Annotated in this window: 45 protein-coding genes, 2 pseudogenes and 2 riboswitches (1 of these 49 running past the window's edge); of the genes and pseudogenes, 17 read left to right on the forward strand and 30 right to left on the reverse strand. The window is 72.1% G+C overall.

From position 1 onward, the window contains the following. Positions 1 to 41: 41 nt before the first annotated feature. Together VXC91_RS08915 and trpS are read right to left on the reverse strand one after the other, a co-directional pair. Complete coding sequence (locus VXC91_RS08915; RefSeq protein ID WP_329506421.1) at positions 42 to 623, reverse strand: 2'-5' RNA ligase family protein; 582 nt, start codon at positions 621 to 623, stop codon at positions 42 to 44. Positions 624 to 780: 157 nt separating this feature from the next. Then, the gene (gene trpS / locus VXC91_RS08920) at positions 781 to 1797 is read right to left on the reverse strand and encodes a tryptophan--tRNA ligase (protein WP_329506422.1); all 1017 of its coding nucleotides are present in this window, start codon (positions 1795 to 1797) and stop codon (positions 781 to 783) included. Positions 1798 to 1879: 82 nt separating this feature from the next. Here trpS and VXC91_RS08925 point away from each other — a divergent pair, with 82 nt between their 5' ends. After that, positions 1880 to 2560, forward strand: coding sequence for a hypothetical protein (locus VXC91_RS08925; protein WP_329506423.1), 681 nt, complete (start codon positions 1880 to 1882; stop codon positions 2558 to 2560). 23 nt (positions 2561 to 2583) lie between these two features. Here VXC91_RS08925 and VXC91_RS08930 read toward each other — a convergent pair whose 3' ends face one another. Next, the gene (locus VXC91_RS08930) at positions 2584 to 4032 is read right to left on the reverse strand and encodes a glycine hydroxymethyltransferase (RefSeq protein WP_329506424.1); all 1449 of its coding nucleotides are present in this window, start codon (positions 4030 to 4032) and stop codon (positions 2584 to 2586) included. Between the two features lie 32 nt (positions 4033 to 4064). After that, a riboswitch (ZMP/ZTP riboswitch) is annotated at positions 4065 to 4158 on the reverse strand. Between the two features lie 102 nt (positions 4159 to 4260). Here VXC91_RS08930 and rocD point away from each other — a divergent pair. Continuing rightward, positions 4261 to 5466, forward strand: a complete 1206-nt coding sequence (gene rocD, locus VXC91_RS08935; RefSeq protein ID WP_329506425.1) for an ornithine--oxo-acid transaminase — start codon at positions 4261 to 4263, stop codon at positions 5464 to 5466. 64 nt (positions 5467 to 5530) lie between these two features. Here the strand turns inward: rocD and VXC91_RS08940 are convergent, their stop codons facing one another. Together VXC91_RS08940 and VXC91_RS08945 are read right to left on the reverse strand one after the other, a co-directional pair. Then, positions 5531 to 6715, reverse strand: a complete 1185-nt coding sequence (locus VXC91_RS08940; RefSeq protein ID WP_329506426.1) for a glutathionylspermidine synthase family protein — start codon at positions 6713 to 6715, stop codon at positions 5531 to 5533. A gap of 7 nt (positions 6716 to 6722) precedes the next feature. Beyond that, a complete protein-coding gene (locus VXC91_RS08945) occupies positions 6723 to 7043 on the reverse strand; it encodes a hypothetical protein (RefSeq protein ID WP_329506427.1) in 321 nt (106 codons plus the stop codon). A 156-nt stretch (positions 7044 to 7199) separates the two neighbouring features. Here VXC91_RS08945 and VXC91_RS08950 point away from each other — a divergent pair, with 156 nt between their 5' ends. Further along, positions 7200 to 8018, forward strand: coding sequence for a DMT family protein (locus VXC91_RS08950; protein WP_329506494.1), 819 nt, complete (start codon positions 7200 to 7202; stop codon positions 8016 to 8018). Positions 8019 to 8030: 12 nt separating this feature from the next. Here the strand turns inward: VXC91_RS08950 and VXC91_RS08955 are convergent. After that, a pseudogene (locus VXC91_RS08955) lies at positions 8031 to 8717 on the reverse strand (aminotransferase class I/II-fold pyridoxal phosphate-dependent enzyme); the annotation flags it as partial. A gap of 23 nt (positions 8718 to 8740) precedes the next feature. Between VXC91_RS08955 and VXC91_RS08960 the strand changes: the two are divergent. After that, positions 8741 to 9439: an isocitrate lyase/PEP mutase family protein gene (locus VXC91_RS08960; RefSeq protein WP_329506495.1), complete on the forward strand. Its 699-nt coding sequence runs from the start codon at positions 8741 to 8743 to the stop codon at positions 9437 to 9439. Here the strand turns inward: VXC91_RS08960 and VXC91_RS08965 are convergent. Continuing rightward, positions 9438 to 9955: pseudogene (locus VXC91_RS08965) on the reverse strand (ATP-binding cassette domain-containing protein); the annotation flags it as partial. The gene VXC91_RS08960 and the pseudogene VXC91_RS08965 overlap by 2 nt on opposite strands. Next, positions 9921 to 11441, reverse strand: a complete 1521-nt coding sequence (locus VXC91_RS08970; RefSeq protein ID WP_329506428.1) for an aldehyde dehydrogenase family protein — start codon at positions 11439 to 11441, stop codon at positions 9921 to 9923. The pseudogene VXC91_RS08965 and the gene VXC91_RS08970, both read right to left, overlap by 35 nt. A 190-nt stretch (positions 11442 to 11631) precedes the next feature. Here VXC91_RS08970 and VXC91_RS08975 point away from each other — a divergent pair, with 190 nt between their 5' ends. After that, a complete protein-coding gene (locus tag VXC91_RS08975; RefSeq protein WP_329506430.1) occupies positions 11632 to 12405 on the forward strand; it encodes a hypothetical protein in 774 nt (257 codons plus the stop codon). A 124-nt stretch (positions 12406 to 12529) separates the two neighbouring features. On the opposite strand, the gene VXC91_RS08980 is transcribed toward VXC91_RS08975, so the two are convergent. The 3 genes from VXC91_RS08980 to VXC91_RS08990 are packed head-to-tail and all read right to left on the reverse strand — an operon-like array spanning position 12530 to position 15603. Further along, positions 12530 to 13501, reverse strand: a complete 972-nt coding sequence (locus tag VXC91_RS08980) for a hypothetical protein (RefSeq protein ID WP_329506431.1) — start codon at positions 13499 to 13501, stop codon at positions 12530 to 12532. A 10-nt stretch (positions 13502 to 13511) separates the two neighbouring features. After that, the gene (locus VXC91_RS08985; RefSeq protein ID WP_329506432.1) at positions 13512 to 13862 is read right to left on the reverse strand and encodes a hypothetical protein; all 351 of its coding nucleotides are present in this window, start codon (positions 13860 to 13862) and stop codon (positions 13512 to 13514) included. Next, positions 13849 to 15603 (reverse strand): hypothetical protein, encoded by a 1755-nt coding sequence (locus VXC91_RS08990; RefSeq protein ID WP_329506434.1) that lies wholly within the window; start codon positions 15601 to 15603, stop codon positions 13849 to 13851. The genes VXC91_RS08985 and VXC91_RS08990 overlap by 14 nt, the downstream gene beginning before the upstream one ends. A 191-nt stretch (positions 15604 to 15794) precedes the next feature. On the opposite strand from VXC91_RS08990, the gene VXC91_RS08995 reads away from it, so the two are divergent. Then, positions 15795 to 16694, forward strand: a complete 900-nt coding sequence (locus VXC91_RS08995; RefSeq protein ID WP_329506435.1) for a bifunctional helix-turn-helix transcriptional regulator/GNAT family N-acetyltransferase — start codon at positions 15795 to 15797, stop codon at positions 16692 to 16694. A gap of 159 nt (positions 16695 to 16853) precedes the next feature. Here VXC91_RS08995 and VXC91_RS09000 read toward each other — a convergent pair whose 3' ends face one another. The 4 genes from VXC91_RS09000 to VXC91_RS09015 form a co-directional block, all read right to left on the reverse strand. After that, positions 16854 to 17843, reverse strand: coding sequence for a malate dehydrogenase (locus VXC91_RS09000; RefSeq protein ID WP_329506437.1), 990 nt, complete (start codon positions 17841 to 17843; stop codon positions 16854 to 16856). A gap of 463 nt (positions 17844 to 18306) precedes the next feature. Further along, positions 18307 to 19512 (reverse strand): helix-turn-helix domain-containing protein, encoded by a 1206-nt coding sequence (locus tag VXC91_RS09005; RefSeq protein ID WP_329506439.1) that lies wholly within the window; start codon positions 19510 to 19512, stop codon positions 18307 to 18309. Positions 19513 to 20085: 573 nt separating this feature from the next. Then, positions 20086 to 20634, reverse strand: coding sequence for a DUF3017 domain-containing protein (locus VXC91_RS09010; RefSeq protein WP_408057352.1), 549 nt, complete (start codon positions 20632 to 20634; stop codon positions 20086 to 20088). Next, positions 20624 to 21478, reverse strand: a complete 855-nt coding sequence (locus VXC91_RS09015) for a bifunctional methylenetetrahydrofolate dehydrogenase/methenyltetrahydrofolate cyclohydrolase (RefSeq protein WP_329506441.1) — start codon at positions 21476 to 21478, stop codon at positions 20624 to 20626. The genes VXC91_RS09010 and VXC91_RS09015 overlap by 11 nt, the downstream gene beginning before the upstream one ends. A 262-nt stretch (positions 21479 to 21740) precedes the next feature. Between VXC91_RS09015 and VXC91_RS09020 the strand changes: the two genes are divergently transcribed. Then, entirely contained in the window at positions 21741 to 22316 is a 576-nt protein-coding gene (locus VXC91_RS09020; RefSeq protein ID WP_329506443.1) for a hypothetical protein, read from the forward strand. A 115-nt stretch (positions 22317 to 22431) separates the two neighbouring features. Here VXC91_RS09020 and purH read toward each other — a convergent pair whose 3' ends face one another. Both purH and purN read right to left on the reverse strand, forming a co-directional pair. Then, positions 22432 to 23994: a bifunctional phosphoribosylaminoimidazolecarboxamide formyltransferase/IMP cyclohydrolase gene (gene purH / locus VXC91_RS09025; RefSeq protein ID WP_329506445.1), complete on the reverse strand. Its 1563-nt coding sequence runs from the start codon at positions 23992 to 23994 to the stop codon at positions 22432 to 22434. Continuing rightward, positions 23991 to 24671, reverse strand: a complete 681-nt coding sequence (gene purN, locus VXC91_RS09030) for a phosphoribosylglycinamide formyltransferase (protein ID WP_408057353.1) — start codon at positions 24669 to 24671, stop codon at positions 23991 to 23993. Before purN ends, purH begins: the two co-directional genes overlap by 4 nt. Before the next feature lie 305 nt (positions 24672 to 24976). Here purN and VXC91_RS09035 point away from each other — a divergent pair, with 305 nt between their 5' ends. Next, on the forward strand, positions 24977 to 25789 hold the full coding sequence (locus VXC91_RS09035; protein ID WP_329506447.1) for a hypothetical protein: 813 nt from the start codon (positions 24977 to 24979) through the stop codon (positions 25787 to 25789). 51 nt (positions 25790 to 25840) lie between these two features. Here the strand turns inward: VXC91_RS09035 and VXC91_RS09040 are convergent, their stop codons facing one another. Beyond that, positions 25841 to 27568, reverse strand: a complete 1728-nt coding sequence (locus VXC91_RS09040; RefSeq protein ID WP_329506448.1) for a cell division protein PerM — start codon at positions 27566 to 27568, stop codon at positions 25841 to 25843. Positions 27569 to 27675: 107 nt separating this feature from the next. Between VXC91_RS09040 and VXC91_RS09045 the strand changes: the two genes are divergently transcribed. Then, positions 27676 to 28713, forward strand: coding sequence for a sigma factor-like helix-turn-helix DNA-binding protein (locus tag VXC91_RS09045; RefSeq protein WP_408057354.1), 1038 nt, complete (start codon positions 27676 to 27678; stop codon positions 28711 to 28713). A gap of 73 nt (positions 28714 to 28786) precedes the next feature. On the opposite strand, the gene sucD is transcribed toward VXC91_RS09045, so the two are convergent. The 7 genes from sucD to VXC91_RS09080 all read right to left on the reverse strand — a co-directional run bounded on the left by sucD (position 28787) and on the right by VXC91_RS09080 (position 39617). Then, entirely contained in the window at positions 28787 to 29671 is an 885-nt protein-coding gene (gene sucD / locus VXC91_RS09050) for a succinate--CoA ligase subunit alpha (RefSeq protein WP_329506451.1), read from the reverse strand. A gap of 21 nt (positions 29672 to 29692) precedes the next feature. Continuing rightward, complete coding sequence (gene sucC / locus VXC91_RS09055; protein WP_329506452.1) at positions 29693 to 30874, reverse strand: ADP-forming succinate--CoA ligase subunit beta; 1182 nt, start codon at positions 30872 to 30874, stop codon at positions 29693 to 29695. Positions 30875 to 31350: 476 nt separating this feature from the next. Then, complete coding sequence (locus VXC91_RS09060) at positions 31351 to 33078, reverse strand: hypothetical protein (protein WP_329506453.1); 1728 nt, start codon at positions 33076 to 33078, stop codon at positions 31351 to 31353. 238 nt (positions 33079 to 33316) lie between these two features. After that, positions 33317 to 34399, reverse strand: a complete 1083-nt coding sequence (locus VXC91_RS09065) for a hypothetical protein (RefSeq protein ID WP_329506455.1) — start codon at positions 34397 to 34399, stop codon at positions 33317 to 33319. A gap of 207 nt (positions 34400 to 34606) precedes the next feature. Then, the gene (locus VXC91_RS09070; RefSeq protein WP_329506499.1) at positions 34607 to 35773 is read right to left on the reverse strand and encodes a VWA domain-containing protein; all 1167 of its coding nucleotides are present in this window, start codon (positions 35771 to 35773) and stop codon (positions 34607 to 34609) included. A gap of 29 nt (positions 35774 to 35802) precedes the next feature. Then, complete coding sequence (locus VXC91_RS09075) at positions 35803 to 38241, reverse strand: DUF5682 family protein (protein WP_329506457.1); 2439 nt, start codon at positions 38239 to 38241, stop codon at positions 35803 to 35805. A 131-nt stretch (positions 38242 to 38372) separates the two neighbouring features. Next, complete coding sequence (locus tag VXC91_RS09080; RefSeq protein WP_329506458.1) at positions 38373 to 39617, reverse strand: ATP-binding protein; 1245 nt, start codon at positions 39615 to 39617, stop codon at positions 38373 to 38375. A gap of 134 nt (positions 39618 to 39751) precedes the next feature. Between VXC91_RS09080 and VXC91_RS09085 the strand changes: the two genes are divergently transcribed. Next, complete coding sequence (locus tag VXC91_RS09085; protein WP_329506460.1) at positions 39752 to 41104, forward strand: SWIM zinc finger family protein; 1353 nt, start codon at positions 39752 to 39754, stop codon at positions 41102 to 41104. Positions 41105 to 41142: 38 nt separating this feature from the next. Continuing rightward, a complete protein-coding gene (locus tag VXC91_RS09090; RefSeq protein WP_329506461.1) occupies positions 41143 to 42762 on the forward strand; it encodes a DUF5691 domain-containing protein in 1620 nt (539 codons plus the stop codon). A 77-nt stretch (positions 42763 to 42839) separates the two neighbouring features. Here VXC91_RS09090 and VXC91_RS09095 read toward each other — a convergent pair whose 3' ends face one another. Continuing rightward, the gene (locus VXC91_RS09095; protein ID WP_030233524.1) at positions 42840 to 43256 is read right to left on the reverse strand and encodes a cobalamin B12-binding domain-containing protein; all 417 of its coding nucleotides are present in this window, start codon (positions 43254 to 43256) and stop codon (positions 42840 to 42842) included. A 686-nt stretch (positions 43257 to 43942) separates the two neighbouring features. Here VXC91_RS09095 and VXC91_RS09100 point away from each other — a divergent pair. Further along, a complete protein-coding gene (locus VXC91_RS09100) occupies positions 43943 to 44809 on the forward strand; it encodes an esterase/lipase family protein (protein WP_329506463.1) in 867 nt (288 codons plus the stop codon). Between the two features lie 303 nt (positions 44810 to 45112). Beyond that, on the forward strand, positions 45113 to 46684 hold the full coding sequence (locus VXC91_RS09105; RefSeq protein ID WP_329506465.1) for a M23 family metallopeptidase: 1572 nt from the start codon (positions 45113 to 45115) through the stop codon (positions 46682 to 46684). Positions 46685 to 46733: 49 nt separating this feature from the next. Here VXC91_RS09105 and pcrA read toward each other — a convergent pair whose 3' ends face one another. Then, entirely contained in the window at positions 46734 to 49271 is a 2538-nt protein-coding gene (gene pcrA / locus VXC91_RS09110) for a DNA helicase PcrA (protein WP_329506466.1), read from the reverse strand. 403 nt (positions 49272 to 49674) lie between these two features. After that, a riboswitch (cyclic di-AMP (ydaO/yuaA leader) is annotated at positions 49675 to 49845 on the forward strand. A gap of 8 nt (positions 49846 to 49853) precedes the next feature. On the opposite strand from pcrA, the gene VXC91_RS09115 reads away from it, so the two are divergent. Next, complete coding sequence (locus tag VXC91_RS09115) at positions 49854 to 51083, forward strand: C40 family peptidase (protein ID WP_329506467.1); 1230 nt, start codon at positions 49854 to 49856, stop codon at positions 51081 to 51083. Between the two features lie 108 nt (positions 51084 to 51191). Next, on the forward strand, positions 51192 to 52163 hold the full coding sequence (locus tag VXC91_RS09120) for a tellurite resistance/C4-dicarboxylate transporter family protein (protein ID WP_329506468.1): 972 nt from the start codon (positions 51192 to 51194) through the stop codon (positions 52161 to 52163). Here the strand turns inward: VXC91_RS09120 and VXC91_RS09125 are convergent. Next, positions 52141 to 52494 (reverse strand): hypothetical protein, encoded by a 354-nt coding sequence (locus VXC91_RS09125; RefSeq protein ID WP_329506469.1) that lies wholly within the window; start codon positions 52492 to 52494, stop codon positions 52141 to 52143. The genes VXC91_RS09120 and VXC91_RS09125 overlap by 23 nt on opposite strands. A gap of 430 nt (positions 52495 to 52924) precedes the next feature. Between VXC91_RS09125 and VXC91_RS09130 the strand changes: the two genes are divergently transcribed. Next, positions 52925 to 53989 (forward strand): C40 family peptidase, encoded by a 1065-nt coding sequence (locus VXC91_RS09130; protein ID WP_329506470.1) that lies wholly within the window; start codon positions 52925 to 52927, stop codon positions 53987 to 53989. Between the two features lie 50 nt (positions 53990 to 54039). Here the strand turns inward: VXC91_RS09130 and VXC91_RS09135 are convergent, their stop codons facing one another. Both VXC91_RS09135 and VXC91_RS09140 read right to left on the reverse strand, forming a co-directional pair. Next, entirely contained in the window at positions 54040 to 54768 is a 729-nt protein-coding gene (locus VXC91_RS09135; protein ID WP_329506471.1) for a response regulator transcription factor, read from the reverse strand. Next, positions 54765 to 56093 (reverse strand): PspC domain-containing protein, encoded by a 1329-nt coding sequence (locus tag VXC91_RS09140; RefSeq protein ID WP_329506501.1) that lies wholly within the window; start codon positions 56091 to 56093, stop codon positions 54765 to 54767. Before VXC91_RS09140 ends, VXC91_RS09135 begins: the two co-directional genes overlap by 4 nt. A 241-nt stretch (positions 56094 to 56334) precedes the next feature. Here VXC91_RS09140 and VXC91_RS09145 point away from each other — a divergent pair, with 241 nt between their 5' ends. Then, on the forward strand, positions 56335 to 57671 hold the 5' portion of the coding sequence (locus VXC91_RS09145) for a PspC domain-containing protein (RefSeq protein WP_329506472.1). 43 nt of this gene lie beyond the right edge of the window; only the first 1337 of its 1380 coding nucleotides appear in the window; its start codon is at positions 56335 to 56337; its stop codon lies beyond the right edge, outside the window.

Consider the following 57671-nt stretch of genomic DNA (forward strand, 5'->3'; position numbering starts at 1 on the left):
TGCCGGGCGTCGCGAGCCGGTGAACCTTGCCGGTCGCCGCACTAGGACAGCGGGAGGGTGGCGTCGTCCGCCCGTGCGCCCGCCTGCGGCGGCACCGCCGCGCCCCCGAACGCGAACTCCCGCAGCTTGCGCCAGACGCCGTCTGCGCCCTGCTCGTACAGAGCGAACCCCGTGCAGACCCACTCTACCCGGTAGTCGGCGAGCTCCTCGTGGGCCCGGTCCATCGCCGCCTCGTCGATACCGTGCGCCACCGTGACATGCGGGTGGTAAGGGAAGGGCAGCTCACGGGCCACCGGCCCGGAGGCGTCACGCACCTGCTTCTGCAGCCAGGTGCACGCCTCGGCGCCCTGGACGACCTGGACGTACACCACGGGCGACAGGGGCCGGAACGTGCCGGTCCCGGACAGCCGCATCGGGAAGGGCCGGCCGGCCGCCGCGACCTCGACCAGGTGCGCCTCGATCGCGGGCAGCTCGGAGGCGTCGACCTCGGTCGGCGGCAGCAGGGTGACGTGTGTGGGGATGCCGTGAGCCGCGGCGTCGCCGAAGCCCGCGCGCAGCTCCTGGAGCTGGCTGCCGTGAGGCTCCGGGACCGCGATCGACACACCGATCGTTACGGTCCCCACGTCGTCTCCTGTCGTTGTGCTGGTGTGCGTGGCCCGGGGGCAGGCCGAGCTGCCGCCGAGATGTTCGGCTTCCGACTGTACGGCCAGGTCTGTGTCCTCGGGCAGGCGCAGACGGAGTGGAGTGCAGCACTCCACGGCGCGTCAGGGCCCGGTGGGGTCAGTGCTTGGCCGGCAGGAACCCGACCCTCTCGTACGCCTTCGAGAGGGTCTCCGCGGCGACGGCACGCGCCTTCTCCGCGCCCTTGGCCAGGATCGAGTCGAGCGTCTCGGGGTCGTCCAGATACTGCTGGGTGCGCTCCCGGAACGGCGTCACGAAGTCGACCATGACCTCGGCGAGGTCTGTCTTGAGCGCACCGTAGCCCTTGCCGGCGTACTTCTGTTCCAGTTCCGCGATATCCGTGCCGGTGAGGGTCGAGTAGATGGTCAGCAGATTGCTGACACCCGGCTTCTCCTCCGGGTCGAACCGGATGACGGTGTCCGTGTCCGTGACGGCGCTCTTGACCTTCTTGGCGGTGGTCTTCGGGTCGTCCAGCAGGTTGATCAGGCCCTTCGGCGTGGACGCCGACTTGCTCATCTTGATCGACGGGTCCTGGAGATCGTAGATCTTCGCCGTCTCCTTGAGGATGTACGGCCGCGGGACCGTGAAGGTCTCACCGAACCGTCCGTTGAAGCGTTCGGCGAGGTCGCGGGTCAGCTCGATGTGCTGGCGCTGGTCCTCACCGACCGGCACCTCGTTGGCCTGGTACAGCAGAATGTCCGCGACCTGGAGGATCGGGTACGTGAACAGGCCGACGCTCGCGCGGTCGGCGCCCTGCTTGGCGGACTTGTCCTTGAACTGGGTCATACGGCTCGCCTCTCCGAAGCCGGTGAGACAGTTCATGATCCAGGCGAGCTGGGCGTGCTCGGGGACGTGGCTCTGCACGAAGAGCGTGCAGCGCTCCGGGTCCAGACCGGCGGCGAGCAGCTGGGCGGCGGCCAGCCTGGTGTTGGCGCACAGCTCCGTCGGGTCCTGCGGGACGGTGATCGCGTGCAGGTCGACGACCATGTAGAACGCGTCGTGGGTCTCCTGCAGGGCCACCCACTGGCGGACGGCGCCGAGGTAGTTGCCGAGATGGAACGAGCCGGCGGTTGGCTGGATCCCGGAGAGCACGCGAAGAGAAGCCATGTTCGCCATTCTCTCAGGTCCGGGGGGCCGGTCCGGAACAGGCGGGAAACAAGTGCGAACCGAACCGTCGTCGACGGTGTAACAAGGGGACATGACACACAAGGGGGGCCCGGTGCGCGGGCCGGGCAGGCCGGTGGCGGCGCTGGTGCTGACGGTCGCCGCGCTGGCGGGGGCCGCCGCTCCGTCGCAGGCCGTGAGTGAGGACATACCCGACTTGGCGCTCGTCGTGGCGAACGGCAGTGGCCGCACGACGACGCTGCGCTCCGGGGACCGGGACTTCGCGCTGCTGTTGCAGCTGCTGTCCCCGATGGAGAGCAGGACGGAGCAGGTGCCGGAGGACTGGACCCGGGGGCGGTATCCACGGGTACGGGCCACCGTGGTGTGGGCGCTGACCGGGATCGGGGGCTGGCCGTACACCAGGAGGGCGCCCGGGGGCGACGTGGCCATCGAGCAGGAGGACCAGGTGTTCCTGGCGGCGGACGGCACGGCGTGGGTGCGCTCCGACCCGGCGCCGGACGTCTCCGACGACGACATCCGGTGGCGGCGGGCCCCGCGGGCGGTCTTCGACCGGCTGGCGAAGAGCGGCCTGTTCGGGGAGCCCGTCAAGGCCGAGGACGACTCCGCGGACGGCCTGCGCTGGGGGGCCGTGGGGGTCGGGGCCGGGCTTGCGCTGGGGGGCGGTGGCGTGTTCGTCGCACTGCGACGGGCGGCGGCACGACGGGAAGCCGGGCCGCCGCGCCAGGAGGTGATCGATCTCGGAGAGCTCGACTGACCGGTTGCCGGAGGGGGCCCGGTTCAGCCCAGGTCGATCTCCGGGTACAGCGGGAAGTCGGCCAGCAGGTCGGACGCCCGGCGGGCGACCTCGTCCGCGATCTTCAGGTCCAGGACGTGCTGCGCCTTCGAGGGAGTGCCCTTGCCCGTCGTACCGGGGACGGCCCCGGTCAGCACGCGGTCGATCAGGCCGGCGATCTCGTCCATCTCCGCGGCGCCCAGGCCACGCGTGGTCAGCGCCGGCGTGCCGATACGGATGCCGGAGGTGTACCAGGCTCCGTTCGGGTCGGCCGGGATGGCGTTGCGGTTGGTGACGATGCCCGACTCCAGCAGCGCCGCTTCCGCCTGGCGGCCGGTGAGGCCGTAGGAGGAGGCCACGTCGATCAGGTTCAGGTGGTTGTCGGTGCCACCGGTCACGAGCGTGGCTCCGCGGCGCATCAGGCCTTCGGCCAGGGCGCGGGAGTTGTCCACGATCCGCTGGGCGTAGTCGCGGAAGGACTCCTGCCGGGCCTCCGCGAGGGCGACCGCCTTGGCGGCCATCACATGCGGCAGCGGGCCGCCCAGCACCATCGGACAGCCGCGGTCGACCTGGTCCCGCAGCGAGTCGTCGCACAGAACCATGCCGCCGCGCGGGCCGCGCAGCGACTTGTGGGTGGTCGTCGTCACGATCTGGGCGTGCGGGATCGGATCGAAGTCGCCGGTCAGGACCTTGCCCGCGACCAGGCCCGCGAAGTGCGCCATGTCGACCATGAGCGTCGCGCCGACCTCGTCGGCGATCTCGCGCATGATCCGGAAGTTCACCAGCCGGGGGTAGGCCGAGTAGCCCGCCACGATGATCAGCGGCCTGAACTCACGGGCCGACGCGCGCAGGGCCTCGTAGTCGATCAGGCCCGTGATCGGGTCCGTACCGTACGAGCGCTGGTCGAACATCTTGCCGGAGATGTTCGGGCGGAAACCGTGGGTGAGGTGGCCGCCGGCGTCCAGGGACATGCCCAGCATGCGCTGGTTGCCGAAGGACCGGCGCAACTCGGCCCAGTCCTCCTCGGAGAGGTCGTTGACCTGGCGGACACCCGCCTTCTCCAGGGCGGGGGCCTCGACGCGCTGGGCGAGGACGGCCCAGAAGGCGACCAGGTTGGCGTCGATGCCCGAGTGCGGCTGGACGTAGGCGTGGCGGGCGCCGAACAGCTCCTTGGCGTGCTCGGCGGCGAGCGACTCGACGGTGTCCACGTTGCGGCAGCCGGCATAGAAGCGGCGCCCGATGGTGCCCTCGGCGTACTTGTCGCTGAACCAGTTGCCCATCGCCAGCAGCGTGGCCGGGGAGGCGTAGTTCTCGGAGGCGATCAGCTTGAGCATCTCGCGCTGGTCGGCGACCTCCTGGCCGATGGCGTCGGCGATCCTCGGCTCCACGGCGCGGATCACGTCCAGGGCGGCGCGGAAGGCGGTGGACTCGGTGGAGAGTGGCTGCTCTGGCATGGGGACCTCCGGACGGCGGGCGTTCAGCGTTCACGGTCGGCCCAGGCGCACGGCACTCGATCGCTCGACTCCGGGCCGCTCCCCGATGGTCGGTCCCATCCCAGCGCGCCAGTCACGGCCCGCCGATCAGCCTACCGGGCGCGTCGGTCGGCCTGGCTCCCGCGTCCACCATGCGAGCGACGATAAGAAGGGGAGGACATGTCCTCGCACGGCCGAAAGGGGAGGCCCGTGAGCACCACCGACACCTTCGTCGCCGTGGCCGAAGCCCACAGCGCGCCCACCTACCACCCGCTCCCGGTCGTCGTGGCCACCGCGGACGGGGCCTGGATGACGGACGTGGAGGGGCGCCGCTATCTGGACCTGCTGGCCGGGTATTCGGCGCTGAACTTCGGCCACTGCAACCGGCGGTTGATCGATGCGGCCAAGGCACAGCTGGAGCGGGTGACGCTGACCTCCCGGGCGTTCCACCACGACCGGTTCGGGGCGTTCTGCGAGCAGCTGGCCGCGCTGTGCGGCATGGAGACGGTGCTGCCGATGAACACGGGCGCCGAGGCGGTGGAGAGCGCGGTCAAGACGGCACGCAAGTGGGGTTACCGGGTCAAGGGCGTACCCGCCGAGATGGCGAAGATCGTGGTCGCGGGCAACAACTTCCACGGCCGTACGACGACGATCATCAGCTTCTCCACCGACCCGGAGGCGCGCGCGGACTTCGGCCCCTACACGCCGGGGTTCGAGATCGTGCCGTACGGGGACCTGACCGCGATGCGCTCGGCGCTGACCGAGAACACGGTGGCGGTGCTGCTCGAGCCGATCCAGGGCGAGGCGGGGGTGGTGGTGCCACCCGCCGGCTACCTGCCCGCGGTGCGGGAGCTCACCCGCGAACGGAACGTGCTCTTCGTCGCCGACGAGATCCAGTCGGGGCTCGGCCGGACGGGGCGGACCTTCGCCTGCGAGCACGAGGGCGTCGTACCGGACGTGTACGTGCTCGGGAAGGCGCTCGGCGGCGGGATCGTGCCGGTGTCGGCCGTGGTGTCGAGCGCCGAGGTGCTCGGGGTGTTCCGGCCGGGCGAGCACGGGTCCACCTTCGGCGGTAACCCACTGGCCTGCGCGGTGGCACTCGAGGTGATCGCGATGCTGCGGTCCGGGGAGTACCAGGCCCGGGCCGCGGAACTCGGCGAGCATCTGCACCGCCAGCTGGGTGCGCTGGCCGGCACCGACCGGGTCACCCAGGTGCGCGGGCGCGGCCTGTGGGCGGGCGTGGACATCCACCCCCGCTACGGGACGGGGCGTGAGGTCAGCGAGAAGCTGATGGACCGGGGTGTCCTGGTGAAGGACACCCACGGGTCCACGGTCCGGATCGCCCCTCCGCTCGTCATCGCCAAGGAGGACCTCGACTGGGGGCTCGCGCAGCTGCGGGCGGTCCTGGGCGTCTAGCTGGTGCGGCGACCGGAAAGGTTCACCGGCTCGCGACGCCCGGCAAACCTTTCCGGCCACCGCACTAGAGGATCACGTGCGGCAGGAACCGGGCGTACTCGTCCGTGACCAGGCCGACGGACTCACGGATGCCGAGCCCCGCCGACTCGTTCTCGACGACCCAGGCGCCGAGAACGACGCGATTGCCGTCGAACGACGGCAGCGGCGCCAGCTCCTGGTAACAGCAGGCCTCTTCCCGTACGCCGGGCTCCGGCCCCGGCTCGTGGACCGTCACCCCTTCGCCCTCGCGGCCGAGGAGCGGCTTGGCGACATAGCCCGTGGTGCGTGCCAGTTCGCGCGGACCGTCCAGGTAGGCGGGGAGCAGGTTCGGGTGGCCCGGGTACAGCTCCCAGAGGATCGCCAGGAGCGCCTTGTTGCTGAGGAGCATCTTCCAGGCGGGCTCGATCCACAGGGTGCTGCCCGTTCCGCCGCCGTTGTCGAGGGTGTCCAGGACGTGTCCGGCGAAGCGGTCCGTGGTGAGCCACTCCCACGGGTAGAGCTTGAAGCAGCTGCGGATGAAGCGGAGCCGGGTGTCGACGAAGCGCTCGGAGAGCGGATCCCAGCCGATCTCCTCCATGGAGATCCAGTCGGTGTCGAGCCCGGCCTGCTCGGCGGTCTCCTTCAGGTACGCGATCGTCATCAGGTCCTCGCCGAGTTCGTCGGCCGAGGAGTGCGCGAAGTGGAGCGGGCTGCCGGGAGGGAGCAGGACGGCCTGCTTCTTCCAGGCCGCGACCAGGCGTTCGTGCAGGGAGTTCCACTGGTCGGCGCCCGGGAAACGCTCCTCCATCCAGAACCACTGAGGGCTGGCCGCCTCGACCAGTGACGTGGGTGTGTCGGCGTTGTACTCCAGCAGCTTCGCCGGGCCCGAGCCGTCGTAACGCAGGTCGAACCGGCCGTACACGGACGGGAGTTCGGCGTGACGGCGCCAGGCCTCGGCAACCGCCGCCACGACGCGCGGGTCGGTGATGCCGAGGTCGGCGAAGCGGTCCGTGGCGACGATGTGCCCGGCCGCGGCCAGGCACATGCCGTGCAGTTCCTCGACGGTCTCCTCCAGCGCCTCCACCTCGGCAGGCGTGAAGACGTAGTAGGCGCTCTCGTCCCAGTACGGGCGCAGGGAGTCGTCCGGGTAGCGGGTCAGCGGGTAGACGAGGCCCTGCGCCTCGACGGTCTGCTGCCAGCCCGGCCGTGGCGCGATGGTGCGGCGTTCCACGGGCCGCTCAGCCGCCGGTCTTGCCGTGGCTGCCGAAGCCGCCGCGGTCGACGCCGTGGCTGCCGCCGCCGGAACCCTTGCCGGGCCGGGTGAAGGAACCGCCGTTGACGAAGCCGTCCTTCGTCTTGCCGCCGTAGTACCAGGAACCGTTGGCGGACGGGCAGTTCACGTTGGCGACGACCTTGTAGCCCCGGCCGAGGGTGTAGCTGTCGCGGTCGACGCAGCGCTTGTCCGGATCCGAGGAGCAGGCGGTGAGGGCCGCGGCGAGGAGTCCCATGCCACCGAGGACGACCGTGCCCGATCGCAGTTGCCGGCGTATGTCCGCCATGTTCGTGTTCCCCCGTCGAGTGAGACTTCGTTGAGTAAGACGTCATTGAGACGTCGGTGAGAGTTCTCCGTGCGACAGACTAGAGAGCGTCACTCGGATGTTCGAACACGCCCCCACGCCTCCGCAACCACCTAAAGTCGCTCTGTGCTCTTTGGAATGATGTGTGCGCTGGGTGCGGCGGTCTGCTTCGGTACGGCGACCGTGTTGCAGGCGATGGCGGCACGCGCGGCGGGCAGGGGTGCGGGTGGGGACGCGACGCTCTTGCTGCGGGCGCTCAAGCAGTGGCGGTACCTGGCGGGGCTCGCGCTGGACGGGCTCGGATTCCTGTTGCAGATCGCGGCGCTGCGGTCCATCCCGATCTACGCGGTGGGGGCAGCGCTCGCCTCCAGCCTGGCGGTCACGGCGGTGGTCGCGGCCCGGCTTCTGCGGGTGCGGCCGACCGGGAGCGAATGGGCCGCCGTCGCGGTGGTCTGCGCGGGGCTCGCGATGCTCGGCCTGGCGTCCGGGGCGGAGGGCGGCCGCGCCGGGTCCAGGGACCTGGAGTACGCGATGCTGGCGACGGCGGCGGTGCTGCTGCTCGGGCCGGCCGCGGGTCGGTTGCCGAGGTGGGGGAGAGACCTGGTGCTGGGGCTCTGCGCCGGGTTCGGGTTCGGGGTGGTCGAGGTGGCGGTGCGGCTCATCGACTCACTGGCGCCCGGATCACTGTTCACGAATCCGGCGACGTACGCGCTTCTGCTGGGCGGCGGAGCGGCCTTTCTGCTGCTGACCACGGCGCTGGAGCGGGGGTCGGTCACGGTGGCCACGGCGGGCATGGTGGTGGGCGAGACGGTGGGCCCGGCCACGATCGGGGTGGTGTGGCTGGGCGACCGCACACGCGACGGACTGACCTGGCTGGCGGTCCTTGGCTTCGTCGTCGCCGTGGCGGGGGCGCTGACGCTCGCACGGTTCGGGGAGGCTCCGGTCGCGGAGGGGTGACGGCCCTGGTCGTCAGGGCAGCACCCTGCACAACGCCTCCAGCGCTCCCGCCCACCCGTGGTCCGGTGGCGTCCCGTACCCCACGACCAGGGCGTCCAACGGCTCGGCGGCCGCGTCCGGGTGGCGGTAGCGGCGCAGCCCGTGTACCGCGAGGCCCTGCCATGTCGCCGCGCGCACCACGCTCTGCTCGGTGCCCGGCGGAAGCCGCAGGACTGCGTGCAGGCCCGCGGCGATCCCCGTGACGCGGACGCCGGGGGCGCGGGCCGCAAGGGCCCGGACCAGGCCGTCCCGGCGGCGCCGGTAGCGCAGCCGGGTGGCGCGTACATGCCGGTCGTACCCGCCCGACGTGAGGAACTCCGCCAGGGTCAGCTGGTCCAGCACGCCGCACGTGTCGCTCATGCCCTTCGCCGCGACGGCCTCCTCCACGAGGTCCGGGGGCAGCACCATCCAGCCCAGGCACAGCCCGGGGGCGAGGGACTTGCTGGCCGTGCCCAGGTACGCCACATGATCGGGGCCGAGTCCCTGCAATGCCCCGACCGGCTGGCGGTCGTAGCGGAACTCCCCGTCGTAGTCGTCCTCGAGGACCACCCCGCCGGTGCGCCGCGCCCAGTCCACGACGGCCACCCGCCGGCCGGAACGCAGCGGCACACCCATGGGGAACTGGTGGGCCGGAGTGAGCAGCACCGCGCCCGGGTCCGTCCGCGGTCGACGCCTTCCGGGCCCTGCACCACGGCCGCCCGCCGGGCGACCCCCTGGTACTGCCCGGCCCCTGGGACGCGGTCAGCGCCCGGGTGTTCGCGGATGCCGGGTTCCCGGCGCTGTCGACACCCAGTGCGGGGATCGCCGCCTCGCTCGGGTACGCCGACGGGGAGACGCCCGTCGACGAGATGTTCGCGGCGGTCGCCCGGATCGTCCGCGCGGTCGATGTGCCGGTGTCGGCCGACCTCGAGAACGGATACGGGCTGGCCCCGCGGGAGCTGGTGGAACGGCTGCTGGAGACCGGCGCGGTGGGCTGCAACCTCGAGGATTCGCACGGAGGTGTCATCGAGGAGCCGCGCCGGCACGCGAACCGGATCGCCGAAGTGCGGGCCGCGGCCGGCGACCGGCTGTTCGTCAACGCCCGCGTGGACACCTTCGTCTACGGGGACGGCGACCCCGAACGGGCCATCGAGCGGGCCGCGTCGTACGCCGCCGCGGGCGCCGACTGCGTGTATCCGATCGGCGCCCCGGCCGACGTCCTGCCCGTGCTGCGGGCGGGGATCCAGGGGCCGCTCAATGCGCTCGCCCGGCTGGACGGCGAGAGCCCCTCACCCGGCGAACTCGGTGCGCTCGGGGCCACCCGCGTCACGTTCGGGCCCTGGCTGCAGCGCCGTGCGGCGGCGCACCTCGGCGAGCTCGCCGCACGGCTGCGGCAGGGCTGATCAGCACTTCGGGGTCCACGGCGAGCGCACGGGCGAGCCTCACCCGCTGCCGCCGGCCGCCCGACAGCTGTCCGGGGCGCCGCTGTTCCATGCCCTCCAGACCGACCTTGGCCACGAACTCGGCGGCCCGCTTGCGGCGTTCCGCCTTCCCGGCGCCCTGGATCTCCAGGCGGTACCCGACGTTGTCGAGGACCGTGCGGTGCGGCAGCAGGCCGAAGTGCTGGAAGACCGTCGCGGCCCGGTGGCGGCGCAGTTCGCGCAGCCGCGCCTTGTCCATGGCGCGGACGTCCTCGCCGTCGATGGCGATGCTGCCGGCGGTCGGCTCGATCAGCGGGTCGGACAGCGCACGAGCGTGGACTTGCCGGAGCCGGACAGGCCCATGACGACGAAGACCTCGCCCTTGCGGACGTCGAAGCCCACATCGCGGACGGCGGCCGTGCAGCCGGTGCGCTCACGCAGCTCGGCGGGGGTCAGGGTGGGCTCAGCCCGCGAACCAGCGCACCGGGCGCGGCGCAAGGTTCTGGTAGACGTGCTTGGTCTCGCGGTACTCGGCGAGGCCCGCGGGGCCGAGCTCACGACCGATGCCGCTCTTGCCGAATCCGCCCCACTCCGCCTGCGGGAGGTAGGGGTGGAAATCGTTGATCCAGACGGTGCCGTGGCGCAGCCGGCCGGCGACGCGGCGGGCGCGGCCGGGGTCGGCGGTCCAGACGGCACCGGCGAGGCCGTACTCGGTGTCGTTGGCGAGAGCGACCGCCTCGTCCTCGGTACGGAAGGTCTCCACGGTCAGGACGGGCCCGAAGACCTCCTCCCGTACGACCTTCATCTCCCGGTGGCACTGGTCGAGGACGGTCGGCTCGTAGAAGTAGCCGCCGGCGGGCCTGGTCTCGCTCGGCTCGGGGCGCTTGCCGCCGCACCGCAGCACCGCACCCTCGGCGAGCGCGGAGGCGACGTACTCCTCCGTCCTGGCCCGCTGCTGCACGGAGACGAGCGGCCCGCACTCGACACCCTTCTCGGTCCCGCGTCCGAGGCGGATCCGGCCGGCCCGGCGAGCCAGTTCGGCGACGAAGCGCTCCCGGACCGACTCCTCGACGATGAGACGGGCGCCCGCCGAGCAGACCTGGCCGCTGTGGATGAACGCGGCGTTGAGGGCCTGGTCGACGGCGGTGTCGAAGCCGTCCTCGGTGACGCAGGCGTCGGCGAACACGACGTTCGGGTTCTTGCCCCCGAGTTCGAGGGCGATCTTCTTGACTCCCGCGGCGGCGGCCTGCGCGACCTTGGTGCCGCTGACGAGCCCGCCGGTGAAGGACACGAGGTCGACGTCGGGGTGCTCGGCGAGCCGGGCGCCGACCGAGTGGCCGGGGCCGGTGACGATGTTGGCCACTCCGGCGGGCAGCCCCGCCTCCACGAGCCGTTCGATCAGTGCGATCGTGGTCATCGGGGTGATCTCACTCGGCTTGACCACGAACGTGTTGCCGGCCGCGAGCGCCGGCGCGATCTTCCAGCTGGCCTGCAGCAGCGGATAGTTCCAGGGCGTGATCAGCGTGCAGACGCCGACGGGCTCGTGCACGACGACGCTGTGGATCTCGGGCGAGCCGGCGTCGACGACCCGGCCGGGGCCCTCCGCGACGACGAGGTCCGCGAAGTAGCGGAAGGCGTCGGCGACACAGTCGATGTCGACCCGGCCCTCCTCGACCGTCTTGCCCGCGTCCCGGCTCTCCAGCAGGCCGAGCTCTTCGCGGTCGCGTACGAGGAGGTCCGCGACGCGGCGCAGGAGCGCGGCCCGCTCGGCGACGGGCGTGTGGGGCCAGGACCCTGCGTCGAAGGCACGGCGGGCAGCCGCGACGGCCGTGTCGGCGTCCCGTTCGCCGCCCTCCGCGACCTGGGCGAACGGCATGGCATCCGCGGGGTCGAGGATCTCGCGGGTGGCCCCGGAGAGCGCCGGGCGCCACTCCCCTGCCACGTGAATCGTCAGATCTGCCTGCCGTGCCCGCTGTCCGGCCATGTTCGGTGTTGCCTTCCGTTCCTGATCGAGGCCCTGTGTCACACGCGTGTCACCCTCAGGGACCGGATGGTCATGCCCTCGACCCGCCGATGCATGCGCGTCCATGACGGAAAGTGCTCGGCGTCACTGAGAATGCGGTCGAAAACGGTTAAAAGTACGCTTTCGGGCAGGTACTCATGGAGGTGATGCGATGTTCCCGACCCGTGGCTTCACAATCGCGACCTGTACGGCGACCACGGCTGCAACGATGGGTCTGTTGTTCTCCCCCGGCCTGGGCGGCGTTTCGTCGGCCCAAACCGGTGGCAACCCGGACCCGCAGCGGCTGGCCGCCCAGGCACAGGCAGGGCTGCGGAAGGCAACATCGGTGCGCCTCGACTATGTGGACCGGAGCCTGACGGCCACGTCCAACAAACGGCTGCCGACCGCGATGAACATCGCGCTCGACCGGCGCGGCAACTGCGCGGGCACCCTGACGCTCGGCGGGCACGGCGGCTCCGTCGAGATCATCAAGCGCGGCACCGAGGTATGGCTCAAGCCCGACCAGACGTTCTGGAAGGCGGAGCTTCCCGGCGAGCGGGGTGTCGCCGCGAGCCGGGAGTTCGAGGACCGCTATATCCACGGGTCCACCTCCAACGCACTTCTCAGCGGCATCGCGAGCACCTGCGACCTCGAGGCCCTCCAGCAGGCGGCGATGGTCAAGGCACCGGCCTCGCTGCACGTGGGCCTCGCCACGACCCTGGACGGAACGCGGGTGGTCCCCCTGACCTTCGAGGTGAACGGCCTGACATCGACGCTGTACGTCACGGCGGACAGGTTGCATCACCTGTACCGTGCCGCCCAGAAGGGCCCGGACACGGACCTGTCCCTCACCTTCACGGACTACAACAAGCCGGTCCCGGTGCGGACTCCGCTCGCGAGCGAGTCGGTGGACATCTCCCAGGTGCCGAATCTGCCGGCGTCCTGAACCGCCTCAGGTCGAGGGGAACGGCTGCGATCCACCGTCGGGACAGTCGCCGCCGTCCCCTCGCCGGTCCGGCGAGGGGATTCACCCGTTCGGGTCCGTGCCGACCACCACCGAGCGCATGACGTCAGTCCGCCGCCGGGTCGCAGCCGGCGCCGGGCGGGCAGAACCAGTTCAGGGCGGTGGTGAGCAGCTCGAGTTCGTCGTCACGGCCGTCCGCGTCGGGACCGTACGCGGCGATGGCGTAGATGTTGCCGTCCACGGCGACGAAGCGCTCGTCGTAGACGTGCCAGGTGCCGACGGCGGGTTCGCCCTTGATGGTGTCGGCCAGGTACTCCAGCCGCGAGCCGGTGAACTCGCCGTCGTCGAGGTTCTCCAGGGAGACCCGCTGGAAGCCCGCCGGCTTGGCGGTCTCGGAGGACAGATAGAGCTGGAACGACGCGTCCGGCGACGACTCCGCCACCTGGTACACCTGCAGCCGGTGCGTGTGGTCCGCACTGCGGTAGTTGACCACACGTATGCCGTACGAGGACTTCACCGTCGAACGCGACCAGCCCTCGGGGACGGCGATCCGGAAGCCTTCGCCGTCGTCCCGTGACACGTAGCCCGCCGGGAGCGCGCTCGGCGAGGCGGCGTGCGGCACCGAGTCGTCGGTGGGCGAGGGCGGCTCGGAGGCGTCCGTCGGCCGCGTGGGCCCCGGAGTGGTGGAGGCGCTCGCGGCAGTCGGCCGGCCGTCCCCTTCGTCCCCGGAACCGACCACCAGGCTCAGCACCAGGCTCACGGCGACACCGACCGCCGCCGCCCCGACCACCACGGACCACAGGACCCGGCGGTTGAGTCCCCCGGCCGCAGCGGGCGCCGACGGCTGCGGCACCCACGCGGGGAACGGCCGGCCGGTGTCGGCCGGCCACTCCGGGAACGGCTGCACCCCGCCGCCGTCCGTGTCCTGCGCCATCGGCCCGACGTCCTCGCCCACCCGTGTCTGCGTCTGCCACCAGGCGACGTCCGCCCCGGAGGTCTCCGCCCCGGGCGCGTGGCCGGCGTCACCGTCTTCCCAGCGCTGGGTGTCCTCGTTCCAGTACCGACGGCCCCCGCTCATCGTCTCCCTCTCACATTCCCAGCAGTCCGGCCACGGCCCCCGCGGACGCGAGCACGCTCAACAGCGCCTGTGAGTCGGCGAGCAATTCCCGCAGCCGCTCACGCCGGGACGGGGCCGCCTCACCCGTACGGGTGATCTCGTCCTCTGTCCGGGAGAGTTCCGCGTCGAGTGCCGCCGTCTGCTCGCCGGCGCGCACCCGGGTCAGGTCGGCGCGCAGTTCGCGCACCGCCTTCAGCAGTTCCTCGGCGGCCTCGTCGCGCTGCACGGAACCGTGGTGGCTCACGGCCTGCGCGTGGCTGCCGATGGCGAAGGTGCTGTGCGACACGTCCCCGATGCTGACGTTCGGCTCATCCGTGGCCATCGGTGTCGGATCCCTTCTGCGGCGCGGGGCCGCCGGTCGTGGCGGAGGCGCTGGCGTGCTCGCCGACTGCGAAGGTGCTGCCCTCCACATGGCCGATGTGCACGCCGCCGTTGCTGATGTTGACGATCCGCTGCACGAACTCCCCGGTCCGGTAACCGGATTCGGCCAGCGCCGCCCGTACCCCGTGGGCGACGCGGTCCTGCACGCTCTTGAGGTAGCGGTCGACGTCCATGTCCTGGAAGAGCGACCGATCGCCCGTCGAGCCCAGCTCCCGTACCGACAGGGCCGGACCGTCGGGCAGCGCGCCCGCGTAACCGCCGGTCAGCAGGCGCCACCCGTACACCACGGCCCTGCCGAACGTGATCAGGGCGCGGGCGGGAGAGCCCGGCACTCGGGCGAGGGCCCAGGCCGCCCGGCCGAGCACATTGTTGTGACGGAAGCGGTGGGCCGTACGGTCGGCGTCCTTGAAGTCCTCGCGCACCGGAGTCAGTACGTGCGGGGCGATCTCCAGCATGAGCATGCGGCCCTGGGTGTGGACGCGCACGAACACGGTGACGACCAGTTCCTCCTCCCATCCGCCGACCCGGATGCGCAGGAAGTGCCGCCGCTTCTCGCCGCCCTCCTCGACCGCGCGCGCCCGGTGCTCCTCGAACGCCTGCGGGTGGTATGGGGCGTCCTCGCGGCGCAGCAGTCCCTCGGCGGGCAGGAACACGCACTCGTCCATCTCCAGCCAGCGCAGCCGGTCGCGGACTCCGGGGCCGGCGTACTCGGCCGGCACGCGCAGCTGGGCGAGCAACGGGCGGACCTTCTCCAGCACGGCCCGGTTGCTGAGCGGCTGCTGCTTCTTCAAGGAGTCCGGCACGAGCTCGACGGCGAGGACCCAGGTGTCGAAGGCCGAGCCCGCACCGCAGAACGGCCGCGCCTCGTGATACATGATCAACGGCGCGTGCTGTTCGAGCCGGATGCGCTGCCGCACCCGCTCGAACCGCGCCCCCTGCTCCTGCTCCGCGGGGTCGCCCGCGGCGTCCGGGAATCGCTGCGTGGACAGTTCGGCGGCCATCACGCGGGCGAACTGGCGGCGCTGCTGGGCGATGCACAGTGCGATGAGGGCGAGAACGCCGAGGGCGAACCACGCCTGCCAGGGCTTGACCGCGTTGCCCGGCAACACCAGGTCGGACACGCTCGGCGCGCCGGAGGAGCCCGGCCCGTAGGGGTCGTAGGACCCGTAGGACGACCCGTACGACGAACCGTCGTCGATGCCGGCGAAGGCGGCCCAGACCGTGATGACGAGGTATCCGGCGAAGGTGAGACGGCCCCACCAGCGCAGGAAGAAGGCCGGCACCCGCCGGTAGAGGGGCGGCTCCGCGGCCCGGCCCCTGACCCAGGACGCGATCGCCAGCGTCAGGCTGGGTCCGAGGAAGCCGAGCAGCAGACCACCGGACAGGGCCGAGCCCACCAGCCACAGGCCGATGATCGCCCCGGCCCATGCCAGCTCCTGGCGCCGGGCCCGCAGGGCGTGCGCGAGCACCCGTGCCGCGTCGAAGCCGAGCGAGGGCGCCACGATCCGCTGTTCGTTGAGGTGCAGTTCGTCGATGACCCGGTCCCGGTAAGCGGAGTCCAGATACACACCCGCACACAACAGCCGGGTGGCCTCACTGGCGTGCGGTGGATTCTGCGGCGGTGCCGGTGGTGGACCGACCCGCGTCGGCTGTGGTTGCTGCGGCACGTAGGCGGCGCTCACACCACTCCCCCGATGAAAGACCCCTGCCCACAAGAGACATGGGTCACATATGAGTTGATGGACCATCAGCATAGAGGGGCGCCCGGGTCCGGGAAAGCGGAATGTTCACGCTCGTGACGGGTGACGACTGCGGCGAGTGACCGGCCACGTCCATGGACGCCCGTGAGTCCTTTGACTAAAGTCAAAGGGACATGGAGCCAGTGTCGACTGAGCACGTGACGGCCTTGCGCCGGTTCAACCGCTACTTCACTCGCCGGATCGGCGTTCTCGACGACCACTATCTGGGGCAGGACCGGCCGCTGGGTCAGGCGCGGCTGCTGTACGAGATCGGGGACGGCGCCCCGCTGCGCGAACTGCGCGTGCGGCTCGGTCTGGACGCCGGGTATCTCAGCCGGATGGCACGGGCCCTGGAGGCCCAGGGGCTGGTGCGGATGAGCGTCCACCCCGAGGACAGCCGGCTGCGGCTCGCGGAACTGACGCCCGCCGGACGCGTCGAGGTGGGGGAGCAGAACCGCCGCGCCGACGACTTCGCCGAGCGCCTGCTGCGCGACCTCAGCGAGGACCAGCGCGGCGAACTGACCGCCGCGCTCGGCACCGCCCGGCGCCTGCTGCGCCTCGCCGCCATCGCGATCGAACGTGTCGACGGCGCCTCGCCGGACGCGCGTGCCTGCCTCGACGCCTACGCCGCCGACATCGACGCCCGCTTCCCCGAGGGCTTCGACCCCGCCGCCCTCGTCCGCCCGGAAGAGGTGTCCGGGGACGCCGGCGCCTTCCTGGTCGCCTACGAGGAGAGCCGGCCCGTGGGGTGCGGCGCACTGAGAACCCTGGAGCCCGGCGTCGGCGAGATCCGCCATGTGTGGGTTCACCCGGACGCCCGTCGGCTCGGCCTGGCACGCCGCCTGCTCGACGGGCTGGAGCGTCAGGCCGTCGCACACGGCCTCGCCCTCGTACGCCTGGACACCCACGCCGTCCTGACGGAGGCCCAGGCGATGTACCGGGCCTGCGGATACACGGAGATCCCGCGCTACGACGACAACGTGTACGCGGCCCACTGGTTCGAGAAGCGGCCGGCGGGCCCCACCGCTCGCTGACCAACCACCCTGTCAGGTCTCCCGCACAGCCGGACCCGCTCCGTTCTCACCGGGCCCTTCCGGGCGCCGGGCGGGGGGCCGGAGCGGCGCCCGTACAGCCGCAGGCCCCGTTCCGGGCGTGACCGGAACGGGGCCTGCTGACCGATCGACCGTCGGGGATCAGACGAGGCCGAGCGCGCGAACCGCCTCGCGCTCCTCCTCCAGCTCCTTGACGGAGGCGTCGATGCGCGCGCGGGAGAAGTCGTTGACGTCCAGGCCCTGCACGATCTCGTACGCGCCGTCCTTCGTGGTGACCGGGAAGGAGGAGATCAGGCCCTCCGGCACGCCGTAGGAGCCGTCCGACGGGATGGCCATGGAGGTCCAGTTGCCCTCGGCGGTGCCGTTGACCCAGGTGTACACGTGGTCGACGGCGGCGTTGGCGGCGGAAGCGGCCGACGAGGCGCCACGGGCCTCGATGATCGCGGCTCCGCGCTTGGCGACGGTCGGGATGAAGTCCTCGGCGAGCCACTTCTCGTCGTTCACGACCTCGGCGGCGTTCTTGCCTGCGACCGTGGCGTGGAAGATGTCCGGGTACTGGGTGGCGGAGTGGTTGCCCCAGATCGTCAGGCGCTTGATCTCGGAGACCGCGACGCCCGTCTTCTTCGACAGCTGGGTCAGGGCGCGGTTGTGGTCGAGACGGGTCATCGCGGTGAAGCGCTCGGCCGGCACGTCCGGGGCGGCGGCCTGGGCGATCAGCGCGTTGGTGTTGGCCGGGTTGCCGACGACGAGGACCTTGACGTCGTCCGCGGCGTGGTCGTTGATGGCCTTGCCCTGCGGCTTGAAGATGCCACCGTTGGCCTCGAGGAGGTCACCGCGCTCCATGCCCTTCGTGCGCGGGCGGGCGCCCACCAGGAGGGCGACGTTGGTGCCGTCGAAGGCGACGTTCGGGTCGTCGCTGATGTCGATGCCCTGCAGGAGCGGGAACGCGCAGTCGTCGAGCTCCATGGCCGTGCCCTCGGCGGCCTTGAGCGCCGGGGTGATCTCCAGAAGGCGCAGCTTGACCGGCACATCCGCGCCGAGCAGCTGGCCGGAGGCGATGCGGAAGAGCAGTGCGTAGCCGATCTGGCCGGCCGCGCCGGTGACGGTGACGTTCACGGGAGTGCGGGTCATGGCGTTCTCCGTTTGACAGCTGGCGGTAGGGCTTCGTCGCCCGGGTGCGGGATCCCGCCGCCGGCTCGTGACCGGCGCCCCGCCGCGATGATCGATCACGGGTACATGCGATCGATATCTTGGCGTCAAGAGAGATCCAGCCGTCAGGCTATCGCGCATCCGGGGTCGGGGACGTCCGGGTCCCTGTGGCCCGCCCCACAGACCCGGCACGCGGCGGCCGCCCGTCCGGGAGAGGCAGGACTCGAGGCGGCCGCCATGCGGGGGTGTCCAGCCGGGAGGGGTATGGGGGCCTCCCGGACTGCCGGACTCCCGTGGGGGTACGGTCCGCCTGCCCCGCGATGCAGAGGTCATGCGTGTCGAACGGCGATTTTTTTTCGGTGAGAGGCGCGCGGCATCCCCCCGCACGCCTCTCACCTCGCGGTCCCCCCTGCGGGCGACCCCGTCTCTTACGCGCTCCCCCGCGCTACTTCGTGCACCCCTCCTGCCCCGACGTCAGCGTCACACACGCCTTCGCCGCGGCCGCGTCCGTCACCGCCACCATCGGGGTGTACGCGTCGGTGTCCCCGGTCGCGGCGACCGAGCCGGTCTGCCGGGCCGCCCCGGCCGCCGACACCGTGACCGTGTCGCCCTGCGCCGCCCGGGTGACGCGGGCCCATGCGGCTGCGCACGTCTTGCTGTAGCGCACCTCGACGAGGGTCCTGCCGACGGTGACGCTGGTGGTGGTCTTCGCCAGCGTGCCGCCGCAGCCCATGTTCTCCGGGTCCTTGCCGGTGCAACCCGCTCCGCTGCACTTGACGCCGGCCGGCAGTGCGGGGTCGGGACTCGGCGCCGTCGCGGACGGCCTGGGCGCGCCCTCCGTCTTCGTGCCGTCGCCGTCGGTCAGGAAGAACGCCACCGCGATCACCACGAGCGCGCCGACCACGCCCGCGAGGAACATCACCAGCGGCCGCCTGCGGCGCGCCCCGTCCGACCCGCCCCCGCCGCCCGGCCGGTCGTCACGTGGCGGGCCGCCGGCTGCCGCCTGCCGGTGAGCACCGGGTACCCCCGGTGTCCCGGCGGGTCCGCCCGTCGGCGTCACCGCGGGCTCGGGCGCAAGGGCAGCCCGCCCGCCCTGCGACGCCCCTTGGTGTCCGGCCTCTCCCCAGGAGCCGCCGCTCGAGGAGCCGCCCCGTGGCGCGCCGGCGTCGCCGCTCCCGGCGTCCGGGGTCGTGGGGGACGTCGTCCGCGACGGCACCGACGGTGCCCCACCGGCGGGACCCGCGGCGCCCGACGTCGCGGTGCCGCCACGGGCTGCCGTGGCACCGCGGCCCCTGGTCTCGGGAGGCGGCCCGAACTCCCCGAGCGCGGCGCGCGCCTGGGAGATCCGGATGGCCTCCATGGTCATGTCGTGACGCATCTCCGAGCGGCTCCAGGCGCGCTCGGCGAGCTCCCACATGGTGGTCAGATGCACGGGATTGGTGCCGGTCACCTCGGCCAGGGCGATGACCGCGCCTTTGGGCGCGAGCAACCGGCCGTTGAGGTAACGGTCCCAGGACGTCCTGCTGTAGCCCGTGCGGTCTGCCACGGCGGAGACGCTCAGCCCGCTGCGGTCCACGAGCCGCCGCAGCTGTCCCGCGAACTCTCCGACCTGCGGGTCGAGTTCATCGGGCAAGGCCTTCCAACGAGGCATTGCTTCCCCCTCTTTCCCCCGGTACCTGCTGACGTTCCCCTTGCGTGCTGTCCGCTGTCGAGTCCCCGTTCTGGCTACCCACGGGGAGGCCCCCGGCCGGGATCTCCCCACCCGGAGTGGGGGCGCACGGGAGCATTCAGCCAGGGGAATGCACCGTCGCACACCCGTCGGTCCGCGGCCCAGTGTCCCACCGCCTGTTCGAGCGGAACCCCCGGTTCACCGCACATGACGCCCCGGACCGTCCCGATTGGACACGTTAGCCCCGGTGCGGAGGTGATTCGGTGGCCATCCGCGAACTTGTCAACACATCGACACAACGGGCACACAGCGGTGACCTCAGCAGGCGCAGGGGGACCAGTTCACCCGAGCGCGACGGCCCCGACCACGGCGAGGACGAGCAGGGCCGGCAGAGCGAGGAGCGCCGCCATCGGGACGCGGCGTCCGGCGGGTCGCCCCGGTGGAAACCGCACCGCCCGCAGCCGCCGCACGGCCGTCTCCGGGACCCCACGACGACGGCGGGAGCCCCTCAGGTGAGAGTGCGTCCGCCACCGTCGCGTCCGTCAGCGGACAGGGTCAGGTGCGGACCGTGAAGTGCAGGGTGTCGTCGAGGAACGGTATCTCCAGCCATGGTTTCGGCTGCGCCATCAGCGCGAGCAGCACGATGACCAGACCCAGGACGCCGTAGGTGACCATGTCCGTGAAGCGGGAGCGCACCGCGAGCATGCCCACGTCGGGCAGCGCCCAGCGCATCGCGGCGCCGCCGAGCAGCGCCACGCCGATCAGCAGCGTGCCGAGGCGGAACGCGTCCAGCGCGGTCACCAGCAGCCCGAGGCCCACGACGGCCAGTACGACCAGGATCGGCCACTGCCGCGCGGGCGCGGGTGCGTCACGCGGCGCGGCCCTGCCGCCGCCCTCGGGCCGCGCGGTGTCCCGGGTGATCCTGGGGAACCGCCGCGTCGTACGCCGCGGCCTGCCGTCCGTGTCGGGCGCGCTGACGGCGTCCCGTACGACGGGCTCGGCGCCTTCCGGCCGCTGCTCTTCCGTGGCGTCCGTCACGACGGGCTCGGAGCCGCCGGTCGGCCGCTCTCCCGTGGTGCCCTCCGGCCTGTCCTCAGTCGACACTGCGCTCCGCCGCCTCGACCACGTTGACCAGCAGTTGGGCGCGGGTCATCGGACCCACACCACCGGGGTTCGGGGAGATCCACCCGGCCACCTCGGCCACGTCCGGGTGAACATCACCGACGATCTTGCCTTCGGCGCTGCGCGAGACGCCGACATCGAGGACGGCCGCACCCGGTTTCACGTCCTCGGGCCGGATCAGGTGCGCGGAGCCCGCCGCGGCGACGATGATGTCGGCCCGCCTGAGGTGGGCCGCGAGGTCGCGCGTGCCGGTGTGGCACTGGGTGACCGTGGCGTTCTCGCTGCGCCGCGTCAGCAGCAGCGGCATCGGGCGGCCGATGGTCACGCCCCGGCCGACCACCACGACCTCGGCGCCCTTGATCTCCACGCCGTGGCGGCGCAGGAGGGTCAGCACGCCGTTCGGGGTGCAGGGCAGCGGCGCCGGCTCGTTCAGGACCAGGCGGCCGAGGTTCATCGGGTGCAGGCCGTCCGCGTCCTTCTCCGGATCCATCAGCTCCAGGATCCGGTTCTCGTCGATGCCCTTGGGCAGTGGCAGCTGCACGATGTAGCCGGTGCAGTCGGCATCCTCGTTCAGCTCGCGGACGACCGCCTCGACCTCCTCCTGGGTGGCCGTCGCGGGCAGCTCGCGCTGGATGGAGGCGATGCCGACCTCGGCGCAGTCGCGGTGCTTGCCGGCGACGTACTTGCGGCTGCCGGGATCGTCCCCCACCAGGAGCGTGCCGAGGCCGGGCACAATGCCCTTCTCCTTCAGCGCCGCCACCCGGGCGGTCAGATCGGATTTGATCTCGGCTGCGGTTGCCTTGCCATCGAGAATCTGGGCGGTCATGGCTCCCATCCTCCCGGATGAACCGCCTGTGGTTCCAATCCGGGCGCCTCCCGGCCCGTCCGTCCTGTCCCAAGATCGGTGATGTTGCACTTGCACAACACATGCGCAATCACGCTGGACAAAGCCGTAGGGGCTTTAGAACGATGAATGCCACGGTGTAGCGGGCAGTACCCGGGGGGGACGGACACCATCTGTAGAACTCTCCTCCGAACCGTGCCGCCCTCGTCCCCGCACTCGAGGCAGACGGAGGAGAAGACCGCTCATGAGTTTCGGCGAACCGAACAACCCGTACGGCGCACCTCAGGGCCAGTCCGGTTACGGCTACCCGCAGGGCCAGCAGCCCGGTTACGGCTACCCGCAGGCGCCGCCGATGCCGCAGGGCGGCTACGGCCAGCAGCCCTTCCCGACGACCATGCCCGGCACGGTCAGCGCGGCCCGTGTGCTGCTGTGGGTGATCGTCGGCCTCCAACTCATCGGCGTGGCCCTGTTCGTCCTCGGCGCGGTCGGCGTCAACGCCGCCAAGAACGACTCGACGCTCAAGGAGGACTCGAACTTCCAGCAGCTCGCCGACTACTCGACCGGCATGCTCTGGGCGATCGCGGTGTTCGCCGCGGCCTGGGCGGTGTTCGCGTTGGTGCTGGCCCTGAAGTTCAACTCGGGCGGCAACGGTATCCGCATCACCGTCCTCGTCTTCGCGATCATCACCGCGATCCTCGGTATCTATCCGTTCATCGTCGTCGGTCTGCTGCACACGGTGCTCGCCATCCTGGTCGCCGTGTTCGTCGGCAACTCCGCCGGCGCCGGCTGGTTCAACCGTCCCCGGCAGCCGTCCTACTGACCCGGCGGCGTTCGCGCCCGACGCACCCAGGGCCGTGTCCCACCCGTACGAGGGGACACGGCCCTGTTGTTCCGGCAGACCCGTCCGGCGCCTACGGGACCGGCCTGCCCGGTGCTCAGTGGAAGAAGTGGCGCGTACCGGTGAAGTACATGGTCACACCGGCCTTCTGGGCGGCCTCCACGACCTGCTCGTCACGGATCGAACCGCCGGGCTGGACCATGGCCTTGACGCCCGCGGCGATCAGGATCTCCGGCCCGTCGGGGAACGGGAAGAAGGCGTCCGAAGCCGCGTACGCGCCGCGCGCCCGCTCCTCGCCCGCCCGTTCGACGGCGAGCTTGCAGGAGTCCACCCGGTTGACCTGGCCCATGCCGACGCCGACCGATGCTCCGTCCTTGGCCAGCAGGATGGCGTTGGACTTGACCGCGCGGCAGGCCTTCCAGGCGAAGGCGAGTTCACGCAGCTCGTCGGGGCCGAGCGCCTCACCGGAGGCGAGGGTCCAGTGGACGGGGTCGTCGCCCTCGGCCTGGAGGCGGTCGGTGACCTGGAGGAGCGCGCCGCCGTCGATCTGCTTGATCTCGGCCGGGTGCTCCGGGCCGCCGGGGGCCCTCAGCACCCGGATGTTCTTCTTCCTGGTGAGGGCATCGAGCGCGCCCTCCTCGTAGTCCGGCGCCACGATGACCTCGGTGAAGATCTCGGCGACCTGCTCGGCCATCTCCTTGCTCACCGGCCGGTTGACGGCGATGACACCGCCGAACGCGGACAGCGGGTCGCAGGCGTGCGCCTTGCGGTGCGCCTCGGCGACGTCCGCGCCGATCGCGATCCCGCAGGGGTTGGCGTGCTTGATGATGGCGACGCAGGGCTCGTCGTGGTCGTACGCGGCACGGCGCGCGGCGTCCGTGTCCGTGTAGTTGTTGTACGACATCTCCTTGCCGTGCAGTTGCTCGGCCTCCGCGAGGCCGCCGCTGCCGTCCACATAGAGCGCTGCGGGCTGATGCGGGTTCTCGCCGTAGCGCAGGGTGCTCTTGCGCTCGTAGGTGGCACCCAGGAAGTCCGGGAAGACCGAGTCGTCGGCGGGCGCGTACGAGGACGCGAACCAGGAGGCGACGGCGACGTCGTAGGCGGCGGTGTGCTGGAAGGCCTCCGCGGCGAGCCGCTTGCGGGCGGTGAGGTCGAAGCCTCCGTCGCGGACGGCGGCGAGCACGTCGGCGTAGCGGTCCGGGCTGGTGACCACGGCCACGGACGGGTGGTTCTTGGCGGCGGCGCGGACCATGGAGGGGCCGCCGATGTCGATCTGCTCGACACACTCGTCGGGTGAGGCGCCGGACGCGACGGTCTCGCGGAAGGGGTAGAGGTTGACCACGACGAGGTCGAACGGCTCGACGCCCAGCTCCTCGAGCTGCCGGCGGTGGCTGTCGAGACGCAGGTCGGCGAGGATGCCCGCGTGAACCTTGGGGTGCAGGGTCTTGACCCGGCCGTCCAGGCACTCGGGGAAGCCGGTCAGCTCCTCGACCTTGGTGACGGGCAGGCCGGCGGCGGCGATCTTCGCGGCGGTGGACCCGGTGGAGACGAGCTCGACGCCGGCCTCGTTCAGCCCGCGAGCCAGGTCTTCGAGTCCGGTCTTGTCATAGACGCTGACGAGCGCGCGCCGGATGGGCCGCTTGGTGCTCTCGGCGGTCACTGGATAACTACCTTTCGTCCCTCGATGCGATAGCCGTTGCGGGCGAGCCGCCCCACGACCTCGACGAGCAGCCTTCGCTCGACTTCCTTGATGCGTTCGTGCAGAGCGCCCTCGTCGTCCTCGTCCCGGACCTCCACCACACCCTGAGCGATGATCGGCCCGGTGTCGACGCCGTCGTCGACGAAGTGGACGGTGCAACCGGTGACCTTGGCGCCGTACGCGAGCGCGTCGCGCACACCGTGGGCTCCGGGAAAACTGGGGAGCAGGGCGGGATGGGTGTTGATGAACCGCCCGCCGAAACGCGCGAGGAACTCCTTCCCCACGATCTTCATGAATCCGGCGGAGACGACGAGGTCGGGCTCGTGGCGGGCGACCGCGTCGGTGAGGGCGCTGTCCCACGCCTCCCGGCTCTCGTGGTCCTTGACCCGGCACACAAAAGTCGGCACCCCGGCGCGCTCGGCGCGGGCCAGGCCCTCGATGCCGTCACGGTCGGCACCGACGGCCACGACCTCGGCGCCGTAGGCGCCGACCCCGGACTCGGCGATGGCGTCGAGAAGCGCCTGCAGGTTGGTGCCGGACCCGGAGACCAGGACGACCAGGCGCTTGGCCGCGGACTCGGTGACGGTCTCGGCCACGGACTCGGCCACGACGGGGCCCTTTCTCGGGGAAGCGTTCATGCGATCGCTCGGCAGAGCGTTTGTATGGTCATACGAATGCTTCGCGTCCCCGGATACGGGGAAGTCTACGAAACGGACGACCGTCAGCAACGATACCGGCACTCTGGACGGCCCCCATGGGACGGGGGCGTGGCCGGGAGGTAGCGTCTGGGGAGGAGCCGCCCGGGAAACGGGCGATCGACGCGGGGAACGACGCACCTGCGTGGGACGTTGACCGGGAACAGGTACGCCCGCGGGGGCGCGCCCGCGGCGAACTCCACAAACAAGCCGCACGCCGGAACGACCAAGGGGAAGACGCACACCTGATGCCGGACCGCAGTCTCCGACTCCCTCCGCTGCTGCTGCTGCACGAGCGGCGCCCTTCGCCCGTGCCGCCGCCGGAGAGCAAGGAGACGCCCCAGAACGGGGGCGACTCCGCGAACGGCGGCTCCACGAGCGGTGGGCGGGGCCCGGAGACGCCCGCGGACGACAACCCCTTCGCGCCGCCGCCGGAAGGTACGCCGGACCGGCCCTGGCGGCCACGGCACCCCGCTCCCGGCCGGGGACAGGGGCAGGGACAGGAAGGCTCCGACGAGGGCGGACGCACCCCCTGGGGCAGCCAGTGGAGTGACCGGCAGCCGGGTCCCTCGGCGGGTGGGCGCTTCGGCGAGCGCTCAGCAGGCCCCGGCGGACAGGGCGGGCCCGAGGGGCCCACCGGTTCCGGACGGCCGGGCACGAACCTTCGCTGGGATCCCACGGATCCGGTCCAGCGCCGCGCTCGCTACGCGCTGCTGGCCGGCATGTGGGCCTTCTTCTTCGCCCTCTTCAGCTGGCCGTACGTCGCCCTGCTGCTGGGCGCGCTGGCGTTGTACTGGGGTACGAGCGCCCTGCGCGCCAAGCCCCGCAACCCCGACCCCGACAGCGCCGCGCCCACGGCCCGCCCGCAGACGTCGGCGGCGATCAGCGGCCTGGTCACGGCGTCGCTGGCGATCGCGATGGTGGCGGCCACGTTCACGGCCCAGCTGGTCTACCGCGACTACTACACGTGCCTGAACGACGCCCTGACGACCACGGCGAAACAGTCGTGCACCGACCTGCTGCCCCAGGATCTGCGGGGCGTGCTGGGGCCGCAGGGCTGAGCCGGGGCGGGGGCGGCGCGCGACCCCGCTCTCCGTGACGCGGGGTCCGCCTCAGGCATCCCGCCCTTGCTCCTCCGAAGGAGCCGTCCTGGGGCGCTGCGACAGGAGCGGATCGTCCGCCGACAGCTCCTCGTACTGCTTGAGTTCGAGGTCCACCCACGCCGTGTGCGGGCTCAGCCCGGGATCCTCCGCGGGCAGCACCTCGTACGGCTTCAGGTCCGGGTCCACCCACGCCCCGTACGGCTCGAGACCGGGGTCCGCCCAGGCCGCGTACGTCCTGGGGCCGGGACGCTCCCAGGTCGCGTAGCGCCTGAGAGCGGGTTGCTCCCAATCCGCGTACGTGTTCCGGCCACCGTGGACGCCGGCCGGTTCCGGAGCCGTCGGCGACGGGACCGCGGCCGCGGACGCCCCCCTCCGGGGCGCACGCGGGTTCCGCCGCACCCTGGAGCTCCGCAGCCACCACGCCCGTACGCCCAGAGCCACCGGCACGCCCGTTCCCACCGTCCACGCGGCGGCGGCACCGCCCACCTGCCACCCCACCGGCCCGAACCGCGCCAGGGCGGCAACCCCGAGCGGCCCGCCCGCCGACTGCGCCTGTCCCCCGAGCAGCAGCCCGCACAGCACCCCGGCCACCACGACCGCCGCCACGACACGACCAGCCGGCCACACCGCCTCGCGTCCGCGCTCCCGCCCCTCGCACGCCGCCCGCGCCACGAACCAACCGACCGTCACCCCCGCCGCGACCGGCACCGCCGCCACCGCCCACACAAACGGCCCGCCCCCCGTCCTGGGCACGGCCGCCAGCAGCGGAAACGGCGGCAGCAGCGCGGGGGGCCGCGTCGTCGACAGCGGCCCCATCACATGCCCCACGCCCAGCACGAATCCGGGCCCCAGCCCGTAAGCGGCCCCCCACACGGCCGCGTTCGGCACCAGCGCCACCGCCAGGAGCAGCACCCCCCAGCGCCCCGACCACCCCTCCGTGAGCTGGTGGAACGTCGACTGCGCCGCCTCACCGTGCGACAGCAGCGACGCCCCCACGAGCAGCGCGCCCCCGCCCACCAGCACGGCCGTCCCGGCCATGGCCGCCCGGAGGGAGTCCCCCAGGCGTACCCGCCCCTCGGAATCGACCGTCCCGGCGGTCACCACCCGCCGCATGCCCGCGGGCAGCCGTTCCAGCGCCCGGCGCACGCTCCGCGGCAGGCGTCCGCACGGACGCCCGTACGCCGTCCACACCCCCGCCCCCGCCGACACGACGACGACCAAGGGCAGATGCATCGCGGACCAGGCCCACGCAGGCCGCAGCGCCCCGTCCGCGGCGTAGAGCGCCGCCACCGCGGCCACCCCGAGGTAGCCCGTCGCCACACCCACCCACGCCGTGCGGACGTCGACGAGCGGTGCCTCGGACTCCGCAGCCTCCTCGCCCTCTCCGTCCGTCACATCTCGCGCCGCCCGGTGCAGCAGCCACACCGGCACCACGGCCAGCAGCAGCGGGGTGACGCCGACGGGCGCGGGCAGGCCGGAGAGCGTCTCGGTGCGCACGAGCACGACGCCGTGCGCCAGCAGCCACAGCGCGGCCGCCACGCGCAGCGCACCACCGGGTCCGTTGTCTGGATACGGGGAACTGATCCACAGCACCATCACCAGCAGGGTGAAGGAGCCGAGCCCCAGCACCGCCGCGACGGCGCCTCCCTCGAGGGCCTCGCCCAGATGGGGCCAGCGGTCGCGCAACCGGGTACGCAGGGGCGGCAACGGGAATCGGCGATCGGTCCATTGGGTCACCCCGCCATGCTGCCAACGACACGCGCTTTACCGGCGTAACGAGCAAAGCGCCGATGTGTCGCTCAATATACGGTTATGTACTTTTATGCACGGAGGGCAGCACAGTGATGCAGAGCACCGCCTCCCAGCTGCCGGGCCCCAAGGAATGCCGACGCCTCCGCAGGACCCAGTCCCTGACGCAGAATCAAGTGGCCGCCACGCTGGGCGTCTCCATCGACGAAGTACGCGACTGGGAGGCCGGCCTGACGACACCGCGCGGCCGGAAGGGGAGAGCATACGCACGGCTGCTCCACGAGTGGGCGGCACACGAAACGACCCGGGGCAATGGGCGGGACTGGGCCACCACTCGGCCCCTGACTCCTCATCAGGCGTTCGACGGCCTGTACGAGTACTGCGTCCCGGCCCTCGTACGGCAGACGTATCTGCTCACCGGCCGGCCCGGCCTGGCCCGTGAGTCGGTCGAACGGGCCTTCCAACTGGCCTGGCAGCGCTGGCCCGAGGTGGCCGTGGACCGCGATCCGCCGAGCTGGGTCCGCGCGGCGGCACACGACTGGGCGCTCTCCCCCTGGCACCGCTTCCGCCCGCGCCACCGCCGCCCCGATGCACCCGCGGACCCCGCCGCCCAGGCCCTGCTGAAGGCGCTCCTGACGCTGCCTCCGATCCACCGGCGCACGCTGGTGCTCCACGACGGTGCCGGCCTCGGCCTGCCGGAGACCGCGGCCGAGACAGAGGCGAGCACCCCGGCCACGGCCGCCCGGCTGCAGCGAGCCCGCGAGACGCTGTCCGGCCTCGTGCCGGACCAGGCGGCGCCCGAGGTACTGCCCGACAGACTGGCCGAGTTGGCCACGTCCGTCCGCCTGCGCGCCGCCAGGCCGCCCGCGGTCCGCGCCGTGGGCGAACACAGGGCCCGTCGCCGGATCCAGACGGCGGTGGTCTTCACGGCAGCCGTGGTGGGTGCGACGGCCCTGACCCTGCACGTGGCCGCGGACCACTACGAGCGACCGGTGCCCGAGGGAACGGCGATCCTCGACCTCCCGCCCCGGGTCGCCCTGGGCCCGCTGTCCGCCCAGCAACAGCGACTGCGGCTCCTGCTGAAGAAGCAAGCCCACCGGGGGCCGGCGCGACTGGTCCCCCAGGCGCGTTGACGTCCGCGCCACACACGCCGGTGGGCCCGTCCCCGAGGGTAACGGGCCCACCGGCGTTCAGCCGGGAAGGACTTCAGCCGGCCAGGATCTCGCGCGCCAGGTTGGCCGTCTCGGTCGGGGTCTTGCCGACCTTGACACCCGCGGCCTCCAGCGCCTCCTTCTTCGCCTGGGCGGTGCCCGACGAACCGGAGACGATGGCGCCCGCGTGACCCATGGTCTTGCCCTCGGGCGCGGTGAAGCCCGCGACGTAGCCGACGACCGGCTTGGTCACGTTCTCCTTGATGAAGGCCGCGGCCCGCTCCTCGGCGTCGCCGCCGATCTCGCCGATCATGACGATCAGGTCGGTGTCGGGGTCGTCCTGGAAGGCCTTGAGGGCGTCGATGTGCGTGGTGCCGATGATCGGGTCACCGCCGATGCCGACACAGGTCGAGAAGCCGATGTCACGCAGCTCGTACATCATCTGGTACGTCAGCGTGCCGGACTTCGAGACCAGGCCGATGCGGCCCGGCTTGGTGATGTCGGCGGGGATGATGCCGGCGTTCGACTGACCAGGGGTGATCAGGCCGGGGCAGTTCGGGCCGATGATGCGGGTCTTGTCGCCCTTCTTTCCGGCGTACGCCCAGAAGGAGGCCGTGTCGTGCACCGCGATGCCCTCGGTGATGACCACCGCGAGCGGGATCTCGGCGTCGATGGCCTCGATGACCGCGTCCTTGGTGAACTTCTCCGGGACGAAGATGACCGTGACGTCGGCGCCGGTCTTCTCGATGGCCTCCTTGACGGTGCCGAAGACCGGGATCTCCGTGCCGTCGAAGTCCACGGCCTGGCCCGCCTTGCGCGGGTTCACGCCACCGACGATGTTCGTGCCGGAGGCCAGCATGCGCTTGGTGTGCTTCTGGCCCTCGGAGCCGGTCATGCCCTGGACGATGACCTTGGATTCCTTGGTGAGGAAGATAGCCATGGTTGTCTTTGACCTCGTCCCTTACTTCGCGGCAGCAGCCAGCTCGGCGGCCTTGTCGGCCGCGCCGTCCATGGTGTCCACACGCTGCACGAGCGGGTGGTTGCGGTCGTCCAGGATCTGACGACCCAGCTCGGCGTTGTTGCCGTCGAGACGCACGACCAGCGGCTTGTTGACCTCTTCGCCCTTGGACTCGAGAAGTTCCAGAGCCTGCACGATGCCGTTGGCCACCGCGTCGCAGGCGGTGATGCCGCCGAAGACGTTGACGAACACGGACTTGACGTCCGGGTCACCGAGGATGATCTCCAGGCCGTTCGCCATGACCTCGGCGGAGGCGCCACCGCCGATGTCGAGGAAGTTGGCCGGCTTGACGCCCTTGTGGGCCTCACCGGCGTAGGCGACGACGTCCAGGGTCGACATGACCAGGCCGGCGCCGTTGCCGATGATGCCCACCTCGCCGTCGAGCTTGACGTAGTTGAGGTTCTTCTCCTTGGCCGCGGCCTCGAGCGGGTTGGCCGCCGCCTTGTCGTGGAGCTCCTCGAACTCGGGGTGACGGAACTCCGCGTTGTCGTCCAGGGACACCTTGCCGTCGAGGGCGATGATGTCACCGGAGGCGACCTTGGCGAGCGGGTTGACCTCGACCAGGAGGGCGTCCTCCTTGACGAAGACCTCCCACAGGCTGACGAGGACGTCGGCGACCTTGTCGGCGACCTCGGCCGGGAACTTGGCCGCGGCGACGATCTCCTCGGCCTTCGCCCGGTCCACGCCGTCGATGGCGTCGATCGCGATCTTGGCGACGGCGTCGGGACGGGTGGCCGCGACCTCCTCGATCTCCATGCCGCCCTCGACGGAGGCGATGGAGAGGAAGGTGCGGTTGGCGCGGTCGAGGAGGAAGGAGACGTAGTACTCCTCGAGGATCTCGGGAGCCGTCTCGGCGATCATGACCTTGTGGACCGTGTGGCCCTTGATGTCCATGCCGAGGATGTCCGTGGCGCGGGCAACGGCCTCGTCCGGGGCGGCCGCCAGCTTGACTCCGCCGGCCTTGCCGCGGCCACCGACCTTCACCTGCGCCTTGACGACCGACTTGCCGCCCAGCCGCTCGGTGATCTCGCGCGCCGCCTCAGGCGTGTCGATGACTTCACCGGCCAGCACCGGTACACCGTGCTTGGCGAAGAGGTCCCTCGCCTGGTACTCGAACAGGTCCACGCGCTTCCGTCCCTATCAGTGATCTCGCGGTTCGTTGGATGCGTGGGCGTGCCGCGAAGGGCAACGTGACGTCCGCTCTGTGTCACAAGGGAGGCGCACACGGTGTCCGAGCGCGCGGCATGTCCGTCTCGCAGGTTATCGCCGCTTGAGGTGGGGCCCTAAATCGCAGATCACACCTGAGCGGTGATACCCGTCACACGTGCGACCAGCGTGCGCCGGGCCGCTCGAGGCCCTCGGAGGGCAGGCGGAGCCGGGCGGCAGGGTCCCACCGGGTTGGGGTTGGCCCGGTGGGACCCCTTGTGCCGCCCCGGAGGGCGTTGGGACGGGTGGACCCCACCCCAATGGGGCCATCCGCCCTGCCCGCGGGGGGCTCGGCCGGGCCGGTCGACGGCTTTCGGCCGCCCGGGTCCTCGGCCCCCGCGGAGTCTGTCGGATGCCGTACGGCGCGCGGCCGCGCGCCGTACGGCATCCCCGGGTCAGACGGAGTACATGTCGTGGTGCTCCGGCTGCGAGTGGTGCGGGACGGCGGACTCGGCGACGCCCCGGACACCGGTCACCGCGTGCCCGCCCAGCGCAGCGCCGGACGCACCGACGGTCCCGGTGAGGTCCCCGGCGAACGGCGCGACCTGGCCCGCGACCCCATGCACGAAGGGGCCGGCCGCGCCCACGACGCCGCCCGCGAACGGCCGCACGTCATCCGCGACGCCGTACGCCAGGTCCGTGGCGCTGCCCGCCACGCCGTGCACGACGGGCTGCACGGCGTCGTTCACCGTCTGGACGACGGGCTGCACCGCGCCGCCCACACCGTTTGCGAGCGGCTGCACCTCCTCGCCCACGCCGTACGCCAGCCGGGTGGCGCTTCCGGCGACGCCCTCGGCGAACGGCGGAACCTGGCCCGCGACTCCGACCACGAAGGGATGCGCCTCGTCCGCCACGCCGTACGCCAGCTGCGCCGCGTCCCCGACGGCCTGCCCGGCGACGGGCAGGGCCCCGTGCACAGCCGTCCCGGCGACCGGCGGCAGCACGGAGGCCGCCACATCGCCCGTCACCTCCCCGGTCACGCCGTACACCGCCGACTGCGCATCGGCGCCGACCCCGTAGGCCAGCGCGGACGCATCGCCGACCGCGTGCTGCGCGAGCGGCTGGACGTCCGCCACGACTCCGTGTGCCAGACCGGTCGCATGGCCCACGGCGTGCCCGGCCACCGGCAGCACACCGTCGACGACCGTGCCGGCGACCGGAGGAAGCACCGCCGTAGCCGTCTCGGCGGCCACCGGCGTGACCGTGCCCGGCACGCTGCGGACCGTGCCGCCGACCTGCCGCCTCACTCCTGTGACGGTTCCGGTGACATGGCCGGGAACGGCGGAGACGCTCGCGCCCACCGCGGTCCGCGCCTCGTCCGCCTCGCCCGCGGCGACGGCTGTCGCACCCGCGGCCCGGCCCTCGGCTCCGGCGACCGTCTGCCGCGCGGCGCCGTGCACGCCCTGTGCGGTGCGCCCCGCGCGCGCGACGGCGCTTCCTGCACTCGGGCGCACCACGCCGTCGACGCCCTGCGCCTGGGTGCGCGTGGCGTTCTGCACGGCCTGGAGCTTGGTCTGCGCGGCGGCGAGCGCCTGCTCCAACTCGGGAGCGAAGGCGGAGAGGGGGCCGAAGAGGTAGTCGATCTCGTCCTGGGGGGCGGTCGCGTCGGAGACTGCGACCGTGGCCGCGCCGTCGGCGTGGTCCGCCACCGCCGTGGCCCGGGACGTGACGGAGTGCGCGGCGTGCGTGACGCCCTTCGCCTGCGAGAGGTGGGACACGGCCGCCTGCGCGCCGGCATGCCGGCGCGCCTGGTCCGCGCCGGCCGGCGCCTTCCCGACCCGGGCCTCGGCCCTGGCTGCGGCAGGGGCCCCGGCCCGGGCCGGGGTGTGTGCGGCACCGGCGACGGCGGAGTGCGCCGTGCCGGCCGTGTCCCTGACGGTCGAGACGGCGCCGTCCACGGTCGTGCCGTGTGTGACGCCGGAAACCGTGTCGTGCACACCGGCGACGACGCCGTTCAGGGTGTCGGTGACCGCCCCGACCGTGTCCACGGCGTCGATGCCGACGTCGGGTGTGGACGCGGAGGCGGCGGGCAGTTCGTCCGCGCTGGCGACGGCGGAGCCGAGTGCCCAAGCGCCGGTGACACCGGCGGCTATGACGATGGAGCGTCGGATGTTCTTGTTCATGCGTACGTCAGATCCTTCGGGAATCCGGGAGTTCGGGACGTGCCGGTTCCGAGGCCTGCGCCGGTGTCGGTGTGGGGCCGACGGATCCGTGGGGGTCCTGGGGGGACCTGAGGCCACGGAGGCGTTCCGGCTGCGACGGCTCGGGGTCCGATGGCTTCCGTCCGGGGTCGAAGGGTCCGGACGGAGACAGACCTGTTCCGTCCCCGCGCGTCGGGTCGCGCGGGGCGGAGGCGCTGCCCTAGCCGGGGAACTCGGGGATGCCCCGGTGCCGGTCCCGGGTCCCGTCCGCGGTGACGACCGTGGTGGCGCCGCGCATCAGCGGCAGCGGCGCCCGGTCGCTGAACGCGACCGCGTGCGCGTCGCCGTGCCGCGGCACACCGCCGTCGGCGGCCGGCTGGTCGCCGTATGTGCCCGGATCACCGCCAGGGGCCTGGTGCACGAGCATCTGCGGGGACCGGGCGGCGTGACGGGCGTGGGGGGCCGACTGCTCCGCCGGGACCTGGACGGCCGCCGCCGGAAAGGCGTGCGCCTCGCTCTTCCGCTGTTCCACCGCGCTCGGGTGCCCTCTCTCGCCACCTGGCTGCTGCGGTGCCGACGGCGCGGGCAGGGTGTGCACCGGCGATGCCGGCAGCCCGGGAAGAACGGGCAGTTCGGGAAGTTCGGAAAGTGTCGGCAGCGACGGCAGCGACGGCTGTGCCGGAGTGTCCGGCAGCCCTTCGGTCACCGTCTGGACGAGTCCCCCGACGGGCTGAACGACCGTGTCGCCGACCGGCTGCAGAAGCTTGCCGACGACGGGCCGCACCACCTGCCGAAGGGTGTCACCGACCTCGGGAACCGTCCGGACCACCGACGCGACCGGGTCGACCGCCGCACCGGGTGCGGCGGGACGGGTGACGGGCACGTCGTCCGGACGGGCGGCAGACGTTCGCGAAGCGCTCGGAGTGTGCCGGCCGGCGGGCGGCAGAACGAGCGTGCCGTGCCGGGTGCTTCCGGCCGGGGGCACCGGCCGGGCTCGGTGAGCGGCGGGCTCGGCGGAACCGGAGTCCTTCACCGTCCGTCCGACCGTCCCGCCGACGGTCTTCTCGATCCGTCGCATCGCCCCCTCGACCGGGCGCACGGCGTCGGCCGGGGTGCGGGCCGCGGCCGGAGCCGCCGACGCCGGCGGCGTACCGTCCGCCGCCTGGGCCTGCCCCTCACAGAGGAACCCCAGCGCCAACAATCCGCCCACCAGCAGCGCCAGATGCAGCGCACGCCGCCCGGCCGCCGTACGCATCGTGCGCAGTGCGGCACCGGCGAAGGGCAGTGCGGTTGGCAGGGTCACGACGGGGAGGGCCTCCGTGCGGCGGAACAAGGCGGTACGCAGCGAACGGCGCACCGCCGATGGCGAACCGCCGTCGATCCTTGCACGGAACGCCTGCGGTTGCGCAAGCCCCCTGTTACCGATGGGTAGTCATATCCTTTTTCCCACCTGTGCTCAAAGACGCCTGTTTTGAGAACTGCCCGTTGTGTCCCCCATGTCGCCGGATCGTCATATCGACTCCGGTATCGGAAGGGGCCGCTTCTCGATGGCCGCCGCCATCACCTCCGGGAACAGGTCGGGTGTGCAGGCGAACGCCGGTGCGCCCAGCGCCGCGAGCGCCGCCGCGTGCTCGCGGTCATAGGCGGGCGCACCCTCGTCGGACAGCGCGAGCAGTGCCACGAACTGCACCCCCGACGCCTTCATCGCCGCCACCCGCTTCAGCATCTCGTCCCGGATCCCCCCTTCGTACAGGTCGCTGATGAGGACCACGACCGTGTCGGCGGGCCGCGTGATCCGCGACTGGCAGTACGCCAACGCTCTGTTGATGTCCGTACCGCCACCGAGTTGCGTGCCGAACAGGACGTCGACCGGGTCCTCGAGCTGGTCCGTGAGGTCGACGACGGCGGTGTCGAAGACGACGAGCCGCGTGGCGATGGACCGCATCGACGCCAGAACGGCGCCGAAGACGGACGCATACACCACCGAAGCCGCCATCGACCCCGACTGGTCGATGCAGAGAACGACTTCCTTCTGCACGGACCGGGACGCCCGCCCGTACCCGATCAGCCGCTCCGGCACGACCGTGCCGTACTCCGGCAGATAGTGCTTGAGATTGGCCGCGATCGTGCGGTTCCAGTCGATGTCGTGATGCCGGGGCCGGCTGACCCGCGCACTGCGGTCGAGGGCCCCCGTGAGCGTGGCGCGGGTGCGGGCGGCGAGCCGCTCCTCCAGATCCTCGACGACCTTGCGGACCACCGCTCGTGCGGTCTCCCTGGTGGTCTCCGGCATCGCCGTGTTCAGCGAGAGCAGCGTGCCGACCAGGTGCACGTCCGCCTCGACCGCCTCGAGCATCTCCGGCTCCAGGAGCAGAGTGGACAGGCCGAGCCGGTCGATGGCGTCACGCTGCATGACCTGGACGACGGACGAGGGGAAGTACGTCCGGATGTCCCCGAGCCAGCGCGCGACGGACGGCGCGGAGGCCCCGAGCCCCGCCGAACGGTCCCCTCCGTGCCGGGGCTTGTCCCCTTTTCCGTACAGCGCGGCCAGTGCCCCGTCCATCGCGGCGTCCCGTCCCGTGAGCCCGAACCCGGTGCCGTCCGCCGCGTCCCCGCCGAGCACGAGCCGCCAGCGCCGCAGCCGTTCGTCGGCTCCCACCGTCCGGTCCGGCACGGTCATGGCCTCCTCCCGGACGGTCGTGTGCGTGCTCATCGGGCCACCTCCGCAAGGTCGTCGGCGTCACTGCCGCCGGATTCGTCCGGGCCGAGCAGCAGACGCAGCACCGGGACCACGGCGTCCGCCCGCCCGGTATCGGGCCCGGAGGCGAACCCCGGGACGCCCGCGCCGGTGGCCACCGCGCTGCCCCGCGCGCCCGGCCCCCGCCGTACCAGCTCACCGAGCGTGCGCCGCACTCCCGGCTCGTACGCCGAGAACGTGCGGCGCAGCAGGGGCAGTACGTCCGTGAACGCGTCCGCCGGCACCCCGGTCAGCCAGGTGTCCACCAGCTCGAGCAGTCGCTCGTCGTGCACGAGAAGCATTCCGCCGCCGGAGCCGCCGCCGACGAACCCCTCGATCCACGCGGCGGCGTCCGCGGGCGGCGTCCCCGGCGACAGCACGAGCCCCATCAGCCGCGCCGCCTCCTCCCGCACCAGCTCCCCGTCGTCCAGAAGCAGCCGCACGGCACGCCCGCGGATCACTCCGGGGACGGTGTCCCGTCCGGAGAGCACCCGCAGGACGGAACGCCACCGTCCGCGCAGGTCGCCCTGCACCGCAGCGATGCCTTCCTCGAGCAGTCCCACCGCCCCGTGCACCGCGTCCACATGCCGCCGCATCTCCTCGGCCGCCTCCGCGTCCAGCGCGGCGCACGCGGGTGGCAGCCCGACGAACACGCGCTCGGCCAGGCCCGTCGCGACATCCGCCAGCGCCCGGGTGCCGGTGCCGCGCACGTCCCCGTAGCGCAGGGAACGCACCAGCGCGGGCAGGGCCTGGGCCAGATGGGCGACGTCGGCGTCGAGGGCCGCGCGGTCGGCGAGGACCCGCATGACCACCGGCAGCGCGTCGGACAGCTCCGCCTGCAGGCACCGCTCGGCGAGTGCCGTGACGTCGGCGAGCGTCCCCGCGGCGACCGCGTCCGCCTCGGCCTTCGCGGTCGCGGCGGTGAGCAGGGTCGTCCCCCACACGCCGGCCTCGGCGACGCGCACGGCCAGCTCCGGATCCCAGCGCAGCCGCCAGGTCTCCCGGAACGTCCCGGTACTGCCCCGCGAGGCGACGGGCTCTCCCCAGCCGATCCCCAGGAGCCGCAGTCGGTGGAGCAGCCGGCTGCGCGCGGCGTCGGTGTCCTTGCGCAGGTCGAGCTCCAACTCCCGCTCCAGCGGCTCCGGTTTGAGCCTGAGCCGCTTCTGGAGCCGGTCGAGGTCCCGCTGCAACGGCACCGCGGGGGCCGAAGCCGGCACCTCCCCGAGGACGTCCCCGACCACCATCCGGTCGTGCACCAGTGCCAGCGGCACGTCCGAGCCCTCGCACATCACCGCCCGCACCGCGTCGGTCGTCTCGGCCAGCCCCGGCAGCGGGCGTCCGCGCAGCGCGGCGAGCGTCCCTGCGAGTCGCACCGCCTCGATGACATGCGCGGACGACACGATCCGGTCCTCCTCGCGGAGCAGCCCGGCCACCCTGGTCAGCCACCGCTCCACGGGCCGGTCGGGGGCGCCGAACAGATGCCCGTACCAGCCGGGCGAGTCGATCCCCGCCCCGTAGCCACTGGCCCGGGACAGCCTCCGGTAGGTCCAGGGCACCCAGGTCATGTCCGCCTTCACCTTGGGCAGCCCCTTCGACAGGGCCCGGTCGGCGGCGACGGGGGTCCTACGCCGCAGCGCGGGCACGTGCCAGGCCCCGCACACCACGGCCACGTCCCCACCGAACTCGCGCCGGGCGGCACGCACCCGAAGCCGCATGTACGCCTCCCGCACGAGGTCCCGCTCATGCCCCCCGGTGCCGTACGCCTCCCGGAGGGTGCCCATGGCCTCCTCGAGCACGGCGAACGGTGCGAGCGCGTCGTCCGTCCCCGCGCCCCGGTGCTCGACGACGTCCTCCCACCACCGCTCCGGATCGTCGTACCCGGCGGCCTCGGCCAGCACGGCGACGGGGTCGAGACGGACGGTGTCCTCGGGTTCCCGGGCCGCTCCGGGTGCCCCGGCCCCGGTCGCCGCCTTCCCGTCCCCGGGCTCGTCCGCGGACGGCTGCTGCTTCGCCTCCCCGGGGTCGCCCTTCGGCGACGCCGGATCCTCCTTCCCCCATGCCAGCGTGTGTGCCGCCGGCAGATCGATGAACCGTGCCGGCACGCCGTGCTCCAGAGCCCACCGGATCGCCACCCACTCCGGGGAGAACTCGGCCAGCGGCCAGAAGGCCGACCGTCCGGGCTCGTCCACGGCGTGGGCGAGCAGCGCCACCGGCGGCCGCATCTCCTCGTCCGCCGCGAGCGGGATCAGGGAATCCGCCTCGGGCGGCCCCTCGATCAGCACGGTGCGCGGCCGTGCCGAGTCCAGCGCGGCCCGCACGGCGCGCGCGGAGCCCGGTCCGTGATGCCGCACCCCGAGCAGCAGCGGCCCCTCGTCGGCCGTCCCGCCCGGCGGCCTGTCAACGCCCGTCACACCGTTCCCCTCGCCACCGGCACCACCCCGGATCGCCGCGTCCGTTCACCCCCGCGCCACCAAGCCCTTGCGCGCCGCGGCGCCGCCCGCCCCGCTGAGGAAGCCCCATGAGGAGTTCCCGCCCGGGCCCTTCACGCGGACACCTCCCGGCATGCGCGGTAGAGGTCCGTCCAGCCGTCGCGCTCGCGGACCACGGCCTCCAGGTACTCCTGCCAGACGACGCGGTCGGCCGCCGGGTCCCGGACGACCGCTCCGAGGATGCCCGCGGCGACATCGCTCGCCCGTAGCACGCCGTCACCGAAGTGGGCGGCCAGCGCGAGCCCGCCCGTGACGACGGAGATCGCCTCGGCGGTGGACAGCGTGCCGCTGGGCGACTTCAGCTTCGTCCGTCCGTCCACGGTGACGCCGCTCCGCAGCTCCCGGAAGACCGTGACGACACGTCGGAGCTCGTCGATGCCGTCGGGCAGGGCCGGCAGGTCGAGCGAGCGTCCGATCTGCTCGACCCGGCGGGAGACGATGTCGACCTCCGCCTCGGCGCTCTCCGGCAGCGGGAGCACCACGGTGTTGAAACGGCGGCGCAACGCACTCGACAGCTCGTTGACCCCGCGGTCGCGGTCATTGGCCGTCGCGATCAGGTTGAAGCCGCGGACGGCCAGCACCTCCTGCCCCAACTCCGGTATCGGCAGGGTCTTCTCGGACAGGATGGTGATCAGCGTGTCCTGCACGTCGGCCGGGATGCGGGTCAGCTCCTCGACCCGTGCGACCGTCCCCTCGCTCATGGCCCGCATGACCGGGCTGGGCACCAGCGCGTCCTGGCTCGGGCCGTGCGCGAGCAGCTGCGCGTAGTTCCATCCGTAGCGGATCGCCTCCTCCGGGGTGCCGGCCGTGCCCTGCACGAGCAGAGTCGAGTCGCCGCTGATGGCCGCCGCGAGATGCTCGGACACCCAGGTCTTGGCCGTGCCGGGCACGCCGAGCAGGAGCAGGGCGCGGTCGGTGGCGAGCGTGGTGACGGCGACCTCGACGATACGGCGCGGACCGACGTACTTCGGCGAGATCACAGTGCCGTCCGGCAGCGTGCCGCCCAGCAGATACGTGGCCACGGCCCATGGCGACAGCCGCCAGCGGGCCGGGCGCGGCCGGTCGTCCTGCGCGGCCAGCGCGGCGAGTTCGGCCGCGAAGTCGTCCTCGGCGTGCGGCCGCAGCGCCTCGGACGCCGCTCGGCCGGATCCGCCCGCCCCCGCTCGCGCACTCCCCCCCGCGGGCGTGCGCAGGGGCTCGGACCCCCGCCCGTCCGGGCCTGCCGCAGCGCTTCCGTGCATGGGCGCGGACTCGCTCGGGTCCGGTTCGACGGACATCGGATCAACGGACACACGCATGACCACTTCCCCCTCCAGCTCGGCCGGTTCGGATCTGCCACCCACCGTGCACCAGACCACTGACAATCCAGGGTGACCTGTGCGAAAGCCCTCGCGACCGGAGATTGTCAGTGTCGGGATCTACCGTCGACGACATGACTCAGCAGGGGGTGCGCTGGACCGCGGACCAGGTGCTGGCACTGGCGCCTGACATCGCGTCACGCAAGGCGGGAAGCGAACTCGGCGCGGCCGGGCCGTGGTCGGAGACGGGCAGTTCCGGCGAGGGGACGGTGTGGGGACTGTGCAAGGGCAGCGGAAGCACGCCGTACCGGACGGTCGTCGACATCGCGGACGCATCCGGCCCGGCGTACAGCTGCAGTTGCCCGAGCCGCAAGTTCCCGTGCAAGCACGCGCTGGGACTGCTGCTGCTCTGGTCGGGTGGGGACGGCACGGTGCCACGGGGGCAGGCGCCGGACTGGGCGGAGCAGTGGATCGAAGGACGCAGACAGCGCACGCAGGAGGGGAGGACACCGGTCGGCCACAGTGGGGGCGCGTCCGCCGCTCCGGAGGCGGCCCGGCGCCGGGCGGAGCGGCGGGCCGAGCGGATCACGGCCGGGGCGGAGGAGCTGGAGCAGCGGCTGGCCGATCTGCTGCGGGGCGGCCTGGCCTCGGCCGAACAGGCGGGGTACGGGCTGTGGGAGGAAACGGCCGCCCGGATGGTGGACGCGCAGGCGCCTGGACTGGCAGCCCGGGTCAGGGAGTTGGGCGCTCTCCCGGCGTCGGGGCCGGGCTGGCCGGCGCGACTGCTGGAGGAGTGCGCCCTGCTGCATCTGCTGGACCGGGGCTGGCTGCGCCGTGAGCGGCTGCCGGACGGGCTGGCGGCGACGGTCCGTTCACGGGTCGGCCTGCCCGGCTCACCGGACGGTCCGCCCGTCCGCGACCGCTGGCTGGTCCTGGCGCAGTACGACACCTCGGACGGCCGGCTCACCACGCGCCGGATCTGGATGTACGGAACGGAGTCCGGGCGCACCGTGCTGCACCTCTCCTTCGCGGCGGCGGGGCGTGCTCCGGAGCCGGCGCTGCCGGTGGGCCTGGTCTTCGAGGCGGAGGTCTCCGGGTATCCGGGGGCCGGGCAGCTGCGGGTCGCGCTGGGCGAGCGGTTCACCTCGCCCGAGCCGGTCACCGTGCGACCGCCGGGCGTGACCACTGCCCGGGCGATGGCGTACTACGGGGAGGCGCTGCGAGCGGACCCTTGGCTGGACTCGTTCCCGGTGACGCTGGGCCGCGTGATACCGACGCCCGCCGAGGACTCCTGGCAGCTGGCGGACGCGGACGACGGCAGGGCGCTGCTACTCACCCCTTCGGTGGCCGCCCGCCCGGGCCTGTGGCGCCTGGTCGCCCTCTCGGGCGGCGGCCCGGTCACGGTCTTCGGCGAGTGCGGTCATCTCGGATTCACCCCGCTCACCGCCTGGCCGGAGGGCGCAGGAGAGGCGGTCCCGCTGTGCTGACGACACCCGAGCCACTGCCTGCCGACCGGAGGACCCACATGACTGCGACTCCCGCCCCACCGGACACGGCCTCCGACGTGCCCTGGGACGAACTGGTGACCGTGGCCCTGCTGGGCACCGGCCGGCGCACCCCGCCGTGGCTGCCGCCCGGTCGGGATGCGCCGACGGCGCTGCTTGACCTGGCCGCCGTGGAGACGGTGCGACGCAGAGCGGGGCTGCGCCCCGCACCGGCGGCGGCACGGCCCGAGCCCGCGGCACCGGACCCACGCCCCCCGCTGCCGCCCGCGGCGGCCGGCAGACTGGCCCTGCTCCTGTCGGACCGCCCCGGCACGGGCGGTGGCCGCCGGGGGGCGGCCCCCGACCTCATGGAGCTGCTGCCACAGTGGCTGTCCCTGGCCAACGAACGGGGCTTCGCGCCACCCCCGGAAGCGCTGCCCGCGCTTCTGGACGCGGCCCGCGGCCGTACGGACCTGCGACCGGCGGCGCTGGCCTTCGCCGGCCCGCGCGCCCTGTGGCTGGCCCGGCTGAACCCGGACTGGCGCTTCGCGCTGCGCTCCGCACCCGGTGACGGCTCCGAGCTGCCGCCACCGGAAGAACGGGACCGGGCCCAAGGCCTGTGGCAGGAAGGCCTGTTCGCGGAACGGGTCGCCCTGCTGGCCGCACTGCGCAGGCGACAGCCACCCGCGGCCCGCGAACTGCTGGCCTCCACCTGGGCGACCGAACGGGCCGAGGACCGCCTGATGTTCCTCGACTCACTGCGCACGGGGCTCGAACCCGCGGACGAGCCGTTCCTGGAGCAGGCGCTCTCCGACCGGAGCCGCAACGTCCGGGCGACGGCGGCGGAGTTGCTGTCGGCGCTGCCGGGCTCGGCCCTGGCCTGGCGGATGGCGGCACGGGCGGCGGCCTGCGTGGCGATCGACCGCACCCGCCCGGATCCCACGATCGTGGTCGAGGCGCCGCACCAGTGCGACCCGGGCATGGAGCGCGACGGGGTGGTGCCGAAGCCCCCGGCGGGTCGCGGCGAACGGTCGTGGTGGCTGGGCCAGTTGGTGGAGGCCGCACCGCTCGGTACGTGGCCGGCACGGCTCGGGCGGCGCACGCCGGAGGAGATCGTCGCACTGCCGGTGGCGGACGACTGGCAGGGCGAACTGCACGCGGCGTGGTGCCGTGCGGCGGTACGGCAGCGCGACCCCGGCTGGTCCCGGGCCCTGCTCGGCCGTCCTTCCGCGGCGGAGGCCGGGGGCCCGGGTGCGGTGTACCTGGCCGAGCGGGCGAAGCTGCTCTCGATACTGGACGCGACCGATCGGGCCGACTGGGTCGCGGGATTCATCGCCACGCACGGTCTGTCCGAGGCGTTCCAGCTCCTCGGGGTGTGCGCGGTCCCCTGGGCCACCCCTCTCGGGCGGGCGGTCGTGGACGCGCTCGACATCGCGCGGGACGCGGGTAGTTACCCCTGGAGCTTCAGCGGGGTGATGGGCCTCGCGGAGCGCTGTCTCGACCCCGTGGAGGCGAGCCGGCTCGACGCGCTGACGGCGATACCCGACGAGACGGAGGACGCGTCGCCCGGAGCCGGCGGCTACTGGGCGGAGGCGTTCCAGCGACTGACGAGGACTCTGCGCCTGCGTGCCACGATGCGGGAGGAACTGGGTGAGCCATGAGGCGGGGCACGGGGTCGCCGCGAGGCGCACCGAAGGGCGCCGCCCACCCGCCGGTGAACGGCACCCTCGTGGCAGTGCTACGCCCCGGCCGGCTGGCGTACGTTCGCCCGTACCCAGTCCACGATCGACGCGGTGGTCGCACCGGGCGTGAAGATCTCAGCGACGCCCTTCTCCTTCAGCAGGGGGATGTCCGCCTCCGGGATGATCCCGCCACCGAAGACCAGGATGTCCTCCGCGTCGCGCTCCTTGAGCAGGTCGATCACCGCGGCGAACAGCGTGTTGTGCGCGCCGGACAGGATCGACAGACCGATCGCGTCGGCGTCCTCCTGGATCGCCGTGTCCACGATCTGCTCGGGCGTCTGGTGGAGGCCGGTGTAGATAACCTCCATGCCCGCGTCGCGCAGCGCCCGCGCGATCACCTTGGCCCCTCGATCGTGGCCGTCGAGCCCCGGTTTGGCCACCACCACGCGGATCGGTCCGGCTGCCACACCCATCACTGCCTCCATGAAGCGACTACTCCACCCTGTACCGATGTACCGCACCTCCGCCACGTCACCGCACCGGCGGACATACGGACCGCACGTTCGGCGCATTTCGCACCGACGGGCACACGCACCGCTCCGCCCGCGCGGTCCCGGCGGACCAGGCCCGCGCGCACCTCACGGCACAGGTGTCCCGCGCCGCACCGACTCGGGAAGTGAACGAACGTTATCGCCAGCATCCCGCAACCGGCAGTTTCGCGGTGCAGACCGAGGGGGAAATCACACAGTGGGACACAATCGCCGCGCAGGGTCTCCCCTCTTGGCGGCACAGGGGCCGTGGTCACCAGCGGCTCGAGTGCCGTGGACCGAGGTGATCGTGCGCAAGGAGAGCCGCTACGGGGCGGCCGCACCACCGCATCGCCGGCGGGGCGCAGTGGTGGTGGGGTTCCTCGGCGAAATTGCACAGGGCACGCATGCGGGGATCCACACCCGTACGAGGAGGACGGGAACCGCGCCGCGAGGACGGGCGAACGCGTCATAGCGACGAGAAGACGCCCGTCGCGTCATGGCCACACACGCCGCGTCCGCGGCACGGCCGAACCCGCGGTATCCGCCCCGTAGGCCATCGCCTCGACGGCTTTCCACGAGGGCTCACGGGGGACAGAGGCGTCCTCGCGTGCGCCGACGGGAGGTCGGCCATGATGGTCTCCAGGGCAGTACAGCCCCTGCAGCCGCTGCTTCCGCTGTGCCAGCGCCTGTTCCCGAGCCGACTGGCCGGACTGTCCATAGCCCCCCTGAAGGCAACCGCGCTGGAGCTCGCGATCCTCGCCGGGCATCTGCTCCTGTACCCCTCGGGAATCATCCAGGAGCGCCGTGCGGCGCCCCTGCAGATCCCTCCGGACGCCGCCACCCTGCCGACCGAGGCCAAGCCCCCGGTCATCCTGCTCCACGGGTTCATCGACAATCGCTCGGTCTTCGTCCTGCTGCGCCGCAACCTCACGCAGCACGGGCGGCAGCACATCGAATCCCTCAACTACTCACCGCTGACGTGTGACATCCGCACCGCCGCCCAGCTGCTCGGCCGCTATATCGAAGAGCTGTGCGAGCGCACCGGGCAGCAGCAGGTGGATGTCGTCGGGCACAGCCTGGGCGGGCTGATCGCGCGGTACTACGTGCAACGCCTCGGCGGCGACCTGCGCGTCCGCACCCTCGTCACCCTGGGCACACCCCACTCGGGAACCCGGGTCGCGCCGCTTGCGAACGCGCACCCGATCGTGCGCCAGATGCGCCCCGGTTCGGGGCTGATCCAGGAACTGCGCGAGCCGGCCCCCGGCTGCCGTACGCACTTCGTGAGCTTCTGGAGCGATCTGGATCCTCTGATGGATCCGCTGGAGACGGCCTGTGTCGACCACCCCGACCTGCTGGCGCAGAACATACAGGTCAGCGGTATCGGCCACCTCGCACTGCCCGTGCACCCCGCCGTCGCCGCCGGGATACGGCAGGCTCTCGACCTCGTGGAGCCGGGAGCGCCCGCCGCCCACACCGGCGGTCTGACAGTGGCGTGACCTTCCGGGCTCTCCGCCCGCAACCACGGACCCCACGGCCCGTCGCCACCATGTCCGCGGCAGAGCCCGGCAGGTGCCGCCGTACGGCTCCGATTCGGGTGTCCGACCCTTCAAGGACACCCTCTCGACCCCGAACATTCATCGAACGCAAAACCAAAGCCTCGCCGGGGTCCGCCGAAACACGGCGCAATGCCCGTTTCCTGCCCGAGGGAAACCAGCGGAAGATTGTCGCGCCCGCGTACCGCCGGGTACAGTCGCCGCACTGCTCTGCCAGCCCCTGCTGTCGAGGCGAAAGAGAAGTTGGTGAACGACCGTCACCCGTCGGGGACCGCGACTCCCCCGACTCCGGCCCCCGATGCCGTCTCGGCGCACTACGCGTCGTACGGCGCACACGGTGGCCAGTACGGTGAGTTCACCACGTACAACGACGCTTTCGGCACCGGTGGTGCCACGACGGCGACCTTCGCCACCGACCCTCTCTTCGGCGACCTGCCGGGCCACGACTCGACCGGCGCATACGACGCCACGCAGTGGTCCACGGCCGGGCATGCGACGTTCGGCGACCAGGCTCACCAGGCGCCGGACTACGGCGCGTACGCCGCCCAGCACCACGCCGCCTTCGACACCGGCGCCCATGACACGACAGCCTGGGCGGCCGGTTATCAGCAACTCGCCGGCATCCCCGCACAGGCCACGTCCCCCGACGCCTCGGGCCAGTGGGACACGCACGCCTGGCTCGGGGCCGGCCAGTCGGCAGACCCGACCCAGCAGTGGGAATGGGGCACGCAGACCTTCGACACGGGCGCCTACGACGCCACCCAGTGGAACTCGGCCGGCACCGCCGAGCACGGGACCCACGACCAGTACCCCGACGCGGCGGACCCGGCCACGGCGGCCTTCGAGCAGATGGTCCCGGATCCCTTCGATCAGGCCGAATCCTTCGACCAGGCGGAGGCCTTCGACCAGCAGGCCACCTCTGGCTTCGACGCGGTGGAAGCCTTCGATCAGCCGCCGTACGACCGAACCGCCTACGAAGACGGCGAGTTGGAAGCCGACGAGGCGTACGGCGACGCTCCTCCGCTGCTCGATGACCAGGAAGAGATCCCTCCCGCCCCGGCCCCCCGTGTCGCGGCCCGCGCCTCGAACCGGGCCCGGCGCCGCACCCCGGCGAAGCGATCCGCCCTGCTGACGGTCGCCGTGCCGTCGGTGTGCGTCATGGGGGTCGCCGGGATCGCCGCGGCGTCGGTCGGTGTGAGCGGCGAGGACGGCACGACGACGAGCGCCTCGGCCGCCACACCCGTGAAACCGTCCGCCGCGAACAACAAGCTGGACTCCCAGCTCGAGAGCCTCTCCGCGGGCGCGAACGACTTCGCGGACCGGGCGAGCCGCACGCAGGAGCGCATCGACCTCAAGGCCGAGCAGGCGGCCGAGCAGAAGAAGGCCGCGGCGGAGGCGGCGCTCAAGGAGCGGCTGCGTCCGAAGTTCGTCCTGCCGGTCCTCCAGAAGGGCCTCAGCGCCTACTTCGGGCAGGCCGGCATCAACTGGATGTCCGTGCACACCGGGATCGACTTCCCGGTCTCCTACGGAACCACGGTGTTGGCCGCGACCGACGGCACGGTCCGCACGCAGTGGAACAGCGCGTACGGCAACATGATGATCGTCACCGCGAAGGACGGCACGGAGACGTGGTACTGCCACCTCTCCACCTACCGGGTCGCCTCCGGAACGACGGTGAAGGCCGGCGAGCCGATCGCGTACTCCGGCAACTCGGGCAACTCCACCGGCCCGCACCTGCACTTCGAAGTGCGACCGGGCGGAGGCGCTGCCATAGACCCGCTGCCCTGGCTGCGGAGTCACGGGCTGGACCCGACCTGATCGACTCCGCCCTGGGCCCCGCCGTTCGGCGCGGGCCCAGCCGCACGGACTACAGCTTCTCCACCGGCGCGTACCGCAGCAGCAGCCGCTTCGGCTTGGTGTCACCGAAGTCGATCGTCGCCTCGGCGTTGGCGCCCGTGCCCTTGACGCCGACGACCGTCCCCAGGCCGAACTGGTCGTGTGTGACGCGGTCGCCCACCGCCAGGGAGATCACGGGCTTCTCCGCAGCACCGCCCCGGCGGGTGGCGAACCCAGACGCGCCCGCGGCCGAAGAGCGCGACCGGGAGGTCGAGAGCGAGGCCGCCACTCCCGAGAGCGGACCGGAGGACGCGGGGGCCGAGGAGCCGCCGGTCCGCTTCCACTCCACGTGCTGGTCCGGGATCTCCTCCAGGAAACGTGAGGGCGGGTTGTACGAGGGCTGGCCCCAGGCGCTGCGCAGGGCCGACCGCGTGAGGTACAGCCGCTCCCGCGCCCGGGTGATGCCCACGTACGCCAGGCGCCGCTCCTCCTCCAGTTCCTTGGTCTGGCCGAGCGCGCGCATGTGCGGGAAGACGCCGTCCTCCATGCCGGTCAAGAAGACCACCGGGAACTCGAGGCCCTTCGCGGTGTGGAGGGTCATCAGCGTGATGACGCCGTCGCCGTCCTCCTCGTCGGGGATCTGATCGGAGTCGGCGACCAGAGCGACCTGTTCGAGGAAGTCGGCGAGCGTGCCACCCGGAGCGGCCGCCTCTGGTGCCGATGCGCCTTCTCCGCGCTCCTGCTCGAACTCCAGGGCCACGGCGGCGAGTTCCTGGAGGTTCTCGATGCGGGTTTCGTCCTGGGGATCGGTCGATGCCTGCAACTCGGCCAGATAGCCGGTGCGTTCCAGCACCGCCTCCAGCACCGTGGCCGGTCCGGCGCCCGACTCCACGATGGTCCGCAGCTCCTCCATCAGCGCGTTGAACCGCTTGACCGCGTTCGTCGAACGGGCCGCCATACCGTACGCCTCGTCCACGCGGCGCAGCGCCTGGGAGAAGCTGATCCTCTCCCGCTGGGCAAGGGCGTCGATCATCGCCTCGGCGCGATCTCCGATGCCCCGCTTCGGGACGTTCAGGATCCGCCGCAGCGGAACGGAGTCCTCCGGATTCGCCAGCACCCGCAGGTACGCCAGGACGTCCCGGACCTCCTTGCGCTCATAGAAGCGGACACCGCCGACGACCTTGTAGGGCAGGCCGACGCGGATGAAGACCTCTTCGAAGACACGGGACTGCGCGTTCGTGCGGTAGAAGACGGCGACGTCGCCGGCCTTCGCCTCACCCGAGTCCGTCAGTCGGTCTATCTCGTCGGCGACGAACTGGGCCTCGTCGTGCTCGGTGTCGGCGACATAGCCGATGATCCGTGCGCCCGCGCCCGCGTTGGTCCACAGATTCTTGGGGCGGCGCGACTCGTTGCGCTCGATGACCGCGTTGGCCGCGCTCAGGATCGTCTGCGTGGAGCGGTAGTTCTGCTCCAGGAGGATCGTGGTGGCGTCCGGGTAGTCCTCCTCGAACTGGAGGATGTTGCGGATGGTCGCGCCGCGGAAGGCGTAGATCGACTGGTCGGCGTCGCCGACGACGCACAGTTCGGCCGGGCTCAGGTCGTGCTCACCGGGCGGCACGTCCACAGGGCGCTCGGCGGTACCGACGAGTTCCCGCACGAGGGCGTACTGGGCGTGGTTGGTGTCCTGGTACTCGTCGACGAGGACGTGGCGGAAGCGGCGACGGTAGTGCTCGGCGACGTCCGGGAAGGCGCGCAGCAGGTTGACCGTCGTCATGATCAGGTCGTCGAAGTCGAGCGCGTTGGCCTCACGGAGGCGGGACTGGTAGAGCGTGTATGCCTGGGCGAGGGTCTTCTCGAAGCCTCCCCCGGACTCCGTCCGGGAGGCGCCCCCAGCGGCCTGAGCGGCGAAGTCCTCCTCGTCGATCAGCTCGTTCTTCAGGTTGGAGATCTTCGCGCTGAAGGACTTCGGCGGGAAGCGCTTCGGGTCGAGGTCCAGGTCGCGGCAGACGAGCGCCATCAGCCGCTTGCTGTCGGCGGCGTCGTAGATCGAGAAGGAGGACGTGAAGCCCAGCTTCTTGCTCTCCCGCCGCAGGATGCGGACGCACGCGCTGTGGAAGGTCATCACCCACATCGCGTTCGCGCGTGGACCGACGAGCTGCTCGACACGCTCCTTCATCTCGCCCGCGGCCTTGTTGGTGAAGGTGATCGCGAGAATCTGGCCCGGGTGCACGCCCCGCTCGGCCAGCAGATAGGCGATGCGATGGGTGAGCACGCGGGTCTTGCCGGAGCCGGCGCCGGCCACGATGAGCAGGGGGGAGCCGGCGTGCATGACGGCCGCGCGCTGGTTCTCGTTCAGCCCTTCGAGCAGCGCCTGCGGGTCGCTGACCGGACGGGGAGCGCCGTCGCGGTAGTAGGCGTCCCGGTCCGCGGGCGCGTCGAAGCGTCCGCCGAACAGATCGTCGGGAGCCGACTCCGGAGCGTGATCGTCCTCGGGCGGCGGGGGCTCCTCCTCATGGGCCGGTGTGGCCTTGAGGTCCGCCAGGAAGCTGTCGTCAAAGAGGCTGCTCATCGCTCTCCGAGTCTAGGCCGCCCCACCGACACTCGGCCGCCACCCCGAGAACTCCGCCGCCGGGACGGGCCTGGGCCGTCCGCGGCCTTCCGGCGTCGACCGACATCACACCGCCACCTTCCGGAACTGTTCGATCGCCGACGGAAACCGACCGCACGGCGCCGTGTCACCGCACGGCTCACCCCCTGACGGAACCAGGCGGAGTACGCCACTCCGCCCGACTTCACAGGAAAACGCCCAACCCACCACAGATACCGTCACATCCACCCCGAGCAACCCGGTGCATGGTCAAGGTCACGAAAATGTATCGGGCATATCGCACATCAACCTTCACAGAGGCCACACGAGTTGGCTAGCGTGCGGGGCGGGCCGCACGACACCCACCGGCGAAGGTCGCCGGGCCGCGCGGCCTCCGCCGAGTCCGGTGCGCCCCCGCGGCACCCGGAGCCGGGGACCCACCCGACCTTGGGGTGAATCGGCCAACAGCCCTCCGGGGCGCGGCCGTAGGGCATGCCTTCCGGAACCACTCGCCCGAACCCGACAGCTAACTCGGTAGGCGGAGTACGGAAGGAGTCGCCTCCCATGGCGCCGCACCGCAAGGCGCGTCCCTCTGGCACGCGCATCGCAGGCATACGGACCCCCGCCCTCGCAACGGCGGCCCTCACCTCCGTGGCCCTGCTCTCCCAGACCGCCAACGCCGCCCCCTCCACCGACGACAAGCCGAGTGTCGAGGAGGTCGAGAAGAAGGTCGACGACCTCTACCGTCAGGCGGAGTCGGCCACCGACAAGTACAACGCGGCCAAGGAGAAGTCGGCCGACCAGCGAAAGCGCGTCGACACGCTCCTCGACGACGTCGCCCAGCGCACACAGAAGCTGAACGAGGCCCGGGACCAGCTGGGGTCGTTCGCCGCCGCGCAGTACCGCACCGGGGCGGCGGCCCCCGACACGGCCACCTTCCTGCTGGCCGACTCGCCCCAGGACTACTTCGACCAGACCCAGCTGATGAACCGGCTCACCGGCCGCCAGAAGGAAACGGTCGACGAGTACTTCACCGACCGGTCCGCGACGATGGAGAAGCGGCAGGAGGCCACCGAGAGCCTGCAGACGCTCACCGAGTCGCAGGAAACGCTCAAGTCGACCAAGGCGGAGATCCAGCAGAAGCTCACCACCGCGCGGGAGCTGCTCTCCAAGCTGACCGCGGAGGAGAAGGCACGTCTCGCCGCGCTCGAGAAGCAGAAGCAGGAGGAGGCCCAGCGCCAGGCGGAGGAACTGGCCCGGCAGCAGGCGGCAGCCCGGGAACAGGCAGCGGCCAGGGAGCAGGCGGCCCAGCAGAAGTCGTCCTCGACCACGACGAGCGACTCGTCCGGGTCCTCCACCACGACGAGCGGCTCGTCCGGCTCCTCGACCACGACGAGCGGCTCGTCCGGGTCCTCCACCACGGACTCCTCGGTGGCGACCAAGGCGGAGAAGGCCCTCGCGTACGCCCAAGCCCAGATCGGCAAGCCCTATGTGTGGGGTGCCACCGGCCCCGATTCCTACGACTGCTCCGGACTGACCCAGGCCGCCTGGAAGGCCGCCGGGGTGTCGCTTCCGCGCACCACGTACGACCAGGTCAACGCGGGCACTACGGTTCCGCTCGCCGACGCCCAGCCGGGTGATCTGATCTTCTTCTACGACGACCTCAGCCACGTCGGCATCTACATCGGCAACGGCATGATGATCCACGCCCCGAAGCCGGGTGCATACGTCCGCGAGGAGTCGATCTACTACGCCGGCGCCTCCATCATCCACAGCGTGGTGCGCCCCGCCTGAGGCCGGGCCTCCCGCTGCCCGTGCGGCACGCGCGCGTGGGGTTGTTTTCGGCCTCCCCGCGCGCGTGCCCCGTACGCAACCCGTGTGCGCATCCCTAGCATCGGGCGCATGTCAGGCACCTCCGCGCTCCGCACCTGGTGGTCGCAGCGTCCACCCGCCACCGGGGCCGCCGTGATGGCGACCGGCATCCTGTCGGTCGGGCTGCGCCTGACCGGTTACCAGGTCCTCTCCCGCATCGCCCTCGCCCTGACGGCCGCCGCCTGGCTGGGCCTGGTCGCCGATGTCGCCGTACGAGTGCTGCGGGAGCGCGAACGGTGGGTGGACGCGGCACTCCCTCCGACCGCGCTCACCCCGGTCGCGGCGACCGCGACGCTGGGCACGGCGGTGTCCGCGCTGAGCGGTCAGTCGCTTGCCGAGGCGCTGCTCGCACTGACCGCGCTGCTGTGGGCGGGCCTGGTCCTGGGGGTCGTACCGCGCTGGACGCGCCGCATGCCCGGCACGGTCTTCCTCGGGTGTGTGGCGACGGAGGGGATCGCGGTGCTCGGGGCGGTGCTGGCGGCGGCCGCGGGCGTGGCGTGGCTTGCGCACACGGCGCTGGTGTTCTTCTGGCTCGGGCTGGTGTTCTACCTGGTCGGACTGCGCTGCTTCGACCTGCGGCAGGTGGCGACCGGCGCGGGGGACCACTGGATCGTGGGCGGCGGACTCGCCATCTCCGCGGTGGCCGGGGCGCGGCTGGTCATCGCCTCACACCGGATGTACCTCTGGAACAACGACGACAGCGCCGCCCTGCGGGGCATGACCATCGCCCTGCTCGCCCTCGCCCTCCTGTGCTACTGCGTGCTGGCGGCGGCCGAGGTGATCCGTCCGCGGCTCGGCCACGACGTACGGCGCTGGGCAACCGTCTTCCCGATGGGCATGACGGCGGTGGCGGCACTGTCCGTCGCCACCGCCATCGGGGGGTCCTGGCTGCCTGACCTGGGCCGGGTACTGCTGTGGATCGCGGTGGCCGCCTGGTGCGCGCTCCTCGTCGCCGCCGTCTCGTCGGCGCTGGGCGGCGTCAGGTCCAGAGCACCGCGATGAAGATGTTCGCAGTGGTCAGCGCGCCGACGAGCGCGAAGAGGGACTTGTCGACCCTGTCCTCGTCGCGCTTCACGTAGACCAGGCCGAGGATCACGATCAGCAGAGCCAGCTTCACACCGATCTTGATCATGTCGACCGGCTGGTGGTCCGCCTCGTTGAGACCGACCAGGACGACGCCGGTGGCCAGCATGGTCAGCGCGCCGTGCAGCATCCCGGGCACGAATCGGGCGGTGCCCTGGCCCATTGCCTTCATCTGGGTGAGGAAGCCGCCGAGCAGCGCGGCGATACCGACGATGTGAAGGCCGACGAAGAGATGGATGAGTACGTCCATGGGCCGGAGCCTAGCCAGGGGTGCGGGGTCACCCGACCACCGGCCCCGCGGACGTGGCGGCGCCCACAGGGACACGGGCACCGCATATATGCGCCCTATAGCATTCCGCCGCCTCCCCGCGTCCCGGAACCGTCGCATCGGTCATCGCACAGCGTGAAGTCGGCGCTCCCGGACCGGGATCACGACCACATACGGTCACCGGCAGTCCAGTCGCGCCACTTCCGTACATTGCGTCACGGAGTGGTCACGGTGAGGTTTAGCGTCCTGCATCAGGTGGCCGGCTCCTCACCACCCGCCCGGGCCAGGGGCGGCCGTCGGACACCACCGCCGAGAAGGTCCGGCGGCGGCGCGCTCCCCCTGTGCGGGCCGCCGCCGGACGCGCTACACCGCCCGTGACACCGGCGGTCGTACGAAAGGACGGGATGTCCAGGTGGCAGCGCACCGCAAGCCCAGACAGCGTTCGCTCGGCGGCAACACGGCCCGTACCGCCGCCACGATCGCCCTCGCGGGAGCGGCGACCACGACCGGTCTCGAGGGAACGGGTCACGCCGAGCCACAGCTCTCCCCGGCTCAGGTCAAGGCCAAGGTCGACAAGCTGTACCAGCAGGCGGAGGCCGCGACCGAGAAGTACAGCGGAGCGAAGGAGGAGGCGGACAGGGCCCAGGCACGGCTCGACACCCTGCGCGACGAGGCGGCCCGCCGCACGGAGCGACTCAACTCGGCACGTGAGGCACTGGGTTCGGCCGCGGCGGCGCAGTACCGCAACGGGGGCGTCGACCCCTCGGTGCAGCTCCTGCTCTCCTCGGATCCCGGGCAGTACCTCGACGACGCGGCGTTCGCCGAGCGGGTCGACCACCGGCAGGCGGCGGCCGTGAGCCGCGTACGCGCGCAGCTGCGGGAGATCGAGCGGCTGCGCGGAGCGGCGCGGGTGGAGCTGGCCTCCCTGAAGTCACGGCAGGCGGAACTGCGCCGGCAGAAGCGGACGATCACGGAGAAGCTGGGCGAGGCGCGACGGCTGCTGTCCCGGCTGACGGACGGCCAGCGGGCACAGCTCACGGCGGACGGAGACCCGGGGCGGGCGTCGCGCTCCGCGCTTCGGGGCCTGACGCCGGTGTCGGCCGCCGCCGCGGCCGCTCACGCCCCCAACACCCGGGCGGCGGCCGCGCTGTCGTACGCGTACGGCAAGCTCGGCAGCCCCTACGTCTGGGGAGCCACGGGTCCCGACGCCTTCGACTGCTCCGGCCTGGTACAGGCCGCCTACCGCTCGGCGGGTGTCTCGCTGCCGCGGACGACATACGCCCAGATCGGCGCCGGACGCCGCGTCTCGCGCTCCGAGCTCCTCCCCGGTGACCTGGTGTTCTTCTACTCCGGCGTCAGCCACGTGGGGATCTACGTGGGCAACGGTCAGATGATCCACGCGCCGAATCCCTCGGCGCCGGTACGGCTGGCGCCGATCGACCAGATGCCGTTCGCGGGGGCGACCCGGGTGGTGTGAGCCGCCCTCGGATCCGTGAAGCGTTGACGAGGAGGCCCGGTGAGGGCGCGTCAGACCAGCCGACGGGCCGTCGCCCAGCGCGTCAGCTCGTGCCGGTTCGACAGCTGAAGCTTGCGCAGAACCGCCGAGACATGGGACTCGACCGTCTTCACCGAGATGAACAGCTGCTTGGCGATCTCCTTGTACGCATAGCCACGGGCGATGAGGCGCAGGACCTCGCGCTCGCGCTGGGTGAGGCGGTCGAGGTCCTCGTCGACGGGCGGGGCGTCCGTCGAGGCGAAGGCGTCGAGGACGAAGCCGGCCAGACGCGGCGAGAACACCGCGTCGCCTTCCTGCACCCGGAAGACGGAGTCGACCAGATCGGAACCGGTGATCGTCTTGGTGACGTAGCCGCGGGCGCCGCCGCGGATCACCCCGATCACGTCCTCCGCCGCGTCCGAGACGGACAGGGCGAGAAAGCGGACCGGCCGCTCCGCGTCGGCCATCAGCGGCGCGCAGCGGCGCAGCACCTCGACTCCGCCGCCGCCGGGCAGATGGACGTCGAGGAGCACCACCTCGGGCCGGGTGGCGGTGATGACGCTCACCGCCTGGTCGACGTCCGCGGCCTCGCCGACGACCTCGACGCCGGTCCGCTCGGTCTGCCCGATCTCGGCCTGGACACCCGTGCGGAACATCCGGTGGTCGTCGACGAGCACGACCCGCACGCGCCGCTCTTCGGCGCCGCCCCCGCTCGCGCGCTCCGGCTCCGCCGGGCCGGCCGGCTCGTTCGCGTCGCTCATGACGTCTTCTCCGCCCTCTCCATCTCCAGCTCGACCTCTGTGCCGCCACCCGGCACGGCGCGCAGTCGTGCCGTGCCGCCGTTGCGCTCCATGCGGCCGATGATCGATTCTCTGACACCCATGCGGTCGGCGGGAATCGCGTCGAGGTCGAAACCGGGACCGCGGTCGCGCACGGACACGAAGACGGTCCTTTCCTCGACCTCGGCGTAGACCTGGACGGCGCCGCCGTCGCCACCGTACTTGGCGGCGTTCACCATGGCTTCGCGCGCGGCCTGCATCTGCGCGCCGATCCGCTCGTCGAGGGGGCAGTCGCCGACGACGACGACCTCGATGGGCACGCCGTGCTTGTCCTCCACCTCCGCCGCGTTGCGCCGGACCGCCTCCGCGAGGGTGTCGGGCGCCTCGTCCTCGTCCTTGCCGGTGCCCTCCGGTTTGTAGAGCCAGGCGCGCAGGTCGCGCTCCTGGGCGCGGGCGAGACGGCGCACCTCGCCGGCGTTCTCCGCGTTGCGCTGGATCAGGGTCAGGGTGTGCAGGACCGAATCGTGCACATGGGCGGCGACCTCCGCGCGCTCCTGGGCGCGGATGCGCATCAGGCGCTCCTCGGACAGGTCCTGGGTGATCCGGACGAGATAGGGACCGGCGAGCAGCGTGACGCCGACGAGGACCGCGAGCGCCGCCTGCAGGACCGAGCCGAGGTGGGCCGCCGAGCCCTGGAGCACGAAGATGCCGGAGACGCCCGCGGTGACCAGCAGGACCCCCGCCGCGGCGCGCAGCAGCGTGAGCGTGCGCCGACGGCTGCCGACCTCCATCCAGCGGGCGCGCCGCGCGTTGTCCGCCTGGCGCCAGACCAGGGCGACACCCGCGGCGACGAGGACGGCCGGGATGAGATACGCCTTGGCCCCGCTGCCGAGGTTCACGCTGCCGACGAAGGTCAGCGCCACGACGACCATGAGCAGCAGGGCGACGATCTGGCCCCGGTCGGGCTTACGGGCGACCAGTCTGCGCCGGCCGTCGGCCAGGGTCTCGGTCGCGACCAGGGACGGAGGGCGCCGGTCGTCGACACCCCCGACGCCCAGTGGGACGAAGAACCAGAACGCGGCGTACAGCAGCGCGCCGAGGCCGTCCGCCGTCATCAGGCCGACGAACACGAGGCGCACCCAGATCACGGGCAGTCCCAGGTGCCCGGCGAGCCCCCGCGCCACGCCCCCGAGCCAGCGTCCGTCGCTGCTGCGGTAGAGCTTGCGCGGCGGCCGCGGGTCGTCGGGGGGCACTGCTGCGGCGTCCGGCATGCCATCGATGGTCACACGACCGGCCCATCGGTACATCAGGGTCAGCCCCCTAGACACCCCTGATCTTCGCGCTCCCGGACGCCGCGCACGCCCTCGAGATACTGCGGTCCCAGGTCCACGGACGTCCTTGATCCCGCGATCCCCGGCTCTGCGGGCTGTCCGGATCGCCGCATCCGGTGATCGAACACTTCCCCCGCCGGCTGTCAGGGCAGATTTCAGGGTTCGGCCAGGGTCGTCCGCACTGCCGCCGGGCGGCCACGGCGGAGACCATGGACGTATGACAGATCAGCACCACGCGGCACCGGGACGGAGCCCGGGACCGGAGCAGGGCCCCGCCGCCGGGCACGACCCCACCGCGGGACGGGCGTCGCACGCACACCAGGGCGCGGACCCGGTCCAGGACCTCGGGCGCTTCCGGCGTGACCGGCGGCACAAGATGCTGGGGGGTGTCTGCGCCGGTCTGGGCCGGCAGTGCGACATGGACCCGGTGATCTTCCGGATCGTCCTCGCGGTGCTGTCGGCGACGGGCGGCCTCGGTCTGATCTTCTACGGCTTCGTGTGGCTCCTCGTCCCCTACGAGGACGAGGAGGAGAACGAGATCCGCAAGCTGCTCACCGGCCGCGTCGACGGACAGGGGCTGGCCGCGATCCTCTTCGCCCTGGTGGGCTGCGGGGTTCTCCTGTCGATGCTCAGGAACGGCGGGGTACTGACGTTCGCCACCATCCTGTCCCTGCTCCTGGCGGGCGCGGGGTACTGGTCGCGGCAGCGCGGCGCCCCCGATCCCGACCCCCTCGCCGCGCAGGCGGTGGCCGACGCGCCACCGGAAGCGACGGCGCCTCCCGTTCCCGACTCCCATCCCTCGTGGTGGCGCGATCCCATCGTCAAGGACGGCACGCATGTGGGCGGCACCGGCTATCTGTGGGGTCCTGGCGACACCCCGGGCCCCGAGGCGGTGGCGGCCGTCGGCGTCCAGGGCGTGTCGCACGGGCGGCAGCCACGGGCCGAGGACCGCCCGAGATCACGCGGGCCGCGCTGGATCGGCGGCTGGACTTTTCTGCTCGCCCTGCTCGCGGGCGGCCTCGGAACGGATCTGACCTGGGACGACCAGGCGCTCGGCACCAGCCTGCAGACGGGTCTGGCCTGCGCGCTCGTCGTACTGGGCGCGGGCATCGCGGTCAGTTCGTTCCTCGGGCGCACGGGCGCCGGCTCCCTCTTCCTCGCGATACTCACGGCGGGGCTGCTCGCCACCTCGGTGGCCCTGCCGAAGGACATCAGTACGCACTGGACCCGTACGACCTGGGCGCCCGCCTCGGCGGCGGCCGTCCGGGAGACATACGACCTGGGCACCGGCGTCGGCACCCTGGACCTGAGCCGTCTGGACGTCCCCAAGGGCCAGACCGTGACGACCCATGCCGAGGTGGGAGTGGGCCGGCTCAAGGTGGTGGTCCCGAAGGACGCCACGGTGAAGCTGAGGATCGACACAGGTCTCGGGGACATCCAGTTGCCCGGCGAGTCCGAGAAGGACGTGAACGTGCAGCCGGACCGACATGAGCAGCTGACGCTCTCCCCCACGGCGGGGACGAAGAACACGGCCACGCTGAACCTCGGCCTCGA

This window comes from Streptomyces chiangmaiensis (assembly GCF_036281785.1).
Taxonomy (GTDB): Bacteria; Actinomycetota; Actinomycetes; order Streptomycetales; family Streptomycetaceae; genus Streptomyces; species Streptomyces chiangmaiensis.

Coding starts and splice junctions, on each gene's coding strand:
- VXC91_RS09095 (WP_030233524.1), bottom strand. CDS start 43,256: ATGGGTGTGGCAGCCGGACCGATCCGCGTGGTGGTGGCCAAACCGGGG.
- VXC91_RS09000 (WP_329506437.1), bottom strand. CDS start 17,843: ATGACCCGCACTCCCGTGAACGTCACCGTCACCGGCGCGGCCGGCCAG.
- VXC91_RS09035 (WP_329506447.1), top strand. CDS start 24,977: ATGCCGGACCGCAGTCTCCGACTCCCTCCGCTGCTGCTGCTGCACGAG.
- VXC91_RS08985 (WP_329506432.1), bottom strand. CDS start 13,862: ATGGCCACGGATGAGCCGAACGTCAGCATCGGGGACGTGTCGCACAGC.
- VXC91_RS09090 (WP_329506461.1), top strand. CDS start 41,143: ATGACTGCGACTCCCGCCCCACCGGACACGGCCTCCGACGTGCCCTGG.
- pcrA (WP_329506466.1), bottom strand. CDS start 49,271: ATGAGCAGCCTCTTTGACGACAGCTTCCTGGCGGACCTCAAGGCCACA.
- trpS (WP_329506422.1), bottom strand. CDS start 1,797: ATGGCGAACATGGCTTCTCTTCGCGTGCTCTCCGGGATCCAGCCAACC.
- VXC91_RS08925 (WP_329506423.1), top strand. CDS start 1,880: ATGACACACAAGGGGGGCCCGGTGCGCGGGCCGGGCAGGCCGGTGGCG.
- VXC91_RS08975 (WP_329506430.1), top strand. CDS start 11,632: ATGTTCCCGACCCGTGGCTTCACAATCGCGACCTGTACGGCGACCACG.
- VXC91_RS09125 (WP_329506469.1), bottom strand. CDS start 52,494: ATGGACGTACTCATCCATCTCTTCGTCGGCCTTCACATCGTCGGTATC.
- VXC91_RS09060 (WP_329506453.1), bottom strand. CDS start 33,078: ATGAACAAGAACATCCGACGCTCCATCGTCATAGCCGCCGGTGTCACC.
- VXC91_RS08980 (WP_329506431.1), bottom strand. CDS start 13,501: ATGAGCGGGGGCCGTCGGTACTGGAACGAGGACACCCAGCGCTGGGAA.
- VXC91_RS08950 (WP_329506494.1), top strand. CDS start 7,200: ATGATGTGTGCGCTGGGTGCGGCGGTCTGCTTCGGTACGGCGACCGTG.
- VXC91_RS09015 (WP_329506441.1), bottom strand. CDS start 21,478: ATGACCGCCCAGATTCTCGATGGCAAGGCAACCGCAGCCGAGATCAAA.
- VXC91_RS09140 (WP_329506501.1), bottom strand. CDS start 56,093: ATGTACCGATGGGCCGGTCGTGTGACCATCGATGGCATGCCGGACGCC.
- VXC91_RS09100 (WP_329506463.1), top strand. CDS start 43,943: ATGATGGTCTCCAGGGCAGTACAGCCCCTGCAGCCGCTGCTTCCGCTG.
- VXC91_RS09135 (WP_329506471.1), bottom strand. CDS start 54,768: ATGAGCGACGCGAACGAGCCGGCCGGCCCGGCGGAGCCGGAGCGCGCG.
- VXC91_RS09045 (WP_408057354.1), top strand. CDS start 27,676: ATGCAGAGCACCGCCTCCCAGCTGCCGGGCCCCAAGGAATGCCGACGC.
- VXC91_RS09070 (WP_329506499.1), bottom strand. CDS start 35,773: ATGACCGTGCCGGACCGGACGGTGGGAGCCGACGAACGGCTGCGGCGC.
- sucD (WP_329506451.1), bottom strand. CDS start 29,671: ATGGCTATCTTCCTCACCAAGGAATCCAAGGTCATCGTCCAGGGCATG.
- VXC91_RS09120 (WP_329506468.1), top strand. CDS start 51,192: ATGTCAGGCACCTCCGCGCTCCGCACCTGGTGGTCGCAGCGTCCACCC.
- VXC91_RS09005 (WP_329506439.1), bottom strand. CDS start 19,512: ATGCCTCGTTGGAAGGCCTTGCCCGATGAACTCGACCCGCAGGTCGGA.
- purN (WP_408057353.1), bottom strand. CDS start 24,671: ATGAACGCTTCCCCGAGAAAGGGCCCCGTCGTGGCCGAGTCCGTGGCC.
- VXC91_RS08945 (WP_329506427.1), bottom strand. CDS start 7,043: ATGGCGGACATACGCCGGCAACTGCGATCGGGCACGGTCGTCCTCGGT.
- VXC91_RS08995 (WP_329506435.1), top strand. CDS start 15,795: ATGGAGCCAGTGTCGACTGAGCACGTGACGGCCTTGCGCCGGTTCAAC.
- VXC91_RS09085 (WP_329506460.1), top strand. CDS start 39,752: ATGACTCAGCAGGGGGTGCGCTGGACCGCGGACCAGGTGCTGGCACTG.
- VXC91_RS08930 (WP_329506424.1), bottom strand. CDS start 4,032: ATGCCAGAGCAGCCACTCTCCACCGAGTCCACCGCCTTCCGCGCCGCC.
- VXC91_RS09080 (WP_329506458.1), bottom strand. CDS start 39,617: ATGCGTGTGTCCGTTGATCCGATGTCCGTCGAACCGGACCCGAGCGAG.
- VXC91_RS09020 (WP_329506443.1), top strand. CDS start 21,741: ATGAGTTTCGGCGAACCGAACAACCCGTACGGCGCACCTCAGGGCCAG.
- VXC91_RS08970 (WP_329506428.1), bottom strand. CDS start 11,441: ATGGCCGGACAGCGGGCACGGCAGGCAGATCTGACGATTCACGTGGCA.
- VXC91_RS09115 (WP_329506467.1), top strand. CDS start 49,854: ATGGCGCCGCACCGCAAGGCGCGTCCCTCTGGCACGCGCATCGCAGGC.